This window comes from Achromobacter sp. EG18 (assembly GCF_059759395.1).
Genome location: NZ_CM186213.1, coordinates 2,137,305 through 2,193,060, shown reverse-complemented (window position 1 = coordinate 2,193,060; position 55,756 = coordinate 2,137,305). Strand labels below are relative to the sequence as shown.

Here is a 55,756-nt window from a genome sequence, read left to right as displayed (position 1 = left end):
CCTTGTTGGTGTAGAGGTATTCGAACTCGGCCACGGCGCGCAGCGACTTCTCGGACATCGGGTCGTCGGTGCCGATGCCGATGTTGACGTGATCGTGCGTGGGCATGTCCCACTCGAACGACGAGAAGATGATCTTGCCGGCGTAGCGGCCCGCGGCCTGTGCCTGCTTGATGAACGGCACTTCGTAGCGCGCCATGCCGGTCGAGAACGGAATCGATCCGCCCGGGATCGCCAGGCCGGTGTGGTCGCGTCCGGACATGCGCAGGTGGTTCGAGAGCGCGGCCCAGTCCAGTTTGTAGCGGTCGAAGGCCTGGTCCAGCACGCTTTCCAGCGTGGTCTGCGCGTCGTCGGACTGGATGGTGTGCACGTGCAGGTCGCCGGCGCTCCAGGCGCCCGTGCGGACCGGCGGCGTGGGGTCGGTCACGACCGGGGGCGGCGTGACGGCGGGGGTCTCATCGTCGTCATCGCTGCCGCCACAGGCGCTCAACAGGGTTACGCAAGCCAGCGACAGCGGCATCAGGGTCCGCCGCAGGCGGGTTACTTCGAACTGCATTCCATGCTCCAGCGTCATGCGGGCCGCAAGGAGGCGCGGCGCCGCGAAGGCCCGCACTATGAGGCGCGCGGGTGACGTGGCAATGACAGGGTATGCGGGGCGAGGCCGTGGCTGCGCCTCGGGCGGCGCGCGCGGCGCTCAGCGCCTGCGCGGATCCGCCGCCGGCGCGTCGGCGACGTCGGCCAGCGCCTGCCGGATGATGGCATTGGCGGTCCAGCGGGCGACCTCGGTGACCTCGGCCTGGCCGAGGCCCCAGATGTCCTTGAGCACCAGGAACACTTCGGTGCCGTAGACCAGCGACAGCGCCTGCGCCACGCGATCCTGCTGCGCCGGCGTCAGCACGCCGGCCAGCGGCGCGATGGCGCGCCTGAGGATGTCGACGCGATGGCCGCGCACCAGCCGGGGTTCGTTGCCGGCGCGGCCGGCGCTGGCATCCGCATGCTGCTGCAACGACACCTGGATGGCGGCGCGCAGCGGCGCTTCGTGCGCTTGCAGGCGCGGATAGGCGAAACGCAGCAGTTCATCCACGCGGGTGGCGGCGTCCGGCGCGGCCGAGTCCCACGCCAGGATCGGGCCCAGGCTCTCGTCGACCACGGCGGCGATCAGTGCGCTCTGGCTGGGAAAGTAGCGGTAGGCGGTGGCGCGCGATACCTGGGCATGCTCGGCCAGTTCCGCCACCGAGGGCGTGATGCCTTGCGCCATCAGCCGCTGCGCGGCGTCCAGCAGGATCTTGCGCATGCGCGCGCGCGGCCCGTGCGGCGGCTCGCCGCTGGCGGCGGCCTGGCGGCTGGCGGGCGCGATCAGGCGCGCGGGCGCGGCCGGCGGCTTGGGGGCGGGTGTCGTGGTTTGACGTGAGATAGGTGTCTCAGTATGATTCTTTCGTCTCATTTCTTGATTCTACAGGCCCTGGGCGGCCCCAGACATATCGAGGCGCGCACCGAGTGTAGCCGCCCGCGGAGGAGTCATGACGCATTCGAATCGGCGGGTCTTCGTGGCCGCCACCTACGATACCAAGGGCCACGAGGCCGAGTACGTGGTTGCGCTGCTCAAGCGCGAAGGCCTGGACGTGGTCTCGGTGGACGTGTCCACCACGGGCGCGGCCAGCGCGGCGCAGGTGCAGGCGCGGGAAGTGGCCCGCAGCCATCCGCGGGGCGAGCAGGCCGTCTTCACCGGCGACCGCGGCACCGCCATCGCGGCCATGGCGCTGGCGTTCGAACGCTACGCGGCCGCCAACTCCGATATCGGCGCCTTGCTGGGCCTGGGTGGTTCCGGCGGCACCGCGCTCATCACGCCGGCCATGCGCGCGCTGCCCATCGGCGTGCCCAAGCTGATGGTATCGACCATGGCGTCGGGCAACGTCGCGCCCTACGTCGGGCCGTCGGACATCGCGATGATGTATTCCGTGACCGACGTGGCCGGCCTGAACCGCATCTCGCGCCGCGTGCTGGCCAATGCCGCCGGCGCCATCGGCGGCGCCTTCCGCCTGGCCGCCAGCGTGGCCGGCGACGACAGCCGTCCGGCCGTCGGCATCACCATGTTCGGCGTCACCACCGCCTGCGTGCAGCAGGTGACGCCGCTGCTCGAATCGCGCTACGACTGCCTGGTGTTCCACGCCACCGGCACCGGCGGCCAGTCGATGGAAAAGCTGCTCGACAGCCATCTGTTGTCCGGCGTGCTGGACCTGACCACCACCGAGGTCTGCGACTTCCTGTTCGGCGGCGTGCTGGCCTGCACCGAGGACCGCTTCGGCGCCGTGGCGCGCACCCGGGCGCCGTACGTGGGTTCCTGCGGCGCGCTCGACATGGTCAATTTCGGCGCCATGGATTCGGTGCCCGAGCGCTACCAGGGCCGCACCTTCTATCCCCACAACCCGCAGGTGACGCTGATGCGCACCACGGCGGAAGAGAACCGCCGCCAGGGCGAATGGATCGCTGAGCGGCTGAACCGCTGCGACGGCCCCGTGCGCTTCCTGATCCCCGAAGGCGGCGTGTCGGCGCTGGACGCGCCGGGCCAGGCATTCTGGGACCCGCAGGCCGACGCGGCCTTGTTCGAGGCGCTGCAGGCCAATCTGGTGCAGACCGCCGACCGCCGCCTGGTGCGCGTGCCCTGCCACATCAACGACCCGCTGTTCGCCCGCACCGCGGTCGAGCAGTTTCTCGACATCGCCACACACTGAGGATTGCCGCCATGCCGCGCTTTGACCGTAACCAACTGCTGGACAAGTTCCGCGCCATGGTGCGCGACCGCACCCCCATCGTGGGCGGCGGCGCCGGCACCGGACTGTCCGCCAAGTGCGAGGAAGCGGGCGGCATCGACCTGATCGTGATCTACAACTCGGGCCGCTACCGCATGGCCGGGCGCGGATCGCTGGCCGGCCTGCTGGCCTACGGCAACGCCAACGAGATCGTGGTCGACATGGGCCGCGAAGTGCTGCCGGTGGTCAAGCGCACGCCGGTGCTGGCCGGCGTCAACGGCACCGATCCGTTCTGCGACTTCGACGTGTTCCTGGACGATCTCAAGCGCCAGGGTTTTGCCGGCGTGCAGAATTTCCCCACCGTGGGCCTGATCGACGGCACCTTCCGCGCCAACCTGGAAGAGACCGGCATGGGCTACGCGCTGGAAGTGGACATGATCCGCCTGGCGCACGAAAAGGGCATGCTGACCACGCCCTACGTGTTCAACGAGGACGACGCCGTGGCGATGACGCAGGCCGGCGCCGACATCATCGTCGCGCACATGGGCCTGACCACCGGCGGCTCGATCGGCGCCGAGACCGCGCTGACGCTGGATGACTGCGTCGCCGCCATCGACCGCATCGCCGCGGCCGCGCTGGCCGTGCGTCCGGACGTGATCGTGCTGTGCCACGGCGGCCCCATCGCCACGCCCGAGGACGCCGCCCACATCCTGCGCCACTGCCGGCATTGCCATGGCTTCTACGGCGCCAGCTCGATGGAGCGCCTGCCCACCGAACAGGCGCTGACCGCCGCCACCCGCGAGTTCAAGCAACTGACGTTCTGAGTTTTCCCCTTCATCCGTTTCCGCCGGGGCGCCGCGCGCCCGTCAGGAGTCCGCATGCCGCATACCGTCTACACCAGCGCCATCGTCCAGGCGCCGCTGGCCAAGGTCTGGCCGCTGTTTCGTGATTTCAACGGCCTGGCGGGATGGCACCCCGGCATCGCGCAAAGCCGTCTGGAAGAAGGCGGCCGCCACGATGCCATCGGCTCGGTGCGTTACCTGTCGCTCAAGCCCTCGGGCTTCGTGCGCGAGCAATTGCTGATGCTGGACGATCCGGGCACGGCGCTGCGCTATTCGATCATCGAGACCGACCTGCCGATGCGCGACTATGTCGCCGGCGTCGCCTTGCGCGCGATCACCGAGAGCGGTGCCACGCTGGTCGAATGGTGGGCCGACTTCCGCGTCGAGGATGGCGCCGACCTGCAGGCGGTGGCAACCGCCGTGGGGCAGGGCGTGTTCGCCGCCGGACTGGCGGCGCTGGACGAAAAGCTGCGCGCCTGAGCGGCGCGTATCGTCGCGGCGGGGCGGGCGCATGCCCCGCCGGCGTTGCCACGGCGACGCCGATGCGCCTCAGGCGCGCCGGCGGGTCGCGCCCGCGGCCAGCTTGCAGCCTGCCGGCAACGGCGCGCCGCGCAGGTAGTCGCGGATGGCGCGGATCAGCGCTTCGGCGGCCGGACTCAGCGCGTGCTCCTTGTGGCGGATGATGCACAGCGTGCGCACCACCGTGGGCCGCGCCAGCAGCGCGTAGTCCAGTCCGGGTTCCAGCACGCGTTGCGCCGCCAGCGCCGGCAGCAGCGCCACGCCCATGCCGGCCTTCACCAACGCTGCCTGGGACGTGGTGCTGGAGGCCTCGTAGAACGGCGCGGCGGCTTCGATCGGCAGGTCCGCGCGGGCCCGCAGCAGCGCCATGATGCCGGTCTCGTCCACCACCCCCACCAGCTTGCGGCCCGCCAGGTCGGACCAGCGCATGGCGCCGTCGCGCCCCGGCCGCAGGCTGGCGCCGTCGCGCCCCGGCCGCAGGCTGGCGTCGTCGCGCCGGTACAGCACGCCGAAGCGATCCTCCAGCAGCGCGTCGAACTGCAGGCCGGGCGCGTCGGCCCAGCGGCTGGTCAGGCCGAAATCGACTTCGCGCGCGGCCACCTTGCGCTGGATGCGGCCGGAGTTGTCGTCGCTCAGATAGAGGCGGATGGCGGGATACTGCGCTGCGAACAGCGCCGCCGCCGGCGCGATCAGCTCGGTGATGGCGGACGGCGCGGCCGCCACGCCGACCCGGCCGCGTTCCAGCGCGCCGAAGCGCACCACGTCCTCGATCGCGCCGTCGAAATCGGCCAACAGGCGCATCACGCGCGGCAGGAACTCCTCGCCCGCCGGCGTGAGCAGCACGCGCCGGCTGGTGCGCGCGAACAGGCGCGTGGCCAGCGCCTCTTCCAACTGGCGCACCAGGCTGGTGACCGACGACTGGGTCTGGAACAGGCGCTTGCCGGCATGCGTGAAGCTGGATTCCTGCGCCACCGCGACGAACGCGGTCAGGTGCTTCAGGGTGACGTGCTTGGGCAGGCGATTCATTTCAAATCACGATGGATGGATCAATAAAAACAATTTTTCCAGATTGATCGGCCGGACGATACTAGGGGCTTCATCAAGCACCAGGGCCGTCCGCGGGCGGCCCGCACAAGCGGCCGGCGACATCGCCGGCCCCATCAAGGCGGAAGTTGCATGCAGGAAAAACTGGATCTGGTCATCGAAGGCGGCTGGGTGATCGACGGGCTGGGCGGGCCGCGCCGCCGCGCCGACGTCGGCATCCGTGGCGAGCGCATCGCCGCCATCGGCGACCTGTCGGCCGCGCCAGCGGACCGGCGCCTGGATGCCGGGGGCAGGATCGTTGCGCCCGGCTTCATCGATACCCATGGCCACGATGACCTGATGTTCGTGGAAAAGCCGGGCCTGGAATGGAAGACCAGCCAGGGCATCACGTCGGTGGTGGTCGGCAACTGCGGCATCAGCGGCGCGCCGGCGCCGCTGCCGGGCAATACCGCCGCGGCGTTGGCCCTGCTGGGCGACTCGCCGCTGTTCGCGGACATGGCCACGTACTTCGGCGCGCTGGAGGCGCAGCGGCCGATGATCAACGTGGCCGCCCTGGTGGGCCACGCCAACCTGCGCCTGGCCGCCATGCGCGATCCGGCGGCACGGCCCAGCGCCGAGGAGCAGCGGGCGATGGAGCGCATGCTGGCCGACGCGCTGGAGGCCGGCGCGGTGGGATTCAGCACGGGCCTGGCCTACCAGCCCGGCGGCGTCGCCGAGCAAGCCGAACTGGACGGCCTGGCGCGCGTCGCGGCGGCGCGCGGCGCGCTGCACACCAGCCACATCCGCAACGAGGGCGACGCGGTCGAGGCCGCCGTCGACGAGGTGCTGGCGGTCGGCCGTCGCACCGGCTGCGCCACGGTGCTGTCGCACCACAAATGCATGATGCCGGCCAACTGGGGCAAGAGCGCCGCCACGCTGGCCAACATCGACCGCGCCCGCGCCGCCGGCGTCGACGTGGCGCTGGACATCTACCCGTATCCGGGCAGCTCCACCATCCTGATACCGGAGCGCGCCGACCAGATCGACGACATCCGCATCACCTGGTCGACCCCGCATCCCGAATGCGGGGGCCAGTCGCTGGCCGAGATCGCCGCGCGCTGGGGCTGCGACGCGGTCACGGCGGCGCGCCGCCTGTGCCCGGCGGGCGCGATTTACTTCGCCATGGACGAGAACGAGGTGCGCCGCATCTTCCAGCACGAATGCTGCATGGTCGGCTCGGATGGCCTGCCCAACGATGCCCATCCGCACCCACGCCTGTGGGGCAGTTTCACGCGCGTGCTGGGCCGCTACGTGCGCGAAGCCGAACTGCTGACGCTGGAGGCCGCCGTGGCCAAGATGACCGCGCTGCCGGCGCGCGTGTTCGGCCTGGCCGATCGCGGCCGGCTGGCCGTGGGCGCCTGGGCCGACGTGGTGGTGTTCGACGCCGATACGGTGTGCGACCGCGCCACCTGGGACGCGCCGACGCTGGCCTCGGCCGGCATCGAGCACGTGCTGGTCAACGGCTGCGCCGTGTTCCCGCAAGCCCCCCCGTCGCATCGCCCCGGCAGGATCCTGCGCCGCGACGCCAGCATCGCCGGCGCGCCGGAATTTTCCCGATAACAAGCAGAACCGATCCCCACAGGAGACAACCCCATGATCCGCAAGACTTGCGCCGCCCTGGCGCTGGCCGCCCTGTTGCCCGCGGCGCACGCCGAATTCCCCGACCGTCCCATCACCTTGATCGTGCCGTTCCCGGCCGGCGGCCCCACCGATATCGTCGGCCGCCTGGCCGCCGCCAAGGCGGGCGAGATCCTGGGGCAGCAGGTGGTGGTAGAGAACCGCACCGGCGCCTCCGGCACCATCGGCATGGCCGCCACCGCGCGCGCCAAGCCGGACGGCTACACCGTGGGGCTGGCGACCGTCAGCACCCATGGCACCGCGCCGCACTTGTTCCCCAAGCTGGCCTACGACCCGGTCAAGGACTTCACGCCCATCAGCAACCTGGTGACCAGCCCCAACATCCTCAGCGTCAACCCGCAATACCCGGCGAAGACGCTGGCCGAGTTCGTGTCGCACGTGCGCGCCAATCCGGGCAAGGACGGCTACGCCAATGCCGGCGCCGGCGGCGTCAATGACCTGGGCATGATCTGGTTCCTGCAGATCACCGGGGGCAAGATGAACAGCATCTCGTACCGCGGCTCGGCGCCGGCCTTGACCGACACGGTGGGCGGCGTGGTGCCGGTGATCTTCGACAACTTCCCGTCGTCGCTGCCCTACATCAAGAGCAATCACCTGCGGGCGCTCGCCATCACCGGGACCGCGCGCAACCCGCGCCTGCCGGACGTGCCGACCTTCGCCGAGCAGGGCTACAAGGATTACGACGTCACCGCCTGGTACGGCGTGGTGGGGCCGGCGGGCATGCCGACGGACGTGCGCGACAAGCTGGCGCAGGCCTTCGCCCAGGCGGTGCGCGACCCCGCCACCGCCGCCAAGATGGAAGAGACCGGCGCCTTCCCGCTCGGCAATACGCCGGCCGAGTTCGGCGAACAGATCCGCGCCGAACGCGATCGTTGGAAATCGGTGATCGAGCGCGCGCAGATCAAGCTGCAATAAGGCCGGGAGCCGGCCGTCTCCGGGGCGGCGGCCTTTCCGGCCAACCGGGTCACGGCGGCCAGGCGGTCCACGCGCGGGAAAATTCAAATAAGATAGGTCACCCGTTACGTGTTACCGGAGGTCGTCATGCTTGACTCGCAAGTCGTGGATCAGATCGGTCGTCACTGGGGTTGGGTGGCATTGCGCGGCGTCGTCGCCATCCTGTTCGGCCTGATGGCCATGTTCATGCCCGCGATCACCTTGTCGGCGCTGGTGCTGGTGTGGGGCGCGTTCGCGCTGGCCGACGGCGTGCTGGCGCTGATCGCCGGCATCCGCATCCGCGAGCGCGGCAAGCCGCTGTGGGCGCTGATCATCGTCGGCCTGTTGGGCGTGGCGGCCGGCATCGTCACCTTCCTGTGGCCAGGCCTGACGGCGTTGATCCTGCTCTACATCATCGCCATCTGGGCGCTGGTGGCGGGCGTGTTCCAGATCGTCGCCGCAATCCGCTTTCGCAAGGAAATCCGCAACGAGTGGTTCCTGGCGCTGTCCGGCCTGGTATCTATCCTGTTCGGCGCCATGCTGGTGTTGCAGCCGGGCGCGGGGGCGCTGGCCCTGGTGTGGGTCATCGGCATCTACGCCGTGTTCTTTGGCATACTGCTGCTGGTCTTTTCCTTGCGCCTGAAGCAGCACCGCGCGCCCTGAGTCCATGTCCGCCTACCAGACCCTGATTCCCCTGAACTTCCTGGCCGTGGGCCTGGGCGCCATGTTCGGCGCCTGGGCGCGCTGGCTGGTCAGCCTGTGGCTCAACACCGAGTCGTGGCCCTGGGGCACGCTGGCGGTCAATCTGGCCGGGGGATATCTGGTGGGACTGGCGCTGGCGCTGGTGGCCGGCCATCCCGAATGGCCGGCCTGGGTGCGGCTGGGGGCCATCACCGGTTTCATGGGCGGGCTGACCACGTTTTCGACTTTCTCGGCTGAAACCGTGGCGATGCTCGAGCGCGGCGCCTATGGCGGCGCGCTCGGCTACGCCGGCTTCAGCCTGCTCGGGTCCCTGTTGCTGACGGGCCTGGGACTGGCGACGGCCAGCCTGTTGCGCTGAATCTGCCGCTGCCCGCGCCAAGGCGGCGCGGCGCGCGCCGATACGCGCCGGCGCATTGCCATGGGCGCTGCGTGCCTCAGTCGTCCGCCCGCGGATTCAGCACCCGCGCCGCGTCCAGGCCGCTGCGCACCGCGCCTTCCAGCACGCCGGGGTAGCCGGTGTCGGTCCAGTCGCCTGCCAGCGCCAGCGTCGGCCACGGCGTGCTGTTCAACGGCCGGGTCAGGCCCGGCACCGCCGCAAAGGTGGCGCGCTTTTCGATGAACAGTTCCGCCGCCGCGACTTCCGGCATCGGCGGCAGCCGCTGCGGATAACCGGCGGCCTGCTCGGCCACCTGGTCGATGAGGGCCTCGATGGCCTGCTGGCGGTTGCGTTCGGCCAGGCCGGTGGCCGCGCTCGCCACCACCGCCAATTCACCGGCCTGGGCGTCGCCGGCCAGTTGCGCGCGGTCGAACAGCCATTGGCCGATATGGCCGCGGCCCGGTTCCTCGCGCAGCATCATCATGGGTTCGGGCAGGCGCCACGGGCCGGCCAGGCGCAGGTTGAGGGTGGCGATCGGCAGATAGTCGAAGGCCCGCAGCGCGTCCAGCAGGCCGGTCGCGCCCACTGCGCGCAGCGGCGCATCCAGCAGGCGCGCGGCGAACGCCGGCGGCACCGCCAGCACGGCGGCGTCAAAACGTTCCTGGTTGATGTCGATGCCGTCCTGCGAGGGCCGCAGCTGGCGCACCGTGCTGCCGTAGCGCATCGTGACCTGGCGCGCGGCGGCGTCGGGCCACAGCGCCGACAGGTCGGTGCAGGGCAGTAGCAGGTCGCTGTCTTCACGGCGGCCGGCCAGGCTGTCGCGCAGCACGCGGGCGAACAGCGCGGCGCTGGCGCTGGCCACCGGCGTGTTCAGCGCGGCCAGGCACAGCGGTTCCCAGACCTGGCGGATCAGGGCGTCGGACTGCGCGTGATAGTGCAGCAGCTGCTGCACGGTCCAGTCGCGCGGCGGGGTCCAGGACATGGCGCGCAGGCCGCGCATCAGGCGCAGCGTGGCGTAGCGGTCGGCCCACGACAGGCCGCGCGCGCCCAGGATCGCCACCGCCATGTGCAGGGGCGCGGGCAGGCGCGGCGCCGACAGGCGGAAGCGCCCATCCAGGCTGGCCAGCCGCAGCGGGCGGCGCATCAGCAGGGCATCGGGATTGCGGCCCACGCGGCGCATCAGCGCCAGCGTGTGCTTGTAGGCGCCCGACAGCAGGTGCTGGCCGTTGTCCAGCGGCGATTCGAAGCCGTCATGGAACACGCGCCGGGCGCGGCCGCCGGGCGTGTGGCCGGCTTCGAACACGGTGACCTTGGCGCCGGCCTCGCGCAGGGCGACGCTGGCCGCCAGGCCAGCCCAGCCGGCGCCGATGACCGCGGCCTTCACCGTGCCAACCGGCGGACCAGCCCGCGTCCGCCGCCCACCCAGGTTTTCCACGCCAGCCACAGCTTGCGCAGCGGCGTCAGCGAGATGCGCTGGTGCAGCACTTGCCAGTTGTCGCGCTCGATCTCATCGAGCAGGGCATGGTAGATCGCCGCCATCATCAGGCCGGGACGCTGCGCGCGCCGGTCGGCTTCGGGCAGCGTGCGCATCGCTTCGCGGTACAGCTCGCGGGCGCGTTCGGCCTGGAACTTCATCAGCGCCGAGAAGCGTTCGGAATATTCGCCGTTCAGGATGTCCGAAGCCTTGACCTCGAACTGCTGCATGTCGTTGACCGGGATGTAGATGCGGCCGCGGCGGGCATCGTCGCCGACGTCGCGGATGATGTTGGTCATCTGGAACGCCAGGCCGAGCTTCTCGGCGTAGACCAGCGTGGCCGGATCGGTGTAGCCGAAGACGCCGGCCGACAGTTCGCCGACCACGCCGGCGGCGTGCCAGCAATACTTGCGCAGGCCGGGCCAGTCCAGGTAGCGGGTCTGGTCCAGGTCCATTTCCATGCCGTCCACCACCGCCAGCAGGCGCTCGCGGGTGATCGAACAGCTCTGCAGGTGCGGCTGCAGCGCGCGGGTCACGGGATGGTCGGGCTTGCCGTCGAACATCTGGTCGACCTGCGTGCGCCACCAGGCCAGCTTGATGCGCGCCAGCGACGGGTCGGTGCATTCGTCCACCACGTCGTCGACCTCGCGGCAATAGGCGTACAGCGCCGTGATGGCGCGCCGCCGCTCGGGCGGCAGGAACAGGAAGGAATAGTAGAAGCTGGAACCGCTCTTGGCGGCTTTCTCCTGGCAGTACTCGTCAGGGGTCATAGTTGGCAGGGCCGGTTGCTTACTTGATGGAGCGCCAGAGCATGATGGCCCAGTCCTTGGCGCCCAATTCGGGTCGGTTCATGAATACATCGTAGCCGCTCGCCTCGATCCGCTCCAGCACGCGCAGCCCGCCTTGCACCACCAGGCGCAGCTCCAGGCCGATGCGGCCCGGCAGGCGGCGCGCCAGCGGAGCGCCGAAGTGTAGCAGTGCGCGGGTGCGTTCCACCTCGAATGCCATCAGGGCGCGCCAGCCCGGCGTCAGGCGGCAGGCGGCCAGGTCATCTTCCGAGACGTCGAAGCGGTTCAGGTCTTCCTGCGGCAGGTAGACGCGGTGCTTGTGCCAATCGACCCGCACGTCCTGCCAGAAGTTCACCAATTGCAGCCCGGTGCAGATGGCGTCCGATTGTTCCACGTCGCGCGGATCGGTGGCGTCGAACAGGTGCAGCATCAGCCGCCCGACGGGGTTGGCCGAGCGGGTGCAGTAGTCGGCCAGCGCGGCGTAATCGTCGTAGCGCTTGACGCTGATGTCCTGCTCGAAGGCCGACAGCAGGTCGTAGAAGGGCGTGATGGGCAACTGGTGGCGGGCGATGGTGGCCGCCAGCGGCACGAAGATGCCGGCCAGTTCGGGGGCGCCGGGGGCCGGCACCGCGCCCGGTTCGGCGCCGATACGATGCAGCTCGGCGCGGAATGCGGCCAATTGGGCCAACCGTTCGTCGTCGCTGGCCGCGCCTTCGTCGGCGATATCGTCGGCGGCGCGGGCGAACCGGTACAGATCGGTCACGGCGCCACGCAGCCGACGCGGCAACAGCAGCGAGGCGACGGGAAAATTCTCGTAGTGATCGATGGGCATGGGTCTGGTCCTGCGGTCCTGCGGGGTTGCTTTTTTGCGCGGCGCTCCGGCCGCGCCGACGCAAGTGCGGCCCAGGCGGGAGGCTGACCCATTTTAGATGACCGGCGCGCCCGCGGCCCCGCGCCGCCGCCGCGCCGATCAGTTAGACTTAAGCGCCACAGGATCTCATACCATGCCCCGCCCAATTTCCGCCACCGTTTCCGTTTCCGCCCTGGCCCACAACCTGGCCGCCGTGCGCCGCCACCTCGACCAGACCGCCGCCGCCGCGTCCGGCGTGGCGCCGTCGATCTGGGCGGTGATCAAGGCCAATGCCTATGGCCACGGCATCGAGCAGGCGGTCGCCGGCTTCTCCAAGGCGCAGGGCCTGGCCATGCTCGACCTGGACGAAGCGGTGCGCTGCCGCGAGGCCGGCTGGGGCGGGCCGATCCTGCTGCTCGAAGGCTTCTTCAATCCGTCCGATCTCGACATCGTCGACCGCTACCACCTGAGCGTCACGGTGCACCAGCGCGAGCAACTCGACATGCTGGCCCGCGCGCGCCTGTCGCGGCGGGTCGACATCATGCTCAAGCTCAACAGCGGCATGAACCGGTTGGGTTTTTCCCCGGCCGCCTATCCCGCCGCCCACGAGCGCGCGCTGCTGCTGCAACAGCAAGGCGTGATCGGCTCGCTCGGCAAGATGACCCATTTCGCCTGCGCCGACGGCCCCCAGGGCATCACCGAGCAACTGGCCGTGTTCAATTCGGTGACGCATAAGATGGCGGCGGGGCCCATCAGCGTCTGCAACTCCGCGGCCACGCTGCGCTTTGCCGAGGTCGCCGTGGGGTCCGAGGCCCAGGCCCACTGGGTGCGCCCCGGCATCTGCCTGTACGGCGCCTCGCCATTCGCCGACGCCGAGGCCGCCGCCTTCGGCCTCAAGCCGGCCATGTCGCTGCGCTCCGAGATCATCGCGGTGCAGGAATTGAAGGCCGGCGATTCGGTTGGCTACGGCGCGTTGTTCCGGGCCGACCGGCCCATGCGGGTCGGCATCGTGGCCTGCGGCTACGCCGACGGCTATCCGCGCCACGCCGCCACCGGCACCCCGGTGGTCGTGGCCGGCATCCGCACCCGGTTGGTGGGCCGGGTTTCGATGGATATGCTGATCGTCGACCTGGACCCGATTCCGGCCGCGGGCGTCGGCGCCCCGGTTTCGCTGTGGGGCGAAGAGGGGCCGTCGGTGGACGAAGTCGCGCTGGCGGCCGGCACCATTGGTTACGAGCTGCTCTGCGCCCTGGCGCCCCGCGTCCCGGTCACCCGGGACGCCTGATGCGTTCCGGCGCGGTCGCTGGCCACCGCTTGATCGTTTTTTGAGCACTCCAGGCGCGTTTTGCCGGCGCCTGGGCAGCGGGCGCCTTCCAAGCGCCTGATTTTTCTCCGGAAAGCCGCGCGCCCGATCCGAGGCGGAGGGTGTCCGGCACGCAAGAATTGCTACGCAATTTACAAGACAGGCAACGCCGGATGGTGTCTACTTGAAGACCGGGCGCCCAAGCGCCCGTTTTCGCCCCAGTAACGAACAACGAGGTTTCGATCCATGAAGGACAAATGCGTGCTCATCACGGGCGCCACCAAAGGCATAGGCTGGGCCCTTACTCAGCGGCTGTCCGACATGGGTTGTCATGTGGTCGGTATCGCGCGCAATACCGGCGATGTGGACTTTCCCGGCTACCTCTATGCCTGTGACCTGGCCGACGCCGGCCGCACCGAGGAAGTGCTGCGCGAGATCCGCGAGAAATTCCCGGTCGATGCCGTGGTCAACAACGTCGGCATCGCCTCGCCCCAGCCGCTGGGCGAGATCGACCTGGCCACCCTCTACAACGTGCTGGACCTGAACGTGCGCGTCGCCGTGCAGGTCACCCAGGCGTTCATCGAATCGATGAAAGCGCGCCGCGCCGGCCGTATCGTCAACGTCTGCAGCCGCGCCATCCACGGCGGCCTGGAACGCACCGCCTATTCGGCCGCCAAGAGCGCGCTGGTCGGCTGCACCCGCACCTGGGCGCTGGAGCTGGCCGAATACGGCGTGACCGCCAACGCGGTGGCGCCGGGCCCCATCGAAACCGAAATGTTCCGCGCCACCCGCCCGGCGGGCAGCGAAGGCGAAAAGCGCGCGCTGGCCTCGGTGCCGATGAAGCGCCTGGGCACGCCGGCCGAAGTGGCCGCCGCCATCGCCTTCCTGCTGTCGGACGACGCCGGCTTCATCACCGGCCAGGTGCTGGGCGTGGACGGCGGCGGCAGCCTGGGCGGCCGCTCCTGATCGCCCGCCCCACGGCCGGCACGCCGCCCGTGGCACGGGATAAAAAAGGCGCCCCACGGGCGCCTTTTTTGCCGACGGGCCGCCCTCAAACGCAAAAGCGCGCCCCCTCGCCGGCGACCCGCCTAGCGGTGGAGCGTGGGGCTTTTTTCGTTTGCGGTCCGGCTCAGTACGGTCCGCCGGCCTTGGCGGTCGGCTTGACGTCCTTGAACTCGCCGGCCAGCTTCTCGGCCGCGCGCGCCAGCAGCACCGCGTCCACGCCCACCGCCACGAAGGTCGCGCCCAGCGACAGGTAGTGCCTGGCCTGCGCCACGCCGCTGTGCAGGATGCCGGCCGCCTTGCCCGACTTGACGATGCGGCCGATGGCCGCGTCGATGGTGCGGGCGACCTCGGGATGCTCGGGCTGGCCCAGGTAGCCCATGCTGGCCGACAGGTCGGCCGGGCCGATGAAGGCGCCGTCCACGCCGTCCACCGCCAGGATGTCTTCCAGCGCATCCACGCCGCGCGGCGTCTCGATCTGCACCAGCACGCACATCTCGTCGTTGGCGCGCTCCAGGTAGTCGGGGATGCGGTTCCAGCGCGACGAACGGGCCAGCGCGCTGCCCACGCCACGGATGCCGGCGGGCGGATAACGCACCGCGGCCACGGCGGCGGCGGCCTCTTCGGCCGACTGCACCATCGGCACCAGCAGCGTCTGCGCGCCGGTGTCGAGGATCTGCTTGATCTGCACCGGATCGTTCCAGGCCGGACGCACCACCGGCGCCACCGGATAGGCGGCCACCGATTGCAGCTGCGCCAGCGTGGTCTGCAGCGTGTTTGGGGCGTGCTCGCCGTCGATCAGCAGCCAGTCGAAGCCGGCGCCGGCGATGATCTCGGAGGTGTAGGCGCTGGCCAGCCCGGCCCACAGGCCGATCTGGGGCGTGCCGGCGCGCAGCGCGCGCTTGAACTGATTGGTCAGGATATCCATGGGCCGCGTTGAGGTCAGATGAAGTGGCAGTTGACGGAGCCGAGCACGCCGTAGTCGACGTTGAAGGTGTCGCCGGGGCGGGCGGCCACCGGACGGGTGAAGGACCCCGACAGGATGATCTCGCCCGCTTCCAGCGCCACGTCGTGCGCGGCCAGCTTGTTCGCCAGCCATACTACGCCATTGGCGGGATGGTTCAAGACGCCGGCGGCCACGCCGGTTTCTTCGATCACCGCGTTGCGCGACAGGATCGCGCCGATCCAGCGCAGGTCCAGTTCGCCGATCTTCACCGGCCGGCCGCCCATCACCACGCCGGCGTTGGCCGCGTTGTCGGCGATGGTGTCGAACACCTTGCGCGGGCGCTTGCTGTCGGGATCGATGCCGTGCGAGCGGGCATCGATGATTTCCAGCGCCGGGATCACGTAGTCGACCGCATCGTATACCTGGAACAGCGTCACGTTCGGGCCTTGCAGGCGCTTGCCCAGCACGAAGGCCAGTTCCACTTCCAGGCGCGGCAGGATGAAGCGGCCGGCGGGAATGTCGCCGCCGTCCTCGAAGAACATGTCATCGAGCAACATGCCGAAATCGGGCTCGTCGATCTGCGATGACAGTTGCATGGCGCGCGAGGTCAGGCCGATCTTGTGGCCGCGCTTGACGCGGCCCTCGCCCAGCTTGATGTCCATCCAGGCGCGCTGGATGGCGTAGGCGTCGGCGATGGTGATGTCGGGGTGGTCCAGCGAGATCTGGCGGATCTGCTGGCGGCTGCGTTCGGCGTCGTGCAGGCGCGCCGCCAAGGCGCGCACGGTGGAAGTGTCAAGCATGCGGGGAATATCCAGGTAAGGGAAATCAGGCGGGGCAGGGCACCAGCGTGTTGACGAGCCGGCCGATGCCGTCGATTTCGGTCACGACCTCGTCGCCCGGCTGCACGTTGACGATGCCGTCGGGCGTGCCGGTCAGGATCAGGTCGCCGGGCGACAGCGTCATGAAGCCGCTGAAGTACGCGATAAGGGCGGGGATGTCGAACACCATGTCGCGGGTGTTGCCGCGCTGGGTCTCGACACCGTTGACGGTGGTGCGCAGGTCCAGGTTCATCGGGTCGGCCACGTCGTCGCGGTCCACCAGCCACGGCCCCAGCGGCGTGCAGGTGTCGCGGCTCTTGACGCGCAGGTTGGGGCGATACCAGTTTTCCAGGTAGTCGCGCAGCGCGTAGTCGTTGGCCACGGTGTAGCCGGCCACGTAGTCGTAGGCCTGCGCGCGCGTCACGTTGCGGGCGGTCTTGCCGATCACCACGGCCAGCTCGCATTCGTAGTGCATGAAGCCCACGTCGGCCGGCCGCAGCGTGCGCGCGCGATGGCCGACGAAGGTGTTGGCGGCCTTGAGAAAACCCAGCGGTTCGGCCGGCGCCTTGAACGCCAGTTCCTTGGCGTGGTCGGCATAGTTGATGGCCAGCGTGAAGGTGGTGCGCGGCTCGATCGGCGGCAGCCAGGTCACCGCGTCCTCGGCCAGCAGGCGGCCGTCCGCCAGGCGGATCTGGCCGTTGCCAGCGTCGGTGGCGGCGTGGATGGCGCCTTCGTAGGCGATGCGTGCGTGTTTCATGGCGGGTTCCGTGAGGGCGCCTCAGGCGCCGGCGATGAGCGTGTTGCCGAGCGCGCCGACCTGGGCGATGCGGATTTCGTAGCGTTGCCCGGCGCGCGCCAGCGGAGCGTCGGCGCGGGCGCCGGCCAGCAGGATGTCGCCGGGTTCGAAGCTCATGAATTCGGTGACGTCGGCGATCAGGCGGGCCACCGGCCGCACCAGGTCGGCGGTGCTGGCGCGCTGTGCCAGCGCGCCGTCGACCCAGACCTCGATGTCGAGCGCGTCGGGATCCGGCACCGCCGCGACCGGCGCCAGTTCGCGGCCGATCGGGCAGAAGCCGTCGCGGCACTGCTGCTTGAGCGCGGGCCGGAAATAGCTGTCGTGCGGCGCCGACAGGTCGGCCACCACGCGATAGCCGGCTACGTGGGCCAGGGCCTCGGCTTCGCTGACGCGGCTGGCGCGGCGGCCGAACACGATGCCCAGGCTGGCGCCGATGCGCACCTCGGGCACATCGGCTGGCAGCGTGATGGCATCGCCGTCGGCGGCATAGGTGTTGGCCGGCTTGATGTACAGCACCGGCGCGCGCGGCGCGGCCTGGTAGGGCGGCGCGTTCATCGCCTCGCCCAGCGCGGCCAGCGCCTGGCGCGTATTGAGCGCGGCGCCCGCAACGGTGCGCGGCAGCGCGGCGGCGCGGGCCGCCAGGTATTCGCGATAGTTGCTGTGCTTGTAGTTGAGCACAGCGTCGGCTTCCTCGACCTGCAGCGACAGGCCCAGCGGCCGGCGCGCCATTTCCGGCGCCAGCGCGTCGCGCAGGGCCTGGAACGTGCGCTCGCCCAATGCCGTTTGCTGCGCGGCGCTGCGGCCGTGGCCGATGCGCAGCAGCACATGGACGAAAGCGTTGTCGGGATGGCCGTCGGCGATCAGGTAGTCATCGATCCGCACGGCGCGGCTGCGGGCGCCCGCCAGCGGATACAGGCTGCCGTCGCCCACGGCGGCGTCCTGGACCGCGCGCATCAGGGCGCGGGTGTCCAGGTCGAGGTTGGCGGAATACTCAATCCAGATATGGGGCATGGCAGGCGCGGTACTGGGCCGATATAGTTAGCATGTTAATCATAATAGTGAAAAACCGGGGCCGCGGCAATCGACGCGGCTGGCGCGCGACAGGGGTTTTCCGCCGTTGACAGTGGCGCAAAGGCAGGCATAAAGTTAACTCGTTAACTAAATTTTCGCATCGCCGCCGGATTCCCTCCGCCGGCCATCGCGGGACGCGAGGAGACGCACGTGAGCATCAAGCACTGGATCAACGGCAAGCAGGTCGATAGCGCCGACCGCTTCACCACCTTCAACCCGGCCACGGGCGAGGCCATCGACGAAGTGGCCGCCGGCGGCCAGGCCGAGATCGATGCCGCAGTGGCGGCGGCGGCCGAGGCCTTTCCCAGGTGGGCCGGCACACCCGCCAAGGAGCGCGCGCGCCTTATGCGGCGGCTGGGCGAACTGATCGACCGCAATGTGCCGCACTTGGCCGAGCTGGAAACGCGGGACACCGGCCTGCCGATCTCGCAGACGCGCAAGCAGCTGATTCCGCGCGCCTCCGAGAACTTCACCTTCTTCGCCGAAGTCTGCACCCGCATGAACGGCCACACCTACCCGGTGGACGATCAGATGCTGAACTACACGCTCTACCAGCCGGTGGGCGTGTGCGCGCTGGTATCGCCCTGGAACGTGCCTTTCATGACCGCGACCTGGAAGACCGCGCCCTGCCTGGCGCTGGGCAATACCGCCGTGCTGAAGATGTCGGAGCTGTCGCCGCTGACGGCCGACCAGCTCGGCCTGCTGGCGCTGGAAGCCGGCATCCCGCCCGGCGTGCTGAATGTGGTGCAGGGCTATGGCGCCACCGCCGGCGACGCGCTGGTGCGCCATCCCGGCGTGCGCGCGATCTCGTTCACCGGCGGCACCGTCACCGGCAAGAAGATCATGGCGAGCGCGGGCGGCATCAAGAAGTTCTCGATGGAGCTGGGCGGCAAGTCGCCGGTGCTGGTGTTCGACGACGCCGACGTCGAGCGCGCGCTGGACGCGGCGCTGTTCACCATCTTCTCGCTCAATGGCGAGCGCTGCACCGCGGGCTCGCGCATCTTCGTGCAGGAATCGATTTACGATGACTTCGTGCGCCGCTTCGCCGAGCGCGCCAATCGCCTGGTGGTGGGCGACCCGACTGATGACAAGACCAATGTGGGCGCGATGATCACGCGGCAGCACTGGGAAAAGGTCACCGGCTACATCCGCCTGGCCAAGGAAGAGGGCGCGCGCATCCTGGCGGGCGGCGCCGACGCGCCGCGGGGCCTGCCGGCGCACCTGGCCGGCGGCAATTTCGTGCGGCCCACGGTGCTGGCCGACGTCGACAACCGCATGCGCTGCGCCCAGGAAGAGATCTTCGGGCCCGTCGCCTGCCTGATTCCGTTCAAGGACGAGGCCCACGGCCTGGCGCTGGCCAACGACGTCAAGTACGGCCTGGCCTCCTACATCTGGACCAGCGACATCGGCCGTGCCCACCGGCTGGCGCGCGGCATCGAGGCCGGCATGGTGTTCATCAACAGCCAGAACGTGCGCGACCTGCGCCAGCCGTTCGGCGGCACCAAGGAGTCCGGCACCGGCCGCGAGGGCGGCGAATACAGTTATGAAGTGTTTGCCGAGATCAAGAACGTCTGCGTCTCGATGGGCAGCCACCACATTCCGAAGTGGGGCGTCTGAAGGACGCCCGGATACCGATAACGACAGGAGACAAGCATCATGGGCAAGCTCGCGCTGGCGGCCAAGGTAACGCATGTGCCGTCCATGTATCTATCTGAAATGCCCGGCCGCCATCACGGCTGCCGCGAGGCCGCCATCGAGGGCCATCGCCGCATTGGCCAGCGCTGCCGCGACCTGGACGTCGACACGCTGGTGGTGCTGGACGTGCACTGGCTGGTGAACGCCGGCTACCACATCAACTGCAACGAACGCTTCGCTGGCCGCTACACCAGCAACGAACTGCCGCACTTCATCAAGGACATGGACTACGCCTACCGCGGCGATCCGGCGCTGGGGCGGCGCATCGCCGAATGCGCCGGCGCCGCTGGCGTACCTACCCGCGCGCACGAGATCGCCAGCCTCGAACTGGAATACGGCACGCTGGTGCCGATGCGCTACATGAATGGCGACGACCGCTTCAAGGTGGTGTCGGTGGCGGCCTGGTGCGCCTGGCACGCGCTGGACGACAGCCGTCGCTTCGGCGCGGCCCTGCGCCAGGCCATCGAGCAGAGCGACAGCCGCGTGGCGGTGCTGGCCAGCGGCTCGTTGTCGCACCGCTTCAACGATAACGGCAGCCCCGAGGCCGCCATGCACCAGATCAGCCGCGAGTTCTACCGCCAGGTCGACCTGCGCGTGGTGGACCTGTGGCGCCAGGGCGACTGGAAGACCTTCTGCGCCATGCTGCCGGAATACGCCGAGCTGTGCGTGGGCGAGGGCGGCATGCATGACACCGCCATGCTGCTGGGATTGTTGGGCTGGGACGCCTACGATCGGCCGGCCGAGATCGTCACCGACTACTTCACCAGTTCGGGCACGGGGCAGATCAACGCCATCCTGCCCGTGCCCGACTGATTCATTCCGAGGCGGGGTCGCGCTTGATCAGCTCGACCATCGCGTCCACGTCGGTGTACAGGCGTTCGAGCAATTCCTTGCCGATCCGGTCTTCGATTTCCTGATACTTGGCGTCCACTTGCGGACGCATGCGGTCGATCAGCTTGTTGCTCTTGGGCGTCAGGGAAATCTCCTGGCGCCGCTGGTCCGCGCTCGAACGCACCCGCTTGATCAGGCCCTGTTCCTCCATGCCCGCCAGCATGCGCGTCAGGCTGGGGCTGAGGATCTGGCAACTGCGGGCGATCTGGTTGGGCTCCATCGCGCCTACTTCGCTCAGGGTGCGCAACACCCGCCATTGCTGCTCGGTGACGCCGGCGGCATGCAGGATGGGCCGGAAATGCGCCATCAGGGTTTCGCGCGCGTAAAGCAGCAGGTGGGGGAGGTTGCGGTGGTGGAAGCTGGGACTCATGCGGCTATGTTAGCAAGAAGCCGTTCTTTTTCTGTTTGATTTCCGGGGACATCAACGTCCAGGCCCGCGACGGGCGCGGGCCTGGCAAACGAACGGGGGGAAGGAAAGAGGGTCAGGAAGCCGGGTTCTGCTGCGCCAGTTCCTGCAGGTCGTCGGGCAGTGTCAGGTCTGGCGCGCCTTGCTGCAGTTCACGCAGCGCGGCCACGGCGTCTTCCTGCTGATCGTCCTGCATCAAGGCGCGGATGTGCGCCACGCGCGCCTCGATGTCCTGGTCGCTGAAGGTAACGGGCTCGGCGCTGGCGGTTTGTTCGGCCGCGGGCTCCAGCGCCGCCGCCTGGGGCGCCGGCTCGGCCGTGGCCAACTGCGGCGGGACGTTGGCTTGCGACTCGGCCGGCGGTTGCGCGGCGCGCTGGATTTCCGGGGCGGCCGCCTGCTGCGGCGCGGGCGCGTCGGTGCCCACCAGGCGCGGTGCCGGCGCGCGTTCGGGGCTGGCCTCGGCTTCCTGCGACACGGCCAGCTGCGGCGTCATGTCGATCATCTCGGCGTTTTCGCGCATGTCGGTCCAGGCGAACAGGCCGGCCACCAGCGCCGCGCAGGCGGCCGCGGCCCAGCCCGGATGCCAACTGTGGCCGGGATGCCAGGTGCGACGCACGGCCGCGTCCAGTTCGGGGCTGCCGCCGGTCCTGGGCTTGCGATACACGGCGCGCAAATCCAGTTCGTCGTCTTCGTCGAAGGGGGGGCGATAGGCAATGCTCATGCGCGTACTCCTCGCGCAGACGCCTGGTGGCAGGGCGCATGCGCGTTTGACCTTTGCCCGCGCCGCGCCGGTGGTCCGGCGATCTCGTCCAGGCTGGGGGTCGTGTTCCGGTTTAGGTGGCCGCATGCACGGCCGACAGCTTGCAATGCGCCGCGATTTCCGTCGTGCCGTCGGGGTGGACGGCGGCGCCGGGTATGCCGCCATATAACCGACGGTTCAACATTGCGCATCACCCGGTGATTATGCGCGATTTGCAGAAATCTGCCAGTGAATTTCTTGTGTTTGCATGGTGTAACTGCATGGCGTCCCTGTTTCTGCAAGCAGATTGAAAGCGGTATGCACCGGCATGGGGCCAAATGGGCTGGAAAAGCGGTGTCGCGGCCGCGCGCCGGCGACCCCGCGCCCCGCCTGCTGCCGGTAAACTTGCGCCCATGGCCAAGACCCGAACCGTATACGTGTGCGCCGAATGCGGCGGCACCACCCCGAAATGGCAAGGCAAGTGTCCGCACTGCAATGCCTGGAACACCCTGGAAGAAACCGTCGAATCGTCCGTGCCCGCGGCCGCCGCCTCGCACCGCTACGCGCCGCTGGCCTCCAGCAGCCCCGTGCGCAGCCTGTCCGAGATCGAGGCGCGCGAAACCCCGCGTACCCCCACCGGGCTGGAGGAATTCGACCGCGTGCTGGGCGGCGGCTTGGTGGCCGGCGCCGTGGTGCTGATCGGCGGCGATCCCGGCATCGGCAAGTCGACCCTGCTGCTGCAGGCGCTGGCGTCGCTCTCGGAAAGCACCAACGTGCTTTATGTCACGGGCGAGGAATCGGCCGAGCAAGTGGCGTTGCGCGCGCGCCGGCTGGGTTTGCAGACCGGCAACGTCAACCTGCTGGCGGAAATCCGCCTGGAGGCGATCCAGGCGGCGGTGTCCGAGCAGAAGCCCAGCGTGGCCGTGATCGACTCGATCCAGACCCTCTACAGCGGCGAACTGACCGCCGCGCCCGGCTCGGTGTCGCAGGTGCGCGAGTGCGCCGCGCAATTGACGCGCCTGGCCAAGCAGACCGGCATCGCCATCGTCATGATCGGCCACGTCACCAAGGACGGCGCGCTGGCCGGACCGCGCGTGCTCGAACACATCGTCGACACGGTGCTGTACTTCGAGGGCGACACGCACTCGTCGTTCCGCCTGGTGCGCGCCTTCAAGAACCGCTTCGGCGCGGTCAACGAACTCGGCGTGTTCGCCATGACCGACCGCGGCTTGCGCGGCGTGGCCAACCCGTCGGCGCTGTTCCTGTCGCAGCACGAGCAGCAGGTGGCCGGCTCCTGCGTAATGGCCACGCAGGAGGGCACCCGTCCGCTGCTGGTCGAGATCCAGGCGCTGGTGGACAGTTCCCACGCGCCCAATCCGCGCCGCCTGACGGTCGGCCTGGAGGGCAACCGCCTGGCGATGCTGCTGGCGGTGCTGCACCGCCATGCCGGCGTCTCGACCTTCGACCAGGACGTGTTCGTCAACGCCGTGGGCGGGGTGCGCATCACCGAGCCCGCGGCCGACCTGCCGGTGCTGCTGGCCATCATGTCGTCGCTGCGCGACCGGCCTCTGCCGCGCGGGCTGATCGCCTTCGGCGAAGTCGGCCTGGCGGGTGAGATCCGGCCCGCGCCGCGCGGCCAGGAACGCCTGCGCGAAGCCGCCAAGCTGGGCTTCTCGATCGCGCTCATCCCCAAGGCCAATGCGCCGCGCCAGCCCATCGAGGGGCTGGAGATCTGGGCGGTGGACCGGCTCGACGCCGCGCTCGACAAGCTGCGCTGACGGGAGTCCCAAGTGAGTCTGTTGCTGATCGCCCTGTGCCTGGGCGCGGGGTGCCTCATTGGCTTCATGGGCGGCGTGCTGGGCATCGGCGGCGGCATGATCGCGATTCCGGCGCTGGTGCTGCTGATGGGCATGTCGCAGCAGCTGGCGCAGGGCACCGCGCTGATCATGGTGCTGCCCACCATCATGATGGCGGTGCGCAAGTACAACCAGCAGACCCGCATCGACCGCCGCGTGGCGCTGGCGGGCGCGGGCGGCGCGGTGGTGTTCACCTGGGTCGGCGCGCGGCTGGCGCTGGGCATCGATTCGGGCGTGTTGCGCCTGAGCTTCGCCGTGTTCCTGTTCTTCATCGCGCTGTTCTACGCCTGGCAGACCTGGCGCGCCGGCCGCGCCCGGCGCGCGCCCAAGGCCGGCGGCAACGCCCCGGTGTTCACGCCGCGCCGCGCCACCGCGCTGGGCGTGCTGTGCGGCACGCTGGGCGGCTTCTTCGGCGTCGGTGGCGCGGTGTTGGCGGTGCCCATCATCACCACGGTGTTCCGGCTGCCGCAGACCTCCGCGCAGGCGCTGGCGCTGTGCATGGTGATCCCGGGTTCCGCGGTGGCGCTGGTGACGTACTCATGGGCCGGCCAGGCCGACTGGCTGGTGGGCCTGCCGCTGGCGGCGGGCAGCCTGCTGTTCGTGCCGGTCGGCGTGCGGCTGGCCTATCGTCTGCCTGAACGCAAGCTGAGAGCCAGCTTCGCGGCGATGCTGTTCGCCACCGTGGCGCTGCTGGTATTTGAAAGCTGAGCGCCGCTCGCCGGGAGTCGATTGTCACGATCCCATGACGAAGCGTTAACGTCGGAAAGGGCGCGAAAATTTCCCGCGGCGCGCTGAACCTTCGGCGGGGTGCCGGTTCCAACGGAGTACGGGTCATGCGGCGATGTTGCCGCCCCGTGTCGGAAAGGCCAGGGGCCAGCCCCGGGCCTTCACCATTAGGAGTTCATGTAATGACGACCCACTCCCGTATCGCTGCGTTCCTGTCCACTTCGGCCTTGTGCCTCGGCCTTGCCGCCGCGCCTTCGGCGTTCGCGGCGGGCGCCGATGCCACGACCAAGTCGGGCGAAACCAAGACCCAGGCGCAGCACAAGCATCACAAGTCCGACAAAACGTCCGCCAAGCAGGGCACCGAGAAATCGGGCGCTTCCAAGATGGACAAATCGGGTACCGCCACGGCGCCCGCGAAGTAAGGCAGTCACGCAGCATCGGACCGCGAGGTCCGGCAGTTCCTTTGCACGACGGACGGGTTTTCGGACCTGGAAGTCGAAAGCCTCTCGGTATGGGCGCCGGGAGGCTTTTTCGTTTGTATTGCCTGCGTTTGTGTTGCCCGTATTCGAGCCACTTGCGTGGGCGCCGACGGCGCTGGCCGCGCCGCCGTTCCCGCCCGCGCCGTCAGTCCACCGGCGTGATCACGCGGCCGGTGTCGAAATACGCCGCCAGGTTTTCCAGCATCAGGTCTTCCATCGCCTGGCGCGTTTCCAGCGTGGCGCTGCCGATGTGCGGCAGCAGCACCGCCTGGTCGCTCTTGATCAGCGCCTCGGGCACCTTGGGTTCATGCTCGAACACGTCGAGCGCGGCGCAGCCGAGTTTGCCGGCCTCGAGCGCGGCCACCAGCGCGGCCTCGTCGATGACCGGACCGCGCGCGATGTTGACAATGATGCCGCGCGGGCCAAGCGCTTCCAGCACCTCGCGGTTGACCAGGTGGCGCGTGGCGGGACCGCCCACGGTGGCCACGACCAGGAAATCGGCCCAGGCCGCCAGGTCGGTCAGCGAGGCCTCGTAGCCGTAGTCGACGTCGTCGCGCTTCCTGCGATTGTGATAGCGCACCTGCATGTCGAAGCCGATGCCGCGGCGGGCGATGGCCTCGCCGATGCGGCCCAGGCCGACGATGCCGAGCTTCTTGCCGCTGACGCGCTGGCCCAGCGGAATGCTGCCGTGCACCTGGCCCCACTGGCCGGCGCGCACGAAGCGTTCGCCCTGGCCCATGCGGCGGGCGCCGGCGATCATCAGGCCCCAGGCCAGGTCCGCCACGCAGTCGGTCAGCACGTCGGGCGTATTGCTGACCTGCACGCCACGCGCATGCGCGGCCTGCACGTCGATGGTCTCGTAGCCCACGCCCCAGCTGCAGATGGCCTTCAGGTCGGGCAGGGCGTTGATGAGCTCGGCATTGGCGCCGAAGTTGGCCGAGGTGACGACGGCGGTGACGCCCTTGCCCAGTTCGGCCAGGGCGGCCTTGCGGTCGGGCTGCTTCCAGAGCTCGATGACGTCGTAGCGCTCCGCGAGGCGCTGGTTGGCGGAGGGCGAGCCGGCCAGCGAGCCGACCTGGATGATGCGATGCTTGGTGGTCATGTTGTCGTACAGGTGGGTGGCGAAACCTTCATGCTACTTGATCCGGCCTTGAATCCGGCTGAGAGGGGGCGGGCGGCACGGCAGGCCGCCGGCCGCGCCGCCCGGCGGCCTTATTCCAGCTGGATGTTGGCCTTCTGGATCACGTCCTTCCAGCGCTTGACCTCGGCCTGCTGGAACGCGCTGAACTGCTGCGGCGTGTTGGCCACCACTTCGAAGCCCAGCCCCTGCAGCGTCTTTTCGGTCTGCGGGTCGCGCAAGGCGGCCTGCAGGGCCTTGGTCAGCTGTTGCACCACGTCCGGCGGGGTGCCCTTGGGCACCGCGAAGCCCTGCCACGAATACACCACCATGTCCTTGATGCCGGCCTCGGCCAGCGTCGGCACGTCCGGCAGATCGGCCGCGCGCGCATCGCCGGTGATGGCCAGCGCCTTGAGCTTGCCGGCCTTGATGTGCGTCTGCACCGCGCCCAGGTTCTGGAACGACACGTTGACCTGGCCGCCGATCAGGTCGGCGATGGCGGCGCCGCCGCCGCGATACGGCACGTCCACGCCCGAGGTCTGGGTGCGCTGGCGGAACATCACCGCCGACAGGTGGTCGGACGAGCCCGTGCCGGACGAGGCGTATGAAACCTTGCCCGGATTCTTGTTCGCATAGTCCACCAGCTCGGCCACCGTGCTGGCCGGGAACGACGGCGAGGCCACGAGCACGTTGGGGTTGCGCACCGCCTGCGTGAGGTACTCGAAGTCCTTGCTCGGGTTGTACGAGAGGTTCTTGTACAGCGCCTCGTTGATGGCGAAGGTGCCGATCGAGCCGACCATCATGGTGTAGCCGTCGGGCGTGGCGCGGGCCAGCGCCTGCGCGCCGATGGCGCTGTTGGCGCCCGGCTTGTTCTCGACCACGAAGGTCTGGCCGAGCGCCTTCGTCAGCCCGGGCGTGACGCTGCGCGCGGTGATGTCGGACGAGCCGCCCGGCACGAACGGCACGATCATCGTGACGGGCTTGGTGGGATAGCCGGCGGCGTGGACCGCCGGCCCGGCAAGCAGGGCGGCGGCGGACAGCGCGACCGCGCATATCGATCTGTTCATGGTGTCTCCTGGTTCGCGTGATGATGAAGAACCCGGCGCCCACGCGTGGCGGCCGAGTCCGGACCGGCGCCGGTCAGTCGACCTTTGCGCCCGATTGCTTCACGACCGCGGCCCACTTGACGGTTTCCCGCGCCATGAACTGGGTGAACTGTGCCGGCGTGTTGCCCGACGGCGTGGCGCCCTGGGCCTGCAGCTGGGCGCGTACCGGCGCCTGCTGCAGCGCCGCGGCGACATCGCGCTGGATCTTGTCGACGATCTCGCGCGGCGTGCCGGCAGGGGCCAGCAGGCCGAACCAGCTGGAGGCCTCGTAGCCCGTCACGCCGGCCTCGGCCAACGTCGGCACGTCCGGCAGCGCCGGCGAGCGCGTGGCGGTGGTGACCGCCAGCGGCCGCAACTTGCCGCCCTTGATGAAGCCCATCGACGAGGGCAGGTTGTCGAAGATCAGGTCGGCCGAGCCCGCCATTACGTCGGTCAGCGCCGGGCTGCTGCCCTTGTAGGGCACATGCGTCATGCGGGTGCCGGTCATGGCCTGGAACAGCTCGCCGGACAGGTGGGTCGAGGTGCCGTTGCCGGTCGAGGCCATGTTGACGCTGCCGGGATTGGCCTTCAGGTACTTGATCAGGTCCGCCACGTTGCGGATGCCGTGCTTGTCGGCGAAACCGGGATTCAGTTCGAGCACGTTGGGCACCGGGATCACCAGCGTGACCGGCGTGAAGTCCTTGACCGGATCGTAGGGCAGCTTGGCGTAAACGGACTGGTTGATGGCATGGGTGCTGACGGTGCCCATCAGCAGCGTGTAGCCATCGGGCGTGGCGCGGGCGGCTTCGGCAGTGCCGACGTTGCCGCCCGCGCCCGCCTTGTTGTCCACCACCACCGCCTTGCCCCAGGCCTTGCCCAGTTCGGCCGCGACCACGCGCGCGGCGATGTCGGCGGTGCCGCCGGCCGGGAAGGGCACGATGATCCTGACGTCGCGCGCCGGGTAATCGGCGCTGGCGCCTGCCGCGCACGGCAGCAGGGCTGCGGCGGCCAGGCAGGCGGCAAGGGCCAGGCGGCCGCGCAAAGGGGCTGCAAGCATGGAAATCGTCTCCTCGTGTGCGCGTGGCCGCGCATCGTTTGTGGGGTGTTCCTGCCGGGCCGAAGCCCGCTTGAGTGCTGCCGGCGTCTGTCGCGCCTTGCCGTCGTGAATGCCGATGACTTGTAAAACGAATATAGGTATTGAGGGTCTACTTGTCAACCAAGTATACTTTTTGGAAGCCACTCATCTAACAACTGGATTCCCCCTCGGAATCCGCCAGGAGACCCGCCATGAAAACCTCCCCGGTCACCGTGCAGGACCTGCAGCGTTCCGTCATCGCGGTCCCGCCGCTGGCGCGCCATGCCGACCTGTCGCTGAACGAAGCCGCCAACCAGGCCCTGCTGCGGCACCTGGAGGCGGGCGGGGTGCGCAACGTGATGTACGGCGGCAATGCCAACTTCTACAACGTCGGCGTGGGCGAATACGCGCGCATCGTCGATATGCTGGCCGCGCTGGCCGGGCCGGACACCTGGATCCTGCCGTCGGTCGGCCCCGATTTCGGCAAGATGATGGATCAGGCGGCAATCCTGCGCAGCCGCGCCTTTCCGACGGCCATGCTGCTGCCCATGTCGTTTCCCTACACCGATGCCGGCCTGGCCGATGGCGTGCGCCGCTTCACCGATGCGCTGGGCAAGCCCGCCGTGGTCTACATCAAGTCGGCCGATTACCTGGCGCCGGCAACGGCGGCGCGCCTGGTCGAGGAAGGCCGCATCGTCGCGTTCAAGTACGCCGTGGTGCGCGAGAATCCGGCGCGCGACGCCTACCTGTCGGCGTTGCTGCAAAGCGTGGACAGCAACCGCGTGGTCAGCGGCATTGGCGAACGCCCGGCCATCGTCCACTACCGCGACTTCGGGCTGAAGAGCTTCACCTCGGGCTCGGTCTGCGTTGCGCCGCGTGGTTCGATGCGCCTGCTTCAGCTGCTCAAGGAAGGCCGCTATGACGAAGCCGAAACGGTGCGCGCCAGCTACCTGGGCCTGGAGGACTGCCGCGATGCGATCAGCCCGATCCGCGTGCTGCACGACGCCGTGACCCTGTCCGGCGTGGCCGACATGGGGCCGATGCTGCCGCTGCTGACCGGCATCTCCAGCGCCGAGCGTGAACGGGTGGCGCCGGTGGCGCGCGCGCTGGCCGCCTGGGACCGCGACGCCGTGGCGGCCTGATGGCCGCGCGCGCGGCATTGACGGTACGATGAGCGCTGCCGATACGCCCCAGGAGATTTCGTGGCCCGACCCAAAGCATCGCCCCCATCCGCGCCGCCCGCGTCCGCCGAGCCGGACGCCATGGGCGCGCTGGTGCTGGAACGCGGCCACCGCGTCCGGCTGGCCGACCAGTTGTACGGGCAGATCTTCGAGCAGATCGTCGCCGGCAATCTGAACGTCGGCGACAAGCTGCCTTCCGAGAACGAGATCTCCGAACGCTTCGGCGTATCGCGGCCGGTGGTGCGCGAAGCGCTGCTGCGCCTGCGCGCCGACGGCCTCATCACCGCGCACCAGGGCCTGGGCACCTTCGTCAGCCACCAGCCGGCGCCGCGCCTGACCGCCTTCAGCGACGTGGGCAACGTCGGCGCCTACCTGCGCGCACAGGAACTGCGCGTGGCGCTCGAAGGCGATGCCGCGCGGCTGGCGGCGCTGCGCCGCACCGACGAGCAATTGCAAAAGATCGAAGCCGCGCACGCCGCCTTCGCCGACAGCCTGGCGCGAGGCCAGATGTCGGCCGAGGCCGACCTGGCGTTCCACGCCAGCATCACCGAGGCCACCGGCAACGACTTCTATCTCGGGGTGCTGGAAAGCATCCACGAGTCCATCAACGGCTTCATGCGCCTGACGCTCAACCTGACCCGCACCGGGTCGCGCCAGCGCGCCCAGCGCGTCCTGGACGAGCACGCCACCATCCTGGACGCGATCCGCGCCCAGGACGGCGAGCGCGCCCGGGTCGCCATGCAATTCCACCTGGGCCAGGCCCGCCACCGGCTGGTCGACCGCGAACGCGATTGACCGGCCCGCGCGCCGCCCCACGGACTTCACCGCGACGACACAGCAGGAGACATCGAGTGCAAGGCAATGGTACGGCAGGGACAGCGGCATCGGCGGGGCAGGTGCGAGAACAGATTCTGATCGTGTTGCAGGCGTGGGGCATGGCGCCCGACCTGGCCGCCATCACCGCCGGCCTGATGGCCGAGACGGATCTGCTGGGCATCGATTCGCACGGCATCTCGATGCTGCCTTCATACGAGGAAAAGCTGCGCGCGGGCACGCTCAGGCTCGACGCGCGCCCACGCGTGGTGCGCGACCGCGGCGCCAGCGCATTGCTGGACGGCATGGGCGGCCTGGGCTACCCGGTGTCGGCGCAGGCCATGAACCTGGCCGTCGACAAGGCGCTGGAGCATGGCGTGGGCGCGGTGTCGGTGTGCAATTCCCACCACTTCGGCGCGGCCGGCGTCTATGCGCGCATCGCGGTCGAACGCGGCGTGGTCGGGCTGGTCACCAGCAGCGCCAATGGCGTCATCATGGTGCCCACGCGCGGCGCCATGCCCATGCTGGGCACCAATCCCATCGCCTTCGGCGCGCCGGCCGCGCACAACGAGCCGTTCGTGCTCGACATGGCCACCACCACCGTGGCGGCCAACAAGGTCAAGGTGTACGACTTCCTCGGCAAGCCGCTGCCGCCGGGCTGGGCGGTGGACGGGCGAGGCGAGCCGGTCACCGCCGCCGACACCGCCATGCAGTTCATCTTCAAGCATCCCGAGGGCGGGCTGACGCCGCTGGGCGGCACGCCGGCCATGAGCAGCCACAAGGGCTATGGCCTGGCGATGATGGCGCAGATCCTGGGCGGCACGCTCAGCGGCAGCGCGCTGGCGGCGCGCCGCAACGTCACGCGCCGTCCCGGCGAACCCGACGACGTCGGCCACTTCTTCCTGGCGCTCAATCCCGACGCCTTCCGCGCCAGCGGCTCGTTCGAGTCGGACATGGACGACCTGATCGACACGCTGCACGACACCCCGCCGGCGCGGCCCGACGAACCGGTGCTGGTGGCCGGCGAACCCGAGGCCGCCGAGCGTGCGCGCCGCCGGATCGACGGCATCCCGATCCCGCCCGCGCTGGCCGTGCGCCTGCGCGAGATCTGCCAGCGCGCTTCGGTGCCTTATCTGCTGGACTGAATGCGCCGTCCGGTCGCATGACGTTTTCCCCGCCGCGCGGCAACGACCGCGCGGTGATCCACCGACCCGGCCCACCGGGCGGCAAGCATTAGAAAAACACGACAAGGAGACAACCATGCAACACAAGACATCGCCGGCGCGCCGCCGGCTGGGACTGGCCGCCATCGCATTGGGCGCGGCCGCCGCGCTGGCGCCGGGCCTGCTGCTGGCGCAGGACTGGCCGACACGGCCGGTCAAGCTGATCGTGCCGTTCCCCGCGGGCGGCAGCACCGACGCGGTCGGACGCCTGCTGGCCGCCGAGCTGTCCAAGGAACTGGGACAGAGCGTCGTGGTCGAGAACAAGGGCGGCGCCAACGGCAACATCGGTTCCGATGTGGTCGCCAAGGCCGAGCCCGACGGCTACACGCTGCTGCTGTCGGGGGTGGGCTCGAACGCCATCAGCTATTCGCTCTATCAGAGCATGCCGTACCGCGACAGCGACTTCGCCCACATCTCGCTGCTGGCCACCGGGCCCAACGTGCTGGTGGCCAACATGGATTTCCCGGCCACCAACTTCGCCGACTTCATCAAGCTGGTGCGCGCCAACCCGGGCAAGTACACCCACGCCAGCTCGGGCAATGGGTCGTCGGGCCACCTGGCCATGGAGATGCTCAAGCAGGCCGCCAAGCTCGACCTGGTGCACGTGCCCTACAAGGGCGGCGCCGCCGCCATCACCGACATGATCGGCGGCCGCGTGTCGGTGATGTTCCTGAACCAGGACACGCTGCTGCCGCAGGTCAAGTCCGGCAAGCTGCGCGCGCTGGCGGTGGCCAGCGCCAAGCGCAATCCCGCCTATCCGGATACGCCCACGGTCGCGGAGTCCGGCTACGCGGGCTTCGCCGCCGAATCATGGTTCGGCCTGTCGGCGCCGGCCAAGACGCCGCCGGCCGTCATTCAGCGGCTGAACCAGGCTACCGTGAAAGCCCTGGCTTCACCGGATATCCGGCAGAAGCTGGAAAGCGTAGGCTTCGTGGTGGTGGGTGACGACCCCAAGGCGTTCTCGGCCTTCGTCCAATCCGAAATCACCAAGTGGGGCGCGGCGGCCAAGGCCTCCGGTGCCCGCATGGACTAGCGTTCTGTATCAACTCCCCCCGCGCGCCGGGCGGCGCCGGGGGTTCAATACGATGGGAAACACGCAGCGATGACTTCACCCTTGCCCAACCGCTTTCGCCAACGCATCCTGGCACGCGAGCGCCTGATCGGCTTCTGGATGTGCATGTCCAGCCACGTCACCGCCGAACTGGCGGGCCTGGCCGACTTCGACTGGCTGCTGCTGGATGGCGAGCATTCACCCAACACCGTGCCGATGTTCCTGCAGCAGTTGCAGGCCCTGCAGGGCAGCGCCAGCGCCGCCATCGGCCGGCCGACCTGGAATGATCCGGTCGAGATCAAGCGCCTGCTCGACATCGGCTTCTACAACCTGCTGATCCCCTTCATCGAATCCGAGGACGACGCGCGCCGCGCGGTGGCCGCGACCCGCTATCCGCCGCAGGGCATCCGCGGCGTGGCCGGCATGCAGCGCAGCAACCGCTACGGCACCGTGCCGGATTACTTGAAGACCATCAACGACAACATCTGCGTGCTGCTGCAGATCGAGAGCCGTCCGGGCATCGAGGCGGTCGACGCGATCGCCGCGGTCGAGGGCGTGGACGGCGTCTTCATCGGCCCGTCGGATCTGGCCGCGGCCCTGGGCCACCTGGGTAATCCGGGCCACCCGGAAGTGCAGGAAGCGATTCGCCACCTGTACCAGCGCGTCACCGCGCAGGGCAAGGCGGTGGGCATCCTTGCGCCGGTGCAGGCCGATGCGCGCCGCTACCTGGACATGGGCATGCACTTCGTCGCGGTCGGCACCGATCTGGGCGTGTTCAAGCAGGCCACCTTCGCCTTGCGCGAAGCCTTTCCCACCTGATCCTGCCTGATCGTGCGGCCGTCGCGTTCGCCACGGCCGCACCTTGCCTTATTGCTCCAGCGCCAGCAGGTCGGCGACCGTCTGGCGGCGGCGGATCAGGCGCGCCTCGTTGCGGTCCAGCAGCACTTCGGCCGCCAGCGGCCGGGTGTTGTAGTTCGAGGACATCGACGCGCCGTAGGCGCCGGCGTTGTGGAACACCAGGAAATCACCGATGCGCGGCCGCGGCAGCGACTGGTCCGACACCACGCCGCCCGCGTCCTGCGTGAACACATCGCCCGATTCGCACAGCGGGCCGGCCACGGCGATGCGGGTCTCGGCCGTGGGCGGCGTGGCGCCGTCCGGCGCGTGCACCGAGATGCGGTGGTAGCTGCCGTACATGGCCGGGCGCATCAGGTCGTTGAAGCCGGCGTCCACCAGCGCGAAGTCGCGCTCGGGGCGGCGGTTGATCGCATGCACTTCGGCCACCAGCGCGCCGGCCTCGGCCACCAGGAAGCGGCCCGGTTCGATCTCCAGGCGCACCGCGTGGCCCAGGCGCTGTTCGATGCGCTTGCGGGCCGCGTCCCATTGCTCGAAGTAGTGGTCGCAGTCGATGCGCGGCTCGCCTTCGCGATACGGAATCGACAGGCCGCCGCCGGCCGAGATGGCCTCGATGTCGTGGTCCAGCGAAGCGACCACGTCGACCATCGCGTCGCACACGCTGGACAGGTGGCCGTAGTCCACGCCCGAGCCGATATGCATGTGGATGCCGACCAGCTTCAGGCCGTAGCGGCGCACGATGGCGACGGCAGCGGCGACGTCGTCGATCCAGATGCCGTGCTTGCTCTGCGGGCCGCCGGTGTTGGTCTTGTTGCTGTGGCCGTGGCCGAAGCCCGGGTTGATGCGCAGCCACACGCGGTGCCCCGGCGCGTGCTGGCCGACGCGTTCGAGCATGTCGAGCGAGCCGGCGTTGACGGTGATGCCGTGCTTGACGACGGTGGCCAGGGTGGCGTGGTCGATCAGGTCGGCCGTGAACACCACGCCGGCCGGCTCGCCCGCGGGCTCGAAGCCGGCGGCCAGGCTGCGCTCGATCTCGCCCAGGGACACCGCGTCCACCATCACGCCCTCGGCGCGCATCAGGCGCAGGATGTGCAGGTTGGAGCAGGCCTTCTGCGCGTAGCGGATGACGTCGAAGCGGCGCAGCTGGGCGATGCGTTCGCGGATGACGGCGGCATCGTAGACCCACAGCGGGGTGCCGTGCTCGGCGGCGAGTTGGGTGAGCTGGCGCGGATCGAAAGCCATCGCGGGTGAACCTTGTAGCGGGGGGAAAGGGAAATCAGGCCGGCATCATGCCCCAGCCAGGCCATCCAGTAAAATGCTTATATTTTCCACATCGATTCATTCCTGATATGGATAGGGCATGCTGACCCATCGTCACGTCGAAGTCTTCCGCGCCCTCATGATCGCCGGCAGCGTGACCAAGGCCGCCGACCTGTTGTTCACCTCGCAGCCCACCGTCAGCCGCGAACTGGCGCGCATGGAGCAGACCATCGGCTTCGCCCTGTTCGAGCGGGTGCGCGGCCGCCTGCGGCCCACCATGCCCGCGCTGGCGCTGTACGACGAGGTGCGGCAGTCATACGCCGGGCTGGAGCGGGTGGCATCCACCGCGGCGCGCCTGCGCGCCTTCCAGGACGGGCAACTGGCGGTAATCGCGTTGCCGGCGTTTTCGCATTCGCTGCTGCCGGGGGCCTTCCGGCGCTTCAGCCAGGCCCATCCGGGCGTGAGCCTGGCGCTGGAGGCGCAGGAATCGCCGTTCCTGGAGGAATGGCTCACGGCCCAGCGCTACGACCTGGGCCTGACCGAGCACGAGTTGGAGCCGGCCGGCACCCGGCTGGCGTTATTGCTGGAGGTGGACGAGGTCTGCGTGCTGCCCGATGGCCATCGCTTGTTGGCGCGGCCGGCGCTGGAACTGGCCGATTTCGCCGGCGAACCGTTCGTCAGCCTGTCGTCAAGTGACCCCTACCGCATTCAGATCGACGAGGCCTTCGCGGCCGAAGGCGTGCTGCGGCGCGCGATCATCGAGACGCCGACGGCGGTCTCGGTATGCGCCTTCGTGCGCCAGGGGCTGGGCCTGGCCATCGTCAATCCATTGACGGCGCTGGATTTCATCGGCCGCGGCCTGCATATCCGGCCATTGCGGCGATCGTTCCCGTTCCGGGTCAACCTGGTGTTTCCGGAGCACCGGCCCAAGAACCCGCTGGTGGATGCCTTCACCGCCACCCTGCGCGACGAGGCCGAGCAGATCCGCGCCCGCCTCGCGGCCCGGCAGGACTGACGGGCGCTGCCGCCATCGGGCCATGCGGCTGGGGGCCGTGAACGGCAGTCGGCAATAGGTGGGAATGGGCAGGTGGCAGCAGCCGGCAATAGCGCAACGAGCCACTGGCAACAGGAACAGGCAACAAAAAAGGATGCCCGCGGGCATCCTTCTTCATTTGCCGTATTCATGACGCCCCGCATGGCGGGGCGGCAGAATGGCTTAGGCCAGCGCCTTGATGGCGGCGGCCAGGCGGCTCTTGTGGCGAGCGGCCTTGTTCTTGTGAATGATGTTCTTGTCGGCCACGCGATCGATCACGCTGCTGGCCTTTTGGAACACTTCGCCAGCCGCAGCCTTGTCGCCAGCGGCGATGGATTGGCGAACGCGCTTGATGGCGGTGCGCAGCATCGAGCGCAGGCTGGAATTGTGCTTGTTGCGCTCAACGGATTGGCGAGCGCGCTTGCGGGCTTGGGCGGTATTGGCCATGTTGCTATGTAAGTTGAATTCGGCAAAGTCGAACATTTTAGCAAGTCCCCGAGGGATTGCAAGCTTTAAATGCCGTGTCTGCCGATGGAGCGCCCGTCAACCGGGCGGGGGGCGCTGCGAGGAAAACCCCTCGGGCTGCAGAACCCGGGTGATGTACCCGGGCTGAGACCTGATGGGCGTCGATGGGATCGATCCATGGAACTGCCCATGGAATATCCGTGGAAAACCTCCGCGGGAAAAATCCCTGGAATGGAACCATCGGATAAATCCCGGGCATCGACGCCTGACGGCGGTCCTGCCGCGCCTACTGGATAAAAATACGGTACCGAGTATACAACGAAGCGGCTTTTCGTTACAGCGCGGTGTCGGTGGCCGTGGTCAGGCCGCGACGTTGATCGAGACGAACCAGGGCGTATAGCGCCGCACGTGGATGGGCATCTGGTCCTGCAGCGCATCCAGCGCCGCGTCGGTGTCGTCCAGCGGGAAGTGGCCGGATACCGGCAGGCCGCCGGCGGCCATGGAGACGCGCAGCGTGCCGCTGCGGTAAGGGCGCAGGGCGGCGATGACTTCGGCCAGCGGGCGGCCGCGGGCGTCGACCCAGCCGGCTTCCCAGGCGGCTTCGGCCACCAGTTCGGCGCGTGGCGTGTCGATGCGCGAGACGTCGAAGCGCGCGCCGGTGCCGGCGCGGACGATGCCGTGGGCGCCGGCCATGGTTTCCACCACGACTTCGTGTTCATGCACCACCACCACCGTGCGCTGGGCCTGCTGGCGCACCATGTAGCGGGTGCCCAGGGCGCGCACGGTGCCCTCGGCGGTCTGCACCAGGAAGGGACGGCGCGCATCGGGCGCCACCGACACGGTGACGGCGCCATCCAGCAGGCGCACCTGGCGGTAGGCCGGGGTGAAATCGAGGTTGACGCGGCTGCGCGCGTCCAGCAGCAGCTGGCTGCCGTCGGACAAAATGTAGCGCCGGCGCTCGCCGGTGGCCGTGGCGGCATCGGCCGCGACATTGCTCAGGGGGTAGAAGGCGTTGCCCACGTAGGCGGCGCAGGCGCCCGCGCTGGCGAGCGCCAGCGAGCCGGCCAGGAAGCGTCGGCGCGGCGGCACGCCGACGGCTGCGGGGGCCGGCGCAGAGGGAATCAACGGTGGCGGGGCCGCCGTGGCATAGCCGGCCGGATAGGCGTCGCCCAATCGGCCGAAATTCGATCCCGTCAGAGTGCCGGTCAATTGCTGCCAGGCATTCTCATGAAGAGGATCTGCTGCTCGCCACGCCAGGAAATCGTTGTAGTCCTGCGCTGTCGCTTTACCGGAGCGCAGCAGCAGCAACCAATTGATTACTTGGTCCGCCATGGGGTGTCCTTGGGCGTACTTCACTTCATCACGCCGCCTGCGAAAGCGTCAGGCGGGAATCCTTTCGATGGCAATTTGTAAATAATAAAGGTTTTTTACCAAAGATTACCGCCTCCTTGTCAATTCTTGACGGATCAAATGCAAAAAAAGCCGGCGGGTAGCCGGCTTTTTGCGGAGGTTGTGGCAAGAATGCCTGAAATCAGCCCGCCGCCCGGCGTCCGAAATCTCGGGGACGGAACCCAAACAGTAACAACATGCCGAAGTAGACCGCGCCGCTGGCCGCCAGCACGCCGCCCAGCCAGAGCGCGCGGTATCCGGTATGGGCCTGCAGGCCGATCCAGTCAATACGGCCGTCGGCGTAGACCAGCAGGGCCGCCAGCGCCGCCAGGGCCGGAATCAGCCGCAGGGCGAAACGACCCCAGCCCGTGCCGGGCTGGTAGACGCCACGGCGCCGCAGCCCGATCAGCAGCGCCAGCGCGTTCAAGCAGGCGCCCAGGCCGATGGCGAGCGCCAGGCCGGCGTGGGCCAGCAGCGGCACCAACGCCAGGTTCATCAACTGGGTCAGGACCAGCACGCCGATGGCGATCTTCACGGGCGTGCGGATGTCCTGCTTGGCGTAGAAGCCGGGCGCCAGGATCTTCACCGCCAGCAGCCCGATCAGGCCGGCCGAATAGGAAATCACGGCCAGCCGGGTCTGCAGCACGTCCTGCGCCGAAAACGCGCCGTAGTGGAACAGCGTGGCCACCAGGCCGTCCGACAGCAGCGCCATGCCCACCGCCGCCGGCAGGCCCAGCAGCAGCACCAGCCGCAGGCCCCAATCCAGCAGGGCGCTGTAGCCGCCATGGTCGTCGCGGGCATGGGCCGCCGACAGGCTGGGCAGCAGCACGGTGCCCAGCGCCACGCCCAGCAGCGCGGTCGGGAATTCCATCAGGCGGTCGGCGAACGACAGCCAGGTGACGCTGCCGGGCGTGAGCCAGGTGGCGATGTTGGTATTGATCAGCAGCGAGATCTGCGCCACCGATACGCCGAGCGTGGCCGGCGCCATCTGCTTGAGGATGCGCTGCACCGTCGGGTCGGCCCAGGCCTGGCGAAAGCGCAGCGAGAAGCGCGGCGTCAGGCCCAGCCGCGCCAGCGCCACCCACTGCACGGCCAGTTGCGCCACGCCGCCTATCATCACCCCGATCGCCAGGGCGTAGACCGGCACGTCCATGCGCGGCGCCAGCCAGAGGCAGGCGCCGATCATGGACAGGTTCAGCAGGACGGGCGTGAACGCCGGCACCGCGAAGCGCCGCCAGGTGTTGAGCACGCCCGAGGCGAACGCGATCAGCGACATGCAGAAGATGTAGGGGAACATCACCCGCGTCATCCAGACGGCGGCGCCGAATTCGGTATCGCGGGCCGCGCCGCGCAGGCCGCTGGCCATGGCCGACACCACCCACGGCGCGGCCACGATGCCGATCAGCGTGATCGCCATCAGGGCCGCGGTCAGCAGCAGGGCCACGCGGTCGAGCAGGGCGCGGACCTCGGTTTCGGAACGGTTGTTGCGGGCATGCCCCAGGATCGGCACGAAGGCCTGGGCGAAGGCGCCTTCGGCGAACAGTCGGCGCAACAGGTTGGGAATGCGGAAGGCGACCCAGAAGGCGTCAGTGATGGGGCCGGCGCCGAAGGCGCGCGCCACCAGGATGTCGCGGACCAGCCCGGAAATACGGGATAGCAGGGTGAAGCTGCTGACGGTGGCCGCGGAACGGAACAGGCTCATGGGGTGACTGGATGGAGGCGGGCGGCCGTCAATAGGAAGTTGCCTTCCTCGAAGGGAAGAACCGTTGCATGCCTGGGCGCTTCAAAGGATGGCTTTTCCCCGCCGGGCCGCCCCAAGGGGAAAAAGCCCCCTCGGGGGGCAGAGAGCCCCCGCAGGGGGCGAAGCGTGGGGGCATTTTCCCCGCCGGGCCGCCCCAAGGGGAAAAAGCCCCCTCGGGGGGCAGAGAGCCCCCGCAGGGGGCGAAGCGTGGGGGCATTTTTACTTCGGGGGCATCCGGATGGCGCCATCCAGGCGGATCGTCTCGCCGTTCAGCATGTCATTGGTGATGATGGCGTGCACCAGCTTGGCGTAGTCCTCCGGGCGGCCCAGGCGGGCGGGGAAGGGGATGCTGGCGGCCAGCGAATCCTGCACTTCCTGCGGCATGCCGAAGATCATCGGGGTGCCGAAGATGCCGGGGGCGATGGTCATGCAGCGGATGCCGGTCTTGGCCAGGTCGCGGGCGATCGGCAGCGTCATGCCAGCCACGCCCGCCTTCGATGCGGCGTAGGCCGCCTGGCCGATCTGGCCGTCGAACGCGGCGACCGACGCCGTGTTGATCATCACGCCGCGTTCGCCGGTGGGCTCGGGCGTGTTGCCGCTCATGGCCTCGGCGGCCAGGCGCATCATGTTGAAGCTGCCGATCAGGTTGATCGAAACGACCTTCTGGAACAGATCCAGCGGATGCGCGCCGTTCTTGCCGACGATCTTGGCGGCGGGGGCCACGCCGGCGCAGTTGACCAGGCCGAACAGGGTGCCGAGTTCCTTGGCGGCGGCAACGGCGCGCTGGCCGTCGGCCTCTTGCGTCACGTCGCAGTGCACGTAGCGCTGGCCGAGTTCCTTGGCCAGTTCCTCGCCGGGACCGTCCTGCAGGTCGGCGATGACCACCTTGGCGCCGTTGGCCACCAGCATGCGCACGGTGCCGGCGCCCAGGCCGGATGCGCCGCCGGTAACGATGAATACCTTGTTCGCGATTTCCATGTCTCTACCACCAGATCAATTCAAGGGATGAAAACGGCGCGCCGGGCGCCGGATGCGACAAGGCCTTCGGGCCGGGGCCGGAACGCGTTGCGTCCGGCCGGCGCCGAAGGCCTGGGGCCTGCGAAGCGCCGATCAGCTCTTGACGGCTTCGAACAGGCGCGACTTGATTTCCTCGACCGCGCCGACGCCGGAGATCTTGCGATATTTCGGCGCGTCGGCGGGGCTCTGCTGCGCCCACGACGAGTAGTAGTCGACCAGCGGACGGGTCTGCTGGCGATACACGTTCAGGCGGTTGCGCACCGTTTCCTCGCGATCGTCGTCGCGCTGGATCAGGTCTTCGCCAGTGACGTCGTCCTTGCCTTCGACCTTGGGCGGGTTGAAGCGCACGTGGTAGCTGCGGCCGCTGGGCTGGTGCACGCGGCGCCCGCTCATGCGTTCGATGATGTCTTCTTCGGGGACTTCGATCTCGACCACGTAGTCCAGCTTGACGCCGGCGCTCTTGAGCGCGTCGGCCTGCGGGATGGTGCGGGGGAAGCCGTCGAACAGGTAGCCGTTGGCGCAGTCGGGCTGCTTCAGGCGATCCTGGACCAGGCCGATGATGATCTCATCCGAGACCAGGCCGCCGGCGTCCATGACCTTCTTGGCTTCGATGCCCAGGGGCGTGCCGGCCTTGACCGCCGCGCGCAGCATGTCGCCGGTGGAGATCTGCGGAATGCCGAAATGCTGGGTGAGAAACGCGGCCTGAGTGCCTTTGCCGGCGCCGGGAGGTCCGAGCAAGATGAGACGCATGAGTGCTCCTGAATGGGGTTTATTTTTTGTGATCCGAGCGATTATGCCGCAATGCAACAGCCTCTGCGGGGCCGCGCCATGCGAAATAACCCTTATATACGATTGCTGTAGATCAAGCGAACGCGTTCCAGGTCGGCCGGGGTATCTACGCCAGCGGCGGGAGGATGCGACGCCTGGTGGACGACGATGACGTGGCCGTGCTCCATGGCACGCAACTGTTCCAGCGATTCGAACCGTTCCAGCGCGCCTTGCGGCAGGGTGGGGAAGCGGCGCAGGAATGACACGCGGTAGGCGTACAGGCCGATGTGGTGCCAGGCCGGCAGCCCCTCGGCCAGCACGCGCTCGCCGCCGGCCAGCGCATCACGTGCCCACGGGATCGGTGCGCGCGAGAAATACAGCGCGCGGCCGTCGGTGGCGCAGACCAGCTTGACCACGTTGGGATTGAACAGCGCCTGGGCGTCCGCCAGCGGACAGGCGCAGGTGGCGATGTCCGCCCGCGGGCTGTCGGCCAGGCGCGCGGCCACGGCGTCGATGAGTTCGGGTTCGATCAGCGGCTCGTCGCCCTGCACGTTGACCACGATGGCGTCGTCGGGCAGGCCGAGTTGTTCGACCGCCTCGGCCAGCCGGTCGGTGCCGGTGAGATGGTCGCCGCGCGTCATCAGCGCCCGCACGCCGTGGGCCTGGGCGGCCTGCTGCACGCGCGCGTCGTCGGTCGCGACATAGACCTGCGCGGCGCCGGACTGCGCGGCGCGTTCGGCGGTGCGCACCACCATCGGCTTGCCGGCGATGTCGGCCAGCGGCTTGTCGGGCAGGCGGGTCGAGGCGGCCCGCGCCGGAATCAGGGCGATGAAGCTCACGATGGGGACGGGTCAGGAAGAAGCGGGGGCGTCGTCCAGCGAGCGCGCCTCGGATTCAAGCATGACGGGAATGCCGTCGCGCAGCGGGAACGCCAGGCGGTCGGCGCGGCAGACCAGTTCGGCCTGGGTCCGGTCGTGTTCGAGGCGGCCCTTGCACAGGGGGCAGACGAGGATGTCGAGAAGGCGGGATTCCATGAGCGCGATTCTAAAACAGTTTGGGCGCGGGCAGCCCGCGGGCTGCCGCCCGGCACGCCGGAAAGGGCGGACGCCAAGCCGCCGGATTACTTGTTCTGTTAATTATTGTCATATTTTGACGCGGCCGAAGGAAATTTCGGGACGGATAGTGGCCTATGATCCGCCGCGACGTGAGGAAAGAGGAAAAACAGGACAATGGATTCCAACACCATACGCATCGGCCTGATGCTCATCATCCTGGTCTGGTCGGTCATCAGCGCCATCACCTACATGGCGCGCCGCAGCGGCAACAAGGGCGCGCTGCGCGAACTCAAGCAGGAAGGCCAGCCGCTGCGGCGGCTGAGCGCGCAGGAGCAGGCACTGGTGCAGCCGTTCCTGGTGCGGCCCGCCAAGCCCACCCAAAGTGTCGCGTTGCTGAATGACGGCGTGTTCCCGCTGCGCGGCGCCTTCGTGCGCCACGGGCTGGAATCGGGCCACGGCGCGGCCACCATGCACGACACCCTGGGCGGCGTCGACGTGGTGCTGCCTTATGACGCCCGCGACTATCTGCGCGAGGACAACCAGGCCGAAGTCGTGATGACGGAGAAATTCACCATCGTGGTGGCGCTGAACGGCGAATTCGACCTGGCCGGCGGCCGCGAGCGCGAGGCGCGCCGGCAGAAGCAGAACCAGCAATGGTCCAGCGGCAAGCTGGGGGCGATGCAGAACGTGGTCGATGCCGAGGACGTCACCGCGGATGGCGCGGGCCAGGCGCCAGACGCCCAGGCCGAGCGCGAGTTCGCCGAGGCCATGCGGGTCGAGATCCTGAGCCAGCGCGAGGAAACGCCCGCCGAAATCGCCTGGCGCCGTCCGGCCGGCATCGCTTTCTGGCCCGCCATGCTGTGGCTGGCCGCGTTCGTCTGCCTGGGCGTCGCCGCGGCGGGCGGCGGCATGGCGTGGCTGGCCTCGGCCGCCGCGCCCGCGCTGCTGGCGGTCTGGCTGACCTGGCGCCGCCGCCCGCTGGGCGCGGCGCAGAAGGTGAACCGGGTGCGCGGCGAACTGAACGCGATCGTGCTGACCAATCCGGCCAACGCGCAGGCGGTGTCGACCCGGTTGTTCCTGGGCGACAAGGTGCCGGTGTCGCTGCCCGACCATTGGCGCGCCAACCTGGAGTTGCCGGACGACGGCCGCGTCGACGTGGACCTGCGGGTGGAAGACTATGCGGTGCTGCGCCTGGGCAATCGCTTTTCCGTCGATGAAGAGCAGCGCCTGTTCCCGCGGGTGGCCTGGGGCCGGCATGTGACGCTGGCGCTCGCCGGCCTGATTGCCGGCGCGGCGCTGGGCCTGATCGGCGGCGGCGATCTGCGCGGCGACATCGCGCTGGCGTCGGCCTGGGCGCGCGGCGCGCAGCCGCGGGTCTACGACACGGCCGCGGCGCTGGCCCAGGATCCGCCCGCGCCCGGAGACGTGGTGGCCTTGAAGGGCATGGGCCGCTGCCAGTTCCAGCCCGATGCGTACCGTCAGGACGAGGTGCGCTTCGACTGCGAGCGGATCCGTTGGCAGGGCGATGCGATCCAGGCCGACGAGCTGCGGGTGGCGCCGGCCGCGCTGGCGCTGTATTCCGGCGGTTTCCTCAAGACCCGGGCCAATCCGATGATGGACCTGCTGGTCCGCAACCAGATCTACGGCAGCATGGCCGGCAATCCGCTGGCCGCCTACAACGCCCGCAATGTGTCGGCGGTGACCGTGAACCGCGTGACCGACCTGGTGCTGACGATCGAGCTGGCCTGCGAGGCCGCCACCGGCCAGGCCATCGCCGAGTGCGATCGCCTCAAGGCCGAGACGGTCGACAGCCTGATGCTGGCGCGCGACGAGCCGGACAGCTGGCTGGCACTGCTGCGGCTGGCACAGGGCGGGGCCCTGAAGCAGCGGGGCAATGCCGATGACGGCGTCATCATCACACGCGCCGCCAACCTGCTGCGCGGCCTGGCCAGGAGCAGCATGGAGCCGCAGGTGCGCGAGGCCCTGGCGCGCGCGGGCAATGACCTGATGGCGCGCCAGCGCGGCGGTGTGGTCCTGCAAGTGTGGCCGGGCCGCTACGCCGATCTGCCGCAATTGCCGCCGCGCGACGACATGCCTGATCCGCTGCAGTCGTGGGTCCATCAGACCGCGATGCTGGCGGCCGATGGGGCCCGGCCGTTCCAGGCAGGCGGCGTGGTCACCGCGGTCGGGCGCGAGGCGTCCGGCGCCACTGTCGTCGACATCGATGCGCGGCGTTCGCTGGACGATCCGTGGCCGTCGCTGGCGCGCGTGCTATGGCTGGCGTTGGCACTGCTGCTGGTGGCCGTGCATGTGCCCCTGGCGGCGCTGCGGCTGCGCGCGGCGGCGGCCCGCAAGCGCGGCCTGGCGGAATACGCGCAGCGTCCGACCGCAGCGCGGCCCGCCTTCTTCTAGGAGCGGCGCGGGGCGCGCTGGCGCAGCGCCTGCGCCAGCCAATCGAACAGTTGCGGGTCGGAAAAACCGGCCCGCACCGGCACTTCCCACAGGCGCGCATCGTGCAACGCGGCGCACTTGATCGCGTCCTTGGACGTGACCAGGATGGCCTGCGCGGCCAGCGCCTGGAACGGTGAACTGGCGTAGTCGTGGTGGTCGGGCAGCGGCAACGTCGCCGCCAGTGTGATGCCCTGCGAGCGCAGGGTGCTGAAGAAGCGTTCGGGATTGCCGATGCCGGCGGCCGCTGCCACGTCCGGCTGGCCGGCGAAGGTGGCCAGCGGCCGGCGCGCGCCGCCCTCGATCTGGCGCGCCTCTCCAGGCTCCAGCCACATGTCGACCTGGCGCGGCCCCATGCCGGTCGACGCCGCCGCGCGGCCGTCGGGCACGCCGATATTGGTGATCACCGCGTCCACTTCACGCAGCCGGGAGGCCGGTTCGCGCAGGGGACCGGCGGGCAGCAGCCGGCCATTGCCGATGCCGCGCCGGTCCTGCACCACGATTTCCACATCCCGCGCCAACGCCAGGTGCTGCAGGCCATCGTCGGAGACGATCACGTCCACCCGCGGATGCGCCTGCAGCAGCGCCTGCGCCGCCAGCGCGCGGCGCGGGTGTACCGAGATGGGCGCGCCGGTGACGCGCGCGATCAGCGCGGGTTCATCGCCGAACCGGGCCGCGTCCAGCTCGCCCTGGCCGACCCGCGCCTGGGGCCCCAGCTTCACGCCGTAGCCGCGGCTGACCACGCCCGGCGTGTAGCCGCGGGCGCGCAGGCCCTCCACGGTGGCGATGACCATCGGGGTCTTGCCGGTGCCGCCGACGTAGATGTTGCCGATCACCACGACCGGCACGGGCGCGCGGTAGGCCGGCTTGCGGCCGTCGCGATAATCGGCGCGCTTGCGCGCCACGACGCGGGCGGTCAGCGCGGCCAGCGGCCGCAGCAGGGTGGAGAGCCAGCCGCCGTGCTGCCATTGGCGCGCAAGCAGCGAGGCCTTGGGAGACGGCGCGCTCACCGGGCGGTCTGGGCAGCGAAGTTGACGCGGCCGATGCCGGCCAGGCGGGCTGCTTCCATCACGTTGATCACGGACTGGTGAGTGGCCTGGGCATCGGCGTTGATGATCACCAGCGGTTCGGTCTTGCCGGCGGCGGCCTGGCGCAGCAGGTCGGCGATCTCGGGCGGCGTGGACACGTCGATCAGGGTGCCGTTGAGGGCGTAGCGCCCGTCCTGGCTGATGGCCACTTCCAGGGCCGGCGGGGTTTCCTGCTCGGCCGACGCCTGCGGCAGCGTGACCTTCAACTGGGTGTAGCGGGCGAACGAGGTGGTGGCCGCCAGGAAGATCAGAATGACCAGCAGGACGTCGATGAGCGGGATCAGGTTGATGTCCAGCTCGTCGCGGTCGCCCCGGACGCCACGGAAATTCATGGGCGGTCCTCGCGCGAGGCGGGCGAGACGGCGCGCGCCAGGCGCGCCGCGGCGATTTCCATGGTGTTCAGGTAGCCCTCGACCCGGCCGCGCAGGTAGCGGTGGGCGATCATGGCGGGAATGGCGATGAGGATGCCGAAGCCGGTGTTGTACAACGCGATGGAGATGCCGCGCGCCAGCTGCGCCGGATCGCCGCCTTCCGGCGTGTACGAGCCGAAGATCTCGATCATGCCGACCACGGTGCCGAACAGGCCCATCAGCGGCGCTACCACGGCGATGGTGCCGATGGCCGGGATGTAGCGGCTGAGGTCATGGGCGACGGCGCGGCCGGTGTCCTCGACCACGCTGCGCAGTTCCTCGCGCGGCAGGTGGCGGTGGCGCATGACCTCGGCCAGCACGCGGCCCAGCGGGGAATTGCGTTCCAGGCGGTTCAGGGCGTCGGGGCTGTCCTGGCGGTTGCGCAGCATCTCGGCCACCTGCTCGTTCAGGCCGCGTGGCATGACCTGGCTGCGGCGCAGGGACAGGAAGCGCTCGAAGATCAGCGCCAGGCCCAGCACGGAAGTCGCCAGCAGGGGCCAGATCGGCCAGCCGGCCTCGCGCAAGATGGAAAGCAAAACGGTCAACTCCAGGGGAGGGCCGAAGGGCGCGAAGGGGGCCGCGCGTCGGCATCTGATCAAGCCGAAACTGTAACGGCGCGGCGGGGATGTGGCAAGGGCGGCCGGCCGCCAAGCTATCCACAGAATTTGTGGATAATTCTGTGCAAAACTTCGCCGGAAGGCTTGCGGGCACAGGGCTTGCGCTTGTTTGCGCTTATTTCGAGCAGCCTGTGTTGGGTAAAAATTCCATAAAAATCATATCCTTAGGTCGAATTTGCTGGCTTTCGGGCCAGCCGCGGCAAAAATGCCCGGACGCGGTATCATTGCGGCCCGCTACGTATGCCCTGTGGACAGGTACGCATCGGAAAGCCTTATGACAATTGAACTTGCAGTCACAAACAACGTATTCACGCGGGATATCCTGACAGTTGCCCAGCTGAACCAAGCTGTGGGGCAGTTGTTGGAGCGCAGCATCCCGGCGCTGTGGGTGCGCGGCGAGATTTCGAACTTCACGCAGGCGGCTTCCGGGCATTGGTACTTCACGCTCAAGGACAGCCGCGCCGCGGTGCGGGCCGTCATGTTCCGGGGGCGCGCCAGCGCGGTGGGTTTCGTGCCGCGCGCCGGCGACCAGGTTGAAATCAGGGTCAGGGTGTCGCTGTACGAGCCGCGCGGCGACTACCAACTGCAGGTCGACGCCATGCGCCGCGCCGGTATCGGCAACCTCTACGAGGCCTTCCTGCGCCTGAAGGAGCAGCTCAACGCGGAAGGCCTGTTCGATCCCGCCCGCAAGCGCGAACCGGTGCCGCTGCCACGCGCCATCGGCGTGGTCACCTCGCTGCACGCCGCCGCGCTGCGCGACGTGCTGTCGGCGCTGGCCCGGCGCGCGCCGCAGGTGCCCGTCATCATCTATCCGGCGCCGGTGCAGGGCGCCGACGCCGCCGGCCGGCTGGCGGCGCAGATCCGCCTGGCGAACGCCCGTTGCGAGGTCGACACGCTGCTGCTGGTGCGCGGCGGCGGCAGCATCGAGGATCTCTGGAGCTTCAATGACGAGGCCCTGGCGCGCGAGATCGACGCCAGCGCCATCACCACCATCAGCGGCGTCGGCCATGAAACCGACTTCACCATCGCCGACTTCGTCGCCGACGTGCGCGCGCCGACCCCGACCGCGGCCGCCGAGCTGGCCTGCGTGCCGCGTTCGGAACTGCTCGGTCGCGTCATGTATGCGGCCGAGACCCTGGCGCGCGGCCAACAGCGTCGACTGGAGCGGGCGGCGCAGCGGCTGGACCGCGCCGCCGCGCAACTGGTGTCGCCGGCCCAGCGCCTGGAGCACCAGCGCGAACGCCTGAACAGCCTGAGCTACCGCCTGGCCTCGGCCTGGGCCGGTCCGCAGGCCCGCCGCGGCGCCCGCGTCAATCTGCTGGCGCAGCGCCTGGCTCACCGCGTGCCCGACGTCCGGCGCGGCGCCGAACGGCTGGCCGCCGTGACGCGTCAATTGGGCCAGGCGCACGCGCGCCTGCTGGCGCGTCGGCGTGACCAGCTGGCCGCGGCCGGCGCGCAACTGCGCGCGCTCGATCCCGGCAATACGCTGGCGCGCGGCTATGCCATCGCCCGAGACGCCGACGGCCGCATCGTGCGCGATGCGGCCGGTTTGGCGGCGGGGCAGGGCCTGGACCTGAGCTTCGCGCAGGGCGGCGCCCGCGTCGAGGTCAAAGAGGTCCGCGAAACGCGGGAGCCCTGACGCCGGCGCGGCAGGGCGGTGCAAGGTCAACTCGGCCCGCGCAATGGCCGGCCGGCGAGGTGGAACAATGCGGTTGAACACACGCAAGTCGGCGCGCGCGGCGCGCCCCGTTGCTCGGCGAGCGGTCCTGTGGGCGGCTCTGCTCGCCATCTCCATCGTGGCGGCGCAACCGGCGCGGGCCGACGGCGCCGTAAACGCGACCGCAAAGGCCGCGACGCGCGCCGCGGACGCCTCGGCGTCCGATATCCCGCTGGATCCGCCACCGCCGCCCGCCGCGCCCGCCACCGGGCCGGCGTCCAAGGCCGATTGCGATTGCACCTCGCCCTATCGCGACTACCGCGCGGCCGAAACATCCGACACCCGCGCCCTGTTCAGCGCGGTGGCCGCCAGCGACGAAGCCGCGTTCAGCGCCGCGTTGGGCAAGGTGGAGCGGCCGGGCGACTATGCCCTTGACGGCGTGCCGCTCCTGCACGCGCTGTTGACGCCTGCGGGCAAGCGCGGCAAACATGTGTATTGGGACATGCCGGCGCAAGAGGCCGCGCGCTTGCGCCAGGCCTATCGCGACGCGCTGCCAGCGCGCACGCGCATGCTCCAGGCCCTGCTGGCCACCAGGCCGGCGCTCGACGACATCACCTACGAATCGCGCCGCCCGTCGCTGCAACTGGCGCTGCTGTATGGCTCGCCCGAGATGATGGACATGCTGCTGGCCGCCGGCGCGCGGCCCGACCAGCGTGGCGACGAGAACAAGACCCCGCTGGAATTCCTGCTCAACCGCGACTTCGAATTCGCGGTGCGCATGACCTACCTGCCCAGGCTGCCCGATCGCCAGGAAACCACCCGCATGGTGCTGGCGCTGCTCAAGGCCGGCGCGGCGCGGCCGTTTGCCGCCATCGACGAACAGGCCGATGACGCCACGCGGCGCGCATTCAAGGACGCGGACGGCCAGCCGCGCAAGGCCGCGGATTATCTCGCGTGGGGGCCGCTGGTCGAACTGACCGAGGGCGCCGAGGTGGTGCGGGCCCTGGCCGCCACCGGCACCCGGCCGGCCTACGACGATGGCGCCAGCCCGCTGGCGCTGGCCGCCTACACAGGCAACGCCGGCGCGACCGCGGCGCTGGCCGAAATGGGCCCGCGCACCACCCCGGACAAAGCCTACGGCGCCACCGGCGACCTGGATCTTTGGCTGGACGCCGCGCAGGCCGCGGTCGTGGCGGGCCATGGCGACATCGCCGCGCCGCTGTTGCGCTCGGGCATGCCGTTCGACCAGCGCGGCCCGCGCAACGGCGCCGATCCCGCCGTCTTCGTCAGGATGCAGGCCGAGGAACAGCCCATCATGAACCTGGCCGCGGCCAAGGGCGACACGGCGACGCTGCAACGCCTGCTGGCATTGGGCGCGCCGGTCGACGGCGACGCCGGCGACGCGCAGGGCGACACGCCGCTGGCGGACGCCGTGCGCGCCAGCCAGACCGACGCGGCGCGCGCGCTGCTGGCCGGGGGCGCGAATCCGGCCGCATGGCGGCAAGGGTATGAGCGCAAATCGGCCATCGAGCGCGCCATCGAGGCGGACAACGCGGCGCTGCTGCGCGAACTGCTCGCGGCCACGCCGCGCGAGGCCTTGCAGGCTCTGCTGGCCGACTCCGCGCATTCGCCGCTGGCGCTGGCCCTGCGCCAGCCCGGCAGGCAGGGCGCCGCCATGTTGCGGCTGCTGGCCGATGCCGGGCTGGACCTGAAGACGCTCGATGCGGACGCCATACGCCAGGCGCTGGAGAATCGCGATGCGGCAATGGCCACGTACCTGATCGAAGCCGGCGTGCCCGTCAATCCGGCGCCCGCCGCCGCCACGTCGAACGATGCGTTCGACGGCAAGGGCGTGCCGCCGCTGCTGACGGCGGTGACTTCGGGCCAGGCCGCGATGGTCGACCTGCTGCTGGCCAGGGGCGCCGACCCGCTGGGCATCGCGCCGGACGGTCGCAGCGCCTTGTACTGGGCCATTGCCGGTGGCGACGATGCGATGCTCGAGCGCCTGCTGCGCGCCGGCGCCAGGATGGACGATCCGCGCCTGCCTCGCGCCCCGACGCCCCACGCCTTGTTGAATGCGGCGCTGCTCTCCGGCGACATGGCGCGGGTGGCGCGCGTGGCGCAAGGCAGCGGGCAATCCGCCGAGGCCGCGTGCCTGCCGCCGGGCGGCGAATATGTCCTGCTGGACCGGCCGGGCTATTTCGCGCAACTGCAGGCGGCCGGCTATCGCGGCGCGCGCGATGATTGCGCGCGTCAGGAAGGGGGGCTGCCGCAACGCCTGCTGTCGGCGTTGCTGCGCGACCGGCAACTGGCGGTCGCGCGACGCGACACCGTGGTCGACGTATTGCGGCGCGTGAAGGAAATGGGCGCGGACCTGGACGCGCCGCAAGGCGAGCGCGGCGCCACGCCGCTGGGCGCGGCCATCGAGCTGGGCCGCGCCGACCTGGCCGAAGCCCTGCTGGCCACGGGCGCCAGCGCGGATGCGGCCGATGCGCAGGGACGCAGCCCCGCCTGGTTGGCGCTGGCCAGCGGCCAGCCACGGATGCTGGCGTTGCTGGCGCGGCACCAGGCGCGCTTCGACGGCGCGGCCGCGCCGTCGGGGCAGTCTTTCAATCAGACGCTGGCATGCCAGGCGGCGCCGGACTTCGCGGCCGTGTTGCAGGCGGCCGGCGTCGTGCTTGAACAGACCTGCCCGCGCGCGCGGGCCGCCGGCAAGGCGACGGCCAAGTCGGCCGCGCGTATCCCCGGCCATTACTATCTGCGCGGCGTGCGTGAAGTGGGCAGCGAGCTGCTGCTGTCGGCCGACGGCAGCTTCGATTACCTGATGAGCTACGGCGCCACGGACATCCAGGCCAGCGGCACCTGGCGCAGCGATGGCAGGCAGGTGATCCTGGACACGCCGCCGATCCAGCCGTTTTCGGCGATCGGCAAGGTCGGCGCGGATGCGCGCGCGGCCGATGGCGACCAACTGACGGTGCGCGTGTATTACCAGGGGCGGCCCGTGAAGGTCGACGTGGCCATGTCCTCGGCCAGCGCCGATTACGCCGGCACGCCCAAGCAGTCGGAAGGGGCCGATGGCGTCAGCGCGCCGATCGCGCCGGGTGACCTGAAGGCCCTGGCCGTGTTCGTGCCCTTGCCCTCCGGCGCGCGCTGGCACAGCGTGGATGTGAGCAAGTCCGATATCACGGCGCGTGCCTTGCGCATCGATCTGGAATTGCCAGAATCCGCCAGTCGCACGCCGTTGCATATGACATTGGCATTGCGCGCCGATGGCGCGCTGGTGGCCGCGCAGGGCGGGCGCGAACTGCGCTATGAGAAAGAGTAGCGTTTACGCGCACGGTCATAAACACATACCTGTTAACCCCGCGTCGCCGCGGGGTTAACGCGGTATCCTCGTAGAGTTGCCGATACAATTGAACGGCTTGATCGTGCACTCAACAGAAGGAACCGACACATGGCACATACTCTTCCCCCCCTGCCTTACGAACTGGACGCGCTGGCTCCGCACATCTCGAAAGAGACGCTGGAGTTCCACTACGGCAAGCACCACCAGACCTACGTCACGAACCTGAACAACCTGATCCCGGGCACCGAGTTCGAGAACCTGTCGCTGGAAGACATCGTCAAGAAGTCCTCGGGTGGCATCTTCAACAACGCCGCGCAGATCTGGAACCATACCTTCTACTGGAACAGCCTGGCTCCCAAGGCCGGCGGCGCGCCGACCGGCAAGCTGGCCGACGCCATCAACGCCAAGTGGGGCAGCTTCGACGCCTTCAAGGAAGCCTTCAACAAGTCGGCCGCCGGCAACTTCGGTTCGGGCTGGACCTGGCTGGTCAAGAAGGCCGACGGTTCGGTCGACATCGTCAACACCAGCAACGCCGCCACCCCGCTGACCACGGCCGACAAGCCGCTGCTGACCTGTGATGTCTGGGAACACGCGTACTACATCGACTACCGCAATGCCCGCCCCAAGTACCTGGAGAACTTCTGGGCCCTGGTGAACTGGGACTTCGCGGCCAAGAATTTCGCCTGATTCCGCTGCGCGCCCGTCGCGCATCGCCAAGGCCGAGGCCCCTCGCATCGCGAGGGGCCTTTTTGTTTTCCGGGCCGTGGAAACGCCGCAGTAATTCTGTATTACATGGTCAAATTTTGTATATTGTCGAATCCATTTTGTCGAAAATGAGAATGAATCTCCCGTTCCTCGGGCCTAACCCGGGGAACGGCTGCCGCTATTGTTGATGGCAGTCTGCGGCTGAGCCATGGGGCCAAGGACCGCGGCATGGCCGCCCGGTACCGTGGTGTCTGACGGGAAGGCAAGCATGTTGCGGTTTTTTTCGAGATTGCATATCGGCGCGCGCATCGGCGTGCGCCTGTCGGGGGCGTTCCTGCTGGTGGCGTTGCTGGGCGGCATCATTGGCGCGTTCGGGGTGTGGGGGCTGGCCCGTATCAACGACATGAATGATCAGATCGCCCAGATCGAATTCCGCGGACTGTCCGACATCAAGGAGGCCAACATCAGCCTGATCGCGGCTGGCCGGGCGCGCAAGAGTTTCCTGGCGGCCACGTCCCAGGAGGAACGCCAGGCGCTGCGCGCCGAATTCGACCGCGATGTCGAAAACCTGGAGCGCCTGCGGGCCAAGGCCGCGCAGACCTTCATCCGCGAAAGTGGCAAGCGCCTGCTGGCGCAATTCACCGAAGCCGAGGAGCTCTGGAAGCGCGAGGCCATCGAATTCTTCAACGAGGCGCAAACGCAGCCGCTGGCGCAGGTCGATCCCGGCATTGCCAACATCACCAAGCGCGCGGCGGCGTCGTCGGGCAAGGCCGAGAGCCTGATGAGCGAGCTGGCGCAGGCCAAGGAAGAGGCCGCCGACCGCGCCGTGCAAGAAGTGACCGACCTGTATCGCAGCACCCGTCTCATCATGATCCTGCTGTCGCTGGCCGGCGTGGCCCTCGGCCTGCTGCTCGGCTGGCTGGTGACGCGCGGCATCACACGGCCCCTGGGGCTGGCGGTGGACGCCGCGCGTCGCGTCGCCAATGGTGACCTGAGCGGCAACATCCAGGTCACTTCGCGCGACGAGACCGGCGACCTGATGGCCGCGCTCAAGGCCATGAACGAGAGCCTGTCGCGCATCGTGCGCGACGTGCGCGACGGCTGCGAAAGCATCGCCTCGGCCTCGTCGCAGATCGCGCAGGGCAACGCCGACCTGTCGCAGCGCACCGAGGAACAGGCCGCGTCGCTGGAACAGACCGCGGCCTCCATGGAACAGCTCACCAGCACCGTGCAGCAGAACGCCAGCAATGCCGGCGAAGCCGAGAAGCTGGTCACCCAGGCCTCCGAGGTGGCGATCCGTGGCGGCGAGGTGGTCGACGTGGTGGTGCAGACCATGAGCGCCATCTCCGAAAGCTCGCGCCGCATCGCCGATATCACCAGCGTGATCGACGGCATCGCGTTCCAGACCAACATCCTGGCGCTCAATGCCGCGGTCGAGGCCGCGCGCGCCGGCGAGCAGGGCCGCGGTTTCGCCGTGGTGGCGGGCGAAGTCCGCACCCTGGCACAGCGTTCCGCCGTGGCCGCCAAGGAAATCAAGGCCCTGATCGACGAATCCGTTCATCGCGTCGAAGGCGGCACGCGCCAGGCCGACGAAGCCGGCAGCACCATGCGCGAGGTGGTCGACAGCGTGCGCCAGGCGGCGATCCTGGTGCACGAAATCGCCAGCGCCTCGGCCGAGCAATCGACCGGCATCGGCCAGGTCAACCAGGCCGTGGCGCAGATGGACACCGTGACCCAGCAGAATGCCGCGCTGGTGGAGCAGGCGGCCGCCGCGGCCGGCAGCATGCAGGATCAGGCGGGCCGGCTGTCGCAACAGGTGCGCCGCTTCAAGATCGAGGCCGGCGTGGTGACGATGGGCGCGGAGCCGCAGGCCCGCCTGATCCAGGCCGGCCGCGCCACGCCGCATCCGGCGCCGGTGGCGCCGCGCCAAGAACCGGTGGTGGCGCGCCCGGCGCTCAAGCACAGCCCGGACGAGGACGACTGGTCGTCGTTCTGAAGCGCGGATGCCGCGGTTTGTGGGCTGGCCGTCAGGCGGCGATGGTAAGGTGTAGCCACTTCCGGTTCAGCCTTGTCCTGCCGCCTGGCTTCGCTCATGTCCCTGCCCACACCTTTGCGTCGCGTCGCCACCAGCTCGCGCCATCTCCTGCGCCGCAAGCTGCGCCAAACCAACCGTCTGTCGCGCAAGAGCCTGCCGATGGCCCTGTTGCTTGGCGGCGCGGCATTGGTGGCGCTGGTGTCGCTGGGCTTCGCCTACCTGGCCGACCTGGCGTTGGAGTGGAATCGCGAATGGGTCGGCCGCGCCGGCTGGCTGGCCTTGCTGGTGCTGCCTTGCGCGCTGGCCGCCTTGCGCTGGGCCACGCTGCGGTTCGCGCCCAATGCCGCGGGCAGCGGCATTCCGCAGGTCATCGGCGCCTTGTCGCTGCCGCCCGGGCCAAGCCAGCGCAGCCTGGTGTCGCTGGCGCAGGTGCTGTGGAAGATCCCGCTGGCTTTCTGCGGCATGCTGGCCGGCGCCTCGATCGGACGCGAAGGGCCGTCGGTGCAGGTCGGCGCAGCCGTGATGCTGGCCTGGGGCGACTTCTGGAAACGCCGCGGTCTGCAGCTGCGCGGCTTCCATGCCAACGAATTGTTGGCGGCAGGCGCGGCCGGGGGGCTGGCCGCGGCATTCAATGCGCCGCTGGCCGGCGTCATCTTCGCCATCGAGGAATTGGGGCGCGGCACCGTGCTGCGCTGGCAGCGGCTGGTGCTGATCGGCGTGCTGGCCGCGGGCTTCCTGGTGGTCGCCGTGCAGGGCAACAACCCCTATTTCGGCACCTTTGCCGGCGCGCCGCTGGCCCACGGCATGCTGTGGTGGGTGCTGATCTGCGCCGCGCTCAACGGCGCGCTGGGCGGCATCTTCGCGCGCCTGCTGGGCAAGGGGCCGGCGGCGATGGCGCCGGCGTCGTGGCGCGCCTGGATCCGCGCGCACCCCATCTGGACCGCCTTCGCCATGGGCCTGGCCCTGGCGCTGATCGGGCTGGCCACGGCCGGCAGCGTCTACGGCACCGGCTACGGCGCAGCCGCCGACCTGCTGTCGGGCGAAACCCAGCACGCGTTGCCCGCCGGTTTCGGCCTGGCCAAGCTGGCCGCCACCGTGGCGTCGTATTGGGCCGGCATTCCGGGCGGCATCTTCACCCCCGCGCTCACCACCGGCGCGGGCATCGGCCATCACATCTGGGAGCTGGCGGGCGAGGGCGTGGACCAGCGCGTGCTGGTGCTGGTGTCGATGGCCGCATTCCTGGCCGCCGCCACCCAGGCGCCGCTCACGGCAAGCGTGGTGGTCATGGAGATGACGGGCAGCCAGCCGATGCTGTTCTGGTTGCTGGTCGGCTCGCTGCTGGCCTCGGGCGTGTCGCGCCAGTTCTGCCCGCAGCCGTTCTATCACCTGGCCGCCGGCCGCTTCCGGCGCCAGGCCATCGTCGAGGCGGGCCGCGCGGCGCGCACGAGCACGTCGGCCGTACGGTGAGTGAACAGCTGCTGGACACCGTCCGTGCAGCGGACATCCGGGGAATGCACCAACTTGGCGCGAAAACCGCTGCGTTAAGATCGACCGCATTCCATTTTTCCACTTCAATCCGAGCATCCCATGACCGTGCATGCCTTTATCTGTGACGCGATCCGCACCCCCTTCGGCCGCTATG

General features: G+C 69.3%; 53 protein-coding genes (2 of these 53 only partly in view). 27 read left to right on the top strand and 26 right to left on the bottom strand.

Going from position 1 to position 55,756, the window contains the following annotated elements; translation table 11 throughout:
- Window positions 1–553, bottom strand: partial view of a CehA/McbA family metallohydrolase domain-containing protein gene (locus tag AC6CR5_RS09945; protein ID WP_498085577.1) — the beginning only. It extends 1,094 nt beyond the left edge of the window; only the first 553 of its 1,647 coding nucleotides appear in the window; it begins with the start codon at window positions 551–553; its stop codon lies off the left edge, out of view.
- 138 nt (window positions 554–691) lie between these two features.
- On the bottom strand, window positions 692–1,357 hold the full coding sequence (locus tag AC6CR5_RS09940; protein WP_026384440.1) for a TetR/AcrR family transcriptional regulator: 666 nt from the start codon (window positions 1,355–1,357) through the stop codon (window positions 692–694).
- A 160-nt stretch (window positions 1,358–1,517) separates the two neighbouring features.
- Between AC6CR5_RS09940 and AC6CR5_RS09935 the strand changes: the two genes are divergently transcribed.
- From AC6CR5_RS09935 to AC6CR5_RS09925, 3 genes are read left to right on the top strand one after another with little or no spacing between them, the layout of a single operon-like run.
- Window positions 1,518–2,729, top strand: a complete 1,212-nt coding sequence (locus tag AC6CR5_RS09935) for a Tm-1-like ATP-binding domain-containing protein (protein WP_020928482.1) — start codon at window positions 1,518–1,520, stop codon at window positions 2,727–2,729.
- An 11-nt stretch (window positions 2,730–2,740) separates the two neighbouring features.
- Window positions 2,741–3,571, top strand: a complete 831-nt coding sequence (locus AC6CR5_RS09930; protein WP_020928481.1) for a phosphoenolpyruvate hydrolase family protein — start codon at window positions 2,741–2,743, stop codon at window positions 3,569–3,571.
- A 54-nt stretch (window positions 3,572–3,625) separates the two neighbouring features.
- Entirely contained in the window at window positions 3,626–4,069 is a 444-nt protein-coding gene (locus AC6CR5_RS09925) for an SRPBCC family protein (protein WP_006385064.1), read from the top strand.
- 69 nt (window positions 4,070–4,138) lie between these two features.
- Here the strand turns inward: AC6CR5_RS09925 and AC6CR5_RS09920 are convergent, their stop codons facing one another.
- Window positions 4,139–5,134 carry a LysR family transcriptional regulator gene (locus AC6CR5_RS09920; RefSeq protein WP_498085576.1) on the bottom strand — a complete coding sequence of 332 codons (996 nt, stop codon included), beginning with the start codon at window positions 5,132–5,134 and terminating at the stop codon, window positions 4,139–4,141.
- A 150-nt stretch (window positions 5,135–5,284) separates the two neighbouring features.
- On the opposite strand from AC6CR5_RS09920, the gene AC6CR5_RS09915 reads away from it, so the two are divergent.
- The 4 genes from AC6CR5_RS09915 to AC6CR5_RS09900 all read left to right on the top strand — a co-directional run bounded on the left by AC6CR5_RS09915 (window position 5,285) and on the right by AC6CR5_RS09900 (window position 8,822).
- The gene (locus AC6CR5_RS09915; protein ID WP_238919855.1) at window positions 5,285–6,751 is read left to right on the top strand and encodes an N-acyl-D-glutamate deacylase; all 1,467 of its coding nucleotides are present in this window, start codon (window positions 5,285–5,287) and stop codon (window positions 6,749–6,751) included.
- Window positions 6,752–6,784: 33 nt separating this feature from the next.
- On the top strand, window positions 6,785–7,744 hold the full coding sequence (locus AC6CR5_RS09910) for a tripartite tricarboxylate transporter substrate binding protein BugE (protein WP_047991222.1): 960 nt from the start codon (window positions 6,785–6,787) through the stop codon (window positions 7,742–7,744).
- 126 nt (window positions 7,745–7,870) lie between these two features.
- Entirely contained in the window at window positions 7,871–8,425 is a 555-nt protein-coding gene (locus AC6CR5_RS09905) for an HdeD family acid-resistance protein (protein ID WP_006384303.1), read from the top strand.
- Between the two features lie 4 nt (window positions 8,426–8,429).
- Window positions 8,430–8,822, top strand: coding sequence for a CrcB family protein (locus AC6CR5_RS09900; RefSeq protein WP_006384302.1), 393 nt, complete (start codon window positions 8,430–8,432; stop codon window positions 8,820–8,822).
- Window positions 8,823–8,898: 76 nt separating this feature from the next.
- On the opposite strand, the gene hpnE is transcribed toward AC6CR5_RS09900, so the two are convergent.
- From hpnE to hpnC, 3 genes are read right to left on the bottom strand one after another with little or no spacing between them, the layout of a single operon-like run.
- Entirely contained in the window at window positions 8,899–10,224 is a 1,326-nt protein-coding gene (gene hpnE, locus AC6CR5_RS09895; RefSeq protein WP_020928474.1) for a hydroxysqualene dehydroxylase HpnE, read from the bottom strand.
- On the bottom strand, window positions 10,221–11,084 hold the full coding sequence (gene hpnD / locus AC6CR5_RS09890) for a presqualene diphosphate synthase HpnD (protein WP_020928473.1): 864 nt from the start codon (window positions 11,082–11,084) through the stop codon (window positions 10,221–10,223). Before hpnD ends, hpnE begins: the two co-directional genes overlap by 4 nt.
- A 19-nt stretch (window positions 11,085–11,103) precedes the next feature.
- Window positions 11,104–11,934: a squalene synthase HpnC gene (gene hpnC, locus AC6CR5_RS09885; RefSeq protein ID WP_047991220.1), complete on the bottom strand. Its 831-nt coding sequence runs from the start codon at window positions 11,932–11,934 to the stop codon at window positions 11,104–11,106.
- Between the two features lie 172 nt (window positions 11,935–12,106).
- On the opposite strand from hpnC, the gene alr reads away from it, so the two are divergent.
- Both alr and AC6CR5_RS09875 read left to right on the top strand, forming a co-directional pair.
- Window positions 12,107–13,237 (top strand): alanine racemase, encoded by a 1,131-nt coding sequence (alr, locus tag AC6CR5_RS09880; protein ID WP_148318199.1) that lies wholly within the window; start codon window positions 12,107–12,109, stop codon window positions 13,235–13,237.
- A 264-nt stretch (window positions 13,238–13,501) separates the two neighbouring features.
- Window positions 13,502–14,221, top strand: a complete 720-nt coding sequence (locus tag AC6CR5_RS09875) for an SDR family oxidoreductase (RefSeq protein ID WP_020928472.1) — start codon at window positions 13,502–13,504, stop codon at window positions 14,219–14,221.
- 163 nt (window positions 14,222–14,384) lie between these two features.
- Here AC6CR5_RS09875 and hpaI read toward each other — a convergent pair whose 3' ends face one another.
- From hpaI to AC6CR5_RS09855, 4 genes are read right to left on the bottom strand one after another with little or no spacing between them, the layout of a single operon-like run.
- On the bottom strand, window positions 14,385–15,185 hold the full coding sequence (hpaI, locus tag AC6CR5_RS09870; RefSeq protein WP_047991218.1) for a 4-hydroxy-2-oxoheptanedioate aldolase: 801 nt from the start codon (window positions 15,183–15,185) through the stop codon (window positions 14,385–14,387).
- Between the two features lie 14 nt (window positions 15,186–15,199).
- Complete coding sequence (gene hpaH / locus AC6CR5_RS09865) at window positions 15,200–16,003, bottom strand: 2-oxo-hept-4-ene-1,7-dioate hydratase (RefSeq protein WP_026384450.1); 804 nt, start codon at window positions 16,001–16,003, stop codon at window positions 15,200–15,202.
- Between the two features lie 25 nt (window positions 16,004–16,028).
- Window positions 16,029–16,778 (bottom strand): fumarylacetoacetate hydrolase family protein, encoded by a 750-nt coding sequence (locus AC6CR5_RS09860; RefSeq protein ID WP_006384292.1) that lies wholly within the window; start codon window positions 16,776–16,778, stop codon window positions 16,029–16,031.
- A gap of 21 nt (window positions 16,779–16,799) precedes the next feature.
- Window positions 16,800–17,828: a fumarylacetoacetate hydrolase family protein gene (locus tag AC6CR5_RS09855; protein ID WP_054504638.1), complete on the bottom strand. Its 1,029-nt coding sequence runs from the start codon at window positions 17,826–17,828 to the stop codon at window positions 16,800–16,802.
- 210 nt (window positions 17,829–18,038) lie between these two features.
- On the opposite strand from AC6CR5_RS09855, the gene hpaE reads away from it, so the two are divergent.
- Window positions 18,039–19,505 (top strand): 5-carboxymethyl-2-hydroxymuconate semialdehyde dehydrogenase, encoded by a 1,467-nt coding sequence (gene hpaE, locus AC6CR5_RS09850; protein WP_316311064.1) that lies wholly within the window; start codon window positions 18,039–18,041, stop codon window positions 19,503–19,505.
- A 39-nt stretch (window positions 19,506–19,544) separates the two neighbouring features.
- A complete protein-coding gene (gene hpaD, locus AC6CR5_RS09845; protein ID WP_110059081.1) occupies window positions 19,545–20,396 on the top strand; it encodes a 3,4-dihydroxyphenylacetate 2,3-dioxygenase in 852 nt (283 codons plus the stop codon).
- A 1-nt stretch (window position 20,397) separates the two neighbouring features.
- On the opposite strand, the gene hpaR is transcribed toward hpaD, so the two are convergent.
- Together hpaR and AC6CR5_RS09835 are read right to left on the bottom strand one after the other, a co-directional pair.
- Entirely contained in the window at window positions 20,398–20,844 is a 447-nt protein-coding gene (hpaR, locus tag AC6CR5_RS09840; RefSeq protein ID WP_006384288.1) for a homoprotocatechuate degradation operon regulator HpaR, read from the bottom strand.
- 112 nt (window positions 20,845–20,956) lie between these two features.
- Window positions 20,957–21,601 carry a hypothetical protein gene (locus AC6CR5_RS09835; RefSeq protein WP_498085575.1) on the bottom strand — a complete coding sequence of 215 codons (645 nt, stop codon included), beginning with the start codon at window positions 21,599–21,601 and terminating at the stop codon, window positions 20,957–20,959.
- A 431-nt stretch (window positions 21,602–22,032) separates the two neighbouring features.
- On the opposite strand from AC6CR5_RS09835, the gene radA reads away from it, so the two are divergent.
- The 3 genes from radA to AC6CR5_RS09820 all read left to right on the top strand — a co-directional run bounded on the left by radA (window position 22,033) and on the right by AC6CR5_RS09820 (window position 24,623).
- Complete coding sequence (gene radA, locus AC6CR5_RS09830) at window positions 22,033–23,397, top strand: DNA repair protein RadA (RefSeq protein ID WP_045953247.1); 1,365 nt, start codon at window positions 22,033–22,035, stop codon at window positions 23,395–23,397.
- Window positions 23,398–23,409: 12 nt separating this feature from the next.
- The gene (locus tag AC6CR5_RS09825) at window positions 23,410–24,183 is read left to right on the top strand and encodes a sulfite exporter TauE/SafE family protein (protein WP_026384455.1); all 774 of its coding nucleotides are present in this window, start codon (window positions 23,410–23,412) and stop codon (window positions 24,181–24,183) included.
- Window positions 24,184–24,383: 200 nt separating this feature from the next.
- On the top strand, window positions 24,384–24,623 hold the full coding sequence (locus AC6CR5_RS09820) for a hypothetical protein (protein ID WP_026384456.1): 240 nt from the start codon (window positions 24,384–24,386) through the stop codon (window positions 24,621–24,623).
- A gap of 202 nt (window positions 24,624–24,825) precedes the next feature.
- Here the strand turns inward: AC6CR5_RS09820 and AC6CR5_RS09815 are convergent, their stop codons facing one another.
- The 3 genes from AC6CR5_RS09815 to AC6CR5_RS09805 form a co-directional block, all read right to left on the bottom strand.
- On the bottom strand, window positions 24,826–25,782 hold the full coding sequence (locus AC6CR5_RS09815) for a 2-hydroxyacid dehydrogenase (protein ID WP_026384457.1): 957 nt from the start codon (window positions 25,780–25,782) through the stop codon (window positions 24,826–24,828).
- Window positions 25,783–25,892: 110 nt separating this feature from the next.
- Window positions 25,893–26,864 (bottom strand): Bug family tripartite tricarboxylate transporter substrate binding protein, encoded by a 972-nt coding sequence (locus AC6CR5_RS09810; protein ID WP_026384458.1) that lies wholly within the window; start codon window positions 26,862–26,864, stop codon window positions 25,893–25,895.
- Between the two features lie 73 nt (window positions 26,865–26,937).
- On the bottom strand, window positions 26,938–27,939 hold the full coding sequence (locus AC6CR5_RS09805; protein ID WP_035200852.1) for a tripartite tricarboxylate transporter substrate binding protein: 1,002 nt from the start codon (window positions 27,937–27,939) through the stop codon (window positions 26,938–26,940).
- A gap of 230 nt (window positions 27,940–28,169) precedes the next feature.
- Here AC6CR5_RS09805 and AC6CR5_RS09800 point away from each other — a divergent pair, with 230 nt between their 5' ends.
- The 5 genes from AC6CR5_RS09800 (at window position 28,170) to garL (ending at window position 33,044) form a co-directional block, all read left to right on the top strand.
- Window positions 28,170–29,099, top strand: a complete 930-nt coding sequence (locus tag AC6CR5_RS09800) for a dihydrodipicolinate synthase family protein (RefSeq protein ID WP_026384460.1) — start codon at window positions 28,170–28,172, stop codon at window positions 29,097–29,099.
- Window positions 29,100–29,219: 120 nt separating this feature from the next.
- A complete protein-coding gene (locus AC6CR5_RS09795; RefSeq protein ID WP_006384013.1) occupies window positions 29,220–29,933 on the top strand; it encodes a FadR/GntR family transcriptional regulator in 714 nt (237 codons plus the stop codon).
- 56 nt (window positions 29,934–29,989) lie between these two features.
- Window positions 29,990–31,096, top strand: coding sequence for an Ldh family oxidoreductase (locus AC6CR5_RS09790; protein ID WP_054445283.1), 1,107 nt, complete (start codon window positions 29,990–29,992; stop codon window positions 31,094–31,096).
- Between the two features lie 115 nt (window positions 31,097–31,211).
- Window positions 31,212–32,207 carry a Bug family tripartite tricarboxylate transporter substrate binding protein gene (locus AC6CR5_RS09785; protein WP_316311059.1) on the top strand — a complete coding sequence of 332 codons (996 nt, stop codon included), beginning with the start codon at window positions 31,212–31,214 and terminating at the stop codon, window positions 32,205–32,207.
- Window positions 32,208–32,276: 69 nt separating this feature from the next.
- The gene (gene garL, locus AC6CR5_RS09780) at window positions 32,277–33,044 is read left to right on the top strand and encodes a 2-dehydro-3-deoxyglucarate aldolase (RefSeq protein ID WP_054445281.1); all 768 of its coding nucleotides are present in this window, start codon (window positions 32,277–32,279) and stop codon (window positions 33,042–33,044) included.
- 48 nt (window positions 33,045–33,092) lie between these two features.
- Here garL and lysA read toward each other — a convergent pair whose 3' ends face one another.
- Window positions 33,093–34,322, bottom strand: a complete 1,230-nt coding sequence (gene lysA, locus AC6CR5_RS09775) for a diaminopimelate decarboxylase (RefSeq protein WP_498085574.1) — start codon at window positions 34,320–34,322, stop codon at window positions 33,093–33,095.
- Window positions 34,323–34,440: 118 nt separating this feature from the next.
- On the opposite strand from lysA, the gene AC6CR5_RS09770 reads away from it, so the two are divergent.
- Window positions 34,441–35,355, top strand: a complete 915-nt coding sequence (locus AC6CR5_RS09770; protein WP_026384464.1) for a LysR family transcriptional regulator — start codon at window positions 34,441–34,443, stop codon at window positions 35,353–35,355.
- A 201-nt stretch (window positions 35,356–35,556) separates the two neighbouring features.
- On the opposite strand, the gene rpsT is transcribed toward AC6CR5_RS09770, so the two are convergent.
- The 7 genes from rpsT to AC6CR5_RS09735 form a co-directional block, all read right to left on the bottom strand.
- Complete coding sequence (rpsT, locus tag AC6CR5_RS09765; RefSeq protein WP_006396042.1) at window positions 35,557–35,820, bottom strand: 30S ribosomal protein S20; 264 nt, start codon at window positions 35,818–35,820, stop codon at window positions 35,557–35,559.
- Between the two features lie 378 nt (window positions 35,821–36,198).
- The gene (locus tag AC6CR5_RS09760; RefSeq protein WP_026384465.1) at window positions 36,199–37,170 is read right to left on the bottom strand and encodes a FecR domain-containing protein; all 972 of its coding nucleotides are present in this window, start codon (window positions 37,168–37,170) and stop codon (window positions 36,199–36,201) included.
- Window positions 37,171–37,369: 199 nt separating this feature from the next.
- The gene (gene murJ / locus AC6CR5_RS09755; protein WP_006384005.1) at window positions 37,370–38,929 is read right to left on the bottom strand and encodes a murein biosynthesis integral membrane protein MurJ; all 1,560 of its coding nucleotides are present in this window, start codon (window positions 38,927–38,929) and stop codon (window positions 37,370–37,372) included.
- A gap of 258 nt (window positions 38,930–39,187) precedes the next feature.
- Complete coding sequence (locus tag AC6CR5_RS09750; RefSeq protein WP_006384004.1) at window positions 39,188–39,946, bottom strand: 3-hydroxyacyl-CoA dehydrogenase; 759 nt, start codon at window positions 39,944–39,946, stop codon at window positions 39,188–39,190.
- Between the two features lie 132 nt (window positions 39,947–40,078).
- Entirely contained in the window at window positions 40,079–40,735 is a 657-nt protein-coding gene (gene adk / locus AC6CR5_RS09745) for an adenylate kinase (protein ID WP_020928458.1), read from the bottom strand.
- Window positions 40,736–40,827: 92 nt separating this feature from the next.
- Entirely contained in the window at window positions 40,828–41,592 is a 765-nt protein-coding gene (gene kdsB / locus AC6CR5_RS09740; protein ID WP_054436851.1) for a 3-deoxy-manno-octulosonate cytidylyltransferase, read from the bottom strand.
- Between the two features lie 12 nt (window positions 41,593–41,604).
- Window positions 41,605–41,787, bottom strand: a complete 183-nt coding sequence (locus AC6CR5_RS09735; protein WP_006384001.1) for a Trm112 family protein — start codon at window positions 41,785–41,787, stop codon at window positions 41,605–41,607.
- Between the two features lie 195 nt (window positions 41,788–41,982).
- Between AC6CR5_RS09735 and AC6CR5_RS09730 the strand changes: the two genes are divergently transcribed.
- A complete protein-coding gene (locus tag AC6CR5_RS09730; protein ID WP_498085573.1) occupies window positions 41,983–44,220 on the top strand; it encodes an IgaA/UmoB family intracellular growth attenuator in 2,238 nt (745 codons plus the stop codon).
- Here AC6CR5_RS09730 and lpxK read toward each other — a convergent pair.
- Genes lpxK through AC6CR5_RS09715 form a run of 3 tightly spaced genes read right to left on the bottom strand, consistent with a single transcriptional unit; the run spans window position 44,217 to window position 46,290 of the window.
- A complete protein-coding gene (gene lpxK, locus AC6CR5_RS09725) occupies window positions 44,217–45,266 on the bottom strand; it encodes a tetraacyldisaccharide 4'-kinase (RefSeq protein ID WP_047991204.1) in 1,050 nt (349 codons plus the stop codon). The two genes, AC6CR5_RS09730 and lpxK, sit on opposite strands and share 4 nt — an antisense overlap.
- A complete protein-coding gene (locus AC6CR5_RS09720) occupies window positions 45,263–45,676 on the bottom strand; it encodes an ExbD/TolR family protein (protein WP_024069536.1) in 414 nt (137 codons plus the stop codon). The genes lpxK and AC6CR5_RS09720 overlap by 4 nt, the downstream gene beginning before the upstream one ends.
- Window positions 45,673–46,290, bottom strand: a complete 618-nt coding sequence (locus AC6CR5_RS09715; RefSeq protein ID WP_020928454.1) for a MotA/TolQ/ExbB proton channel family protein — start codon at window positions 46,288–46,290, stop codon at window positions 45,673–45,675. The genes AC6CR5_RS09720 and AC6CR5_RS09715 overlap by 4 nt, the downstream gene beginning before the upstream one ends.
- Window positions 46,291–46,645: 355 nt before the next feature.
- On the opposite strand from AC6CR5_RS09715, the gene xseA reads away from it, so the two are divergent.
- From xseA to pcaF, 6 genes are all read left to right on the top strand, one after another.
- On the top strand, window positions 46,646–48,010 hold the full coding sequence (gene xseA, locus AC6CR5_RS09710; protein WP_038503967.1) for an exodeoxyribonuclease VII large subunit: 1,365 nt from the start codon (window positions 46,646–46,648) through the stop codon (window positions 48,008–48,010).
- Between the two features lie 73 nt (window positions 48,011–48,083).
- Window positions 48,084–51,353, top strand: coding sequence for an ankyrin repeat domain-containing protein (locus AC6CR5_RS09705; protein ID WP_498085572.1), 3,270 nt, complete (start codon window positions 48,084–48,086; stop codon window positions 51,351–51,353).
- Window positions 51,354–51,482: 129 nt separating this feature from the next.
- Complete coding sequence (gene sodB, locus AC6CR5_RS09700) at window positions 51,483–52,061, top strand: superoxide dismutase [Fe] (protein ID WP_006383994.1); 579 nt, start codon at window positions 51,483–51,485, stop codon at window positions 52,059–52,061.
- Window positions 52,062–52,347: 286 nt separating this feature from the next.
- A complete protein-coding gene (locus tag AC6CR5_RS09695; protein ID WP_498085571.1) occupies window positions 52,348–54,075 on the top strand; it encodes a methyl-accepting chemotaxis protein in 1,728 nt (575 codons plus the stop codon).
- A 96-nt stretch (window positions 54,076–54,171) separates the two neighbouring features.
- Window positions 54,172–55,581, top strand: a complete 1,410-nt coding sequence (locus AC6CR5_RS09690; RefSeq protein ID WP_498085570.1) for a chloride channel protein — start codon at window positions 54,172–54,174, stop codon at window positions 55,579–55,581.
- A gap of 120 nt (window positions 55,582–55,701) precedes the next feature.
- Window positions 55,702–55,756 carry the start of a 3-oxoadipyl-CoA thiolase gene (pcaF, locus tag AC6CR5_RS09685; protein ID WP_006383991.1) on the top strand. The gene runs 1,151 nt beyond the window's last position, so the window shows 55 of its 1,206 coding nt (coding positions 1–55); its start codon is at window positions 55,702–55,704; its stop codon lies beyond the right edge, outside the window.

Excerpts from the sequence above, each read along its gene's own strand:
- AC6CR5_RS09760 (WP_026384465.1), bottom strand. The coding sequence starts at position 37,170 with ATGGCGGACCAAGTAATCAATTGGTTGCTGCTGCTGCGCTCCGGTAAA.
- garL (WP_054445281.1), top strand. The coding sequence starts at position 32,277 with ATGACTTCACCCTTGCCCAACCGCTTTCGCCAACGCATCCTGGCACGC.
- AC6CR5_RS09915 (WP_238919855.1), top strand. The coding sequence starts at position 5,285 with ATGCAGGAAAAACTGGATCTGGTCATCGAAGGCGGCTGGGTGATCGAC.
- AC6CR5_RS09930 (WP_020928481.1), top strand. The coding sequence starts at position 2,741 with ATGCCGCGCTTTGACCGTAACCAACTGCTGGACAAGTTCCGCGCCATG.
- AC6CR5_RS09855 (WP_054504638.1), bottom strand. The coding sequence starts at position 17,828 with ATGCCCCATATCTGGATTGAGTATTCCGCCAACCTCGACCTGGACACC.
- rpsT (WP_006396042.1), bottom strand. The coding sequence starts at position 35,820 with ATGGCCAATACCGCCCAAGCCCGCAAGCGCGCTCGCCAATCCGTTGAG.
- AC6CR5_RS09795 (WP_006384013.1), top strand. The coding sequence starts at position 29,220 with ATGGGCGCGCTGGTGCTGGAACGCGGCCACCGCGTCCGGCTGGCCGAC.
- AC6CR5_RS09920 (WP_498085576.1), bottom strand. The coding sequence starts at position 5,134 with ATGAATCGCCTGCCCAAGCACGTCACCCTGAAGCACCTGACCGCGTTC.
- hpaR (WP_006384288.1), bottom strand. The coding sequence starts at position 20,844 with ATGAGTCCCAGCTTCCACCACCGCAACCTCCCCCACCTGCTGCTTTAC.
- hpaH (WP_026384450.1), bottom strand. The coding sequence starts at position 16,003 with ATGCTTGACACTTCCACCGTGCGCGCCTTGGCGGCGCGCCTGCACGAC.
- AC6CR5_RS09690 (WP_498085570.1), top strand. The coding sequence starts at position 54,172 with ATGTCCCTGCCCACACCTTTGCGTCGCGTCGCCACCAGCTCGCGCCAT.
- AC6CR5_RS09750 (WP_006384004.1), bottom strand. The coding sequence starts at position 39,946 with ATGGAAATCGCGAACAAGGTATTCATCGTTACCGGCGGCGCATCCGGC.
- murJ (WP_006384005.1), bottom strand. The coding sequence starts at position 38,929 with ATGAGCCTGTTCCGTTCCGCGGCCACCGTCAGCAGCTTCACCCTGCTA.
- xseA (WP_038503967.1), top strand. The coding sequence starts at position 46,646 with ATGACAATTGAACTTGCAGTCACAAACAACGTATTCACGCGGGATATC.
- adk (WP_020928458.1), bottom strand. The coding sequence starts at position 40,735 with ATGCGTCTCATCTTGCTCGGACCTCCCGGCGCCGGCAAAGGCACTCAG.
- AC6CR5_RS09730 (WP_498085573.1), top strand. The coding sequence starts at position 41,983 with ATGGATTCCAACACCATACGCATCGGCCTGATGCTCATCATCCTGGTC.
- AC6CR5_RS09900 (WP_006384302.1), top strand. The coding sequence starts at position 8,430 with ATGTCCGCCTACCAGACCCTGATTCCCCTGAACTTCCTGGCCGTGGGC.
- AC6CR5_RS09735 (WP_006384001.1), bottom strand. The coding sequence starts at position 41,787 with ATGGAATCCCGCCTTCTCGACATCCTCGTCTGCCCCCTGTGCAAGGGC.
- AC6CR5_RS09695 (WP_498085571.1), top strand. The coding sequence starts at position 52,348 with ATGTTGCGGTTTTTTTCGAGATTGCATATCGGCGCGCGCATCGGCGTG.
- AC6CR5_RS09910 (WP_047991222.1), top strand. The coding sequence starts at position 6,785 with ATGATCCGCAAGACTTGCGCCGCCCTGGCGCTGGCCGCCCTGTTGCCC.
- lysA (WP_498085574.1), bottom strand. The coding sequence starts at position 34,322 with ATGGCTTTCGATCCGCGCCAGCTCACCCAACTCGCCGCCGAGCACGGC.
- AC6CR5_RS09820 (WP_026384456.1), top strand. The coding sequence starts at position 24,384 with ATGACGACCCACTCCCGTATCGCTGCGTTCCTGTCCACTTCGGCCTTG.
- AC6CR5_RS09925 (WP_006385064.1), top strand. The coding sequence starts at position 3,626 with ATGCCGCATACCGTCTACACCAGCGCCATCGTCCAGGCGCCGCTGGCC.
- AC6CR5_RS09860 (WP_006384292.1), bottom strand. The coding sequence starts at position 16,778 with ATGAAACACGCACGCATCGCCTACGAAGGCGCCATCCACGCCGCCACC.
- AC6CR5_RS09785 (WP_316311059.1), top strand. The coding sequence starts at position 31,212 with ATGCAACACAAGACATCGCCGGCGCGCCGCCGGCTGGGACTGGCCGCC.
- AC6CR5_RS09800 (WP_026384460.1), top strand. The coding sequence starts at position 28,170 with ATGAAAACCTCCCCGGTCACCGTGCAGGACCTGCAGCGTTCCGTCATC.
- hpaD (WP_110059081.1), top strand. The coding sequence starts at position 19,545 with ATGGGCAAGCTCGCGCTGGCGGCCAAGGTAACGCATGTGCCGTCCATG.
- AC6CR5_RS09815 (WP_026384457.1), bottom strand. The coding sequence starts at position 25,782 with ATGACCACCAAGCATCGCATCATCCAGGTCGGCTCGCTGGCCGGCTCG.
- hpnC (WP_047991220.1), bottom strand. The coding sequence starts at position 11,934 with ATGCCCATCGATCACTACGAGAATTTTCCCGTCGCCTCGCTGCTGTTG.
- AC6CR5_RS09835 (WP_498085575.1), bottom strand. The coding sequence starts at position 21,601 with ATGAGCATTGCCTATCGCCCCCCCTTCGACGAAGACGACGAACTGGAT.
- radA (WP_045953247.1), top strand. The coding sequence starts at position 22,033 with ATGGCCAAGACCCGAACCGTATACGTGTGCGCCGAATGCGGCGGCACC.
- hpnD (WP_020928473.1), bottom strand. The coding sequence starts at position 11,084 with ATGACCCCTGACGAGTACTGCCAGGAGAAAGCCGCCAAGAGCGGTTCC.
- AC6CR5_RS09875 (WP_020928472.1), top strand. The coding sequence starts at position 13,502 with ATGAAGGACAAATGCGTGCTCATCACGGGCGCCACCAAAGGCATAGGC.
- hpaI (WP_047991218.1), bottom strand. The coding sequence starts at position 15,185 with ATGGATATCCTGACCAATCAGTTCAAGCGCGCGCTGCGCGCCGGCACG.
- AC6CR5_RS09720 (WP_024069536.1), bottom strand. The coding sequence starts at position 45,676 with ATGAATTTCCGTGGCGTCCGGGGCGACCGCGACGAGCTGGACATCAAC.
- AC6CR5_RS09810 (WP_026384458.1), bottom strand. The coding sequence starts at position 26,864 with ATGAACAGATCGATATGCGCGGTCGCGCTGTCCGCCGCCGCCCTGCTT.
- AC6CR5_RS09770 (WP_026384464.1), top strand. The coding sequence starts at position 34,441 with ATGCTGACCCATCGTCACGTCGAAGTCTTCCGCGCCCTCATGATCGCC.
- AC6CR5_RS09935 (WP_020928482.1), top strand. The coding sequence starts at position 1,518 with ATGACGCATTCGAATCGGCGGGTCTTCGTGGCCGCCACCTACGATACC.
- alr (WP_148318199.1), top strand. The coding sequence starts at position 12,107 with ATGCCCCGCCCAATTTCCGCCACCGTTTCCGTTTCCGCCCTGGCCCAC.
- sodB (WP_006383994.1), top strand. The coding sequence starts at position 51,483 with ATGGCACATACTCTTCCCCCCCTGCCTTACGAACTGGACGCGCTGGCT.
- AC6CR5_RS09805 (WP_035200852.1), bottom strand. The coding sequence starts at position 27,939 with ATGCTTGCAGCCCCTTTGCGCGGCCGCCTGGCCCTTGCCGCCTGCCTG.
- AC6CR5_RS09905 (WP_006384303.1), top strand. The coding sequence starts at position 7,871 with ATGCTTGACTCGCAAGTCGTGGATCAGATCGGTCGTCACTGGGGTTGG.